Source organism: Flavobacterium enshiense DK69, from assembly GCF_000498495.1.
In the GTDB taxonomy this organism is placed as follows: Bacteria; Bacteroidota; Bacteroidia; order Flavobacteriales; family Flavobacteriaceae; genus Flavobacterium; species Flavobacterium enshiense.
On the sequence record NZ_AVCS01000004.1, the window covers coordinates 57,672 to 115,342 of the forward strand.

At 36.4% G+C, this 57,671-nt stretch carries 45 protein-coding genes and 4 tRNA genes (2 of these 49 cut by a window edge); 25 read left to right on the plus strand and 24 right to left on the minus strand.

Annotated features, from left to right (window positions below; translation table 11 throughout):
• Positions 1 to 669, plus strand: the 3' portion of a protein-coding gene (locus FEDK69T_RS15310; RefSeq protein WP_051385046.1) for a T9SS type A sorting domain-containing protein. 2,106 nt of this gene lie to the left of the window's left edge; only the last 669 of its 2,775 coding nucleotides appear in the window; its start codon lies off the left edge, out of view; its stop codon occupies positions 667 to 669.
• A gap of 87 nt (positions 670 to 756) precedes the next feature.
• Here FEDK69T_RS15310 and FEDK69T_RS01455 read toward each other — a convergent pair whose 3' ends face one another.
• On the minus strand, positions 757 to 2,139 hold the full coding sequence (locus tag FEDK69T_RS01455) for a DUF6056 family protein (RefSeq protein ID WP_023572360.1): 1,383 nt from the start codon (positions 2,137 to 2,139) through the stop codon (positions 757 to 759).
• 205 nt (positions 2,140 to 2,344) lie between these two features.
• Between FEDK69T_RS01455 and dnaK the strand changes: the two genes are divergently transcribed.
• From dnaK to FEDK69T_RS01470, 3 genes are all read left to right on the plus strand, one after another.
• On the plus strand, positions 2,345 to 4,231 hold the full coding sequence (gene dnaK, locus FEDK69T_RS01460; RefSeq protein WP_023572361.1) for a molecular chaperone DnaK: 1,887 nt from the start codon (positions 2,345 to 2,347) through the stop codon (positions 4,229 to 4,231).
• Between the two features lie 171 nt (positions 4,232 to 4,402).
• Positions 4,403 to 4,996 carry a hypothetical protein gene (locus tag FEDK69T_RS01465; protein ID WP_131494737.1) on the plus strand — a complete coding sequence of 198 codons (594 nt, stop codon included), beginning with the start codon at positions 4,403 to 4,405 and terminating at the stop codon, positions 4,994 to 4,996.
• 173 nt (positions 4,997 to 5,169) lie between these two features.
• A complete protein-coding gene (locus FEDK69T_RS01470) occupies positions 5,170 to 5,346 on the plus strand; it encodes a CAL67264 family membrane protein (RefSeq protein ID WP_240473162.1) in 177 nt (58 codons plus the stop codon).
• Positions 5,347 to 5,651: 305 nt separating this feature from the next.
• Here FEDK69T_RS01470 and FEDK69T_RS15765 read toward each other — a convergent pair whose 3' ends face one another.
• Positions 5,652 to 5,801: a hypothetical protein gene (locus FEDK69T_RS15765; protein ID WP_023572364.1), complete on the minus strand. Its 150-nt coding sequence runs from the start codon at positions 5,799 to 5,801 to the stop codon at positions 5,652 to 5,654.
• Positions 5,802 to 5,897: 96 nt separating this feature from the next.
• Here FEDK69T_RS15765 and FEDK69T_RS01480 point away from each other — a divergent pair, with 96 nt between their 5' ends.
• The 7 genes from FEDK69T_RS01480 to FEDK69T_RS01510 all read left to right on the plus strand — a co-directional run bounded on the left by FEDK69T_RS01480 (position 5,898) and on the right by FEDK69T_RS01510 (position 16,502).
• Positions 5,898 to 6,974 carry a type II asparaginase gene (locus FEDK69T_RS01480; RefSeq protein WP_023572365.1) on the plus strand — a complete coding sequence of 359 codons (1,077 nt, stop codon included), beginning with the start codon at positions 5,898 to 5,900 and terminating at the stop codon, positions 6,972 to 6,974.
• Between the two features lie 137 nt (positions 6,975 to 7,111).
• The gene (locus FEDK69T_RS01485; RefSeq protein WP_035629928.1) at positions 7,112 to 8,512 is read left to right on the plus strand and encodes an aspartate ammonia-lyase; all 1,401 of its coding nucleotides are present in this window, start codon (positions 7,112 to 7,114) and stop codon (positions 8,510 to 8,512) included.
• A 45-nt stretch (positions 8,513 to 8,557) separates the two neighbouring features.
• Positions 8,558 to 9,874 carry an OprO/OprP family phosphate-selective porin gene (locus tag FEDK69T_RS01490; RefSeq protein ID WP_023572367.1) on the plus strand — a complete coding sequence of 439 codons (1,317 nt, stop codon included), beginning with the start codon at positions 8,558 to 8,560 and terminating at the stop codon, positions 9,872 to 9,874.
• Between the two features lie 64 nt (positions 9,875 to 9,938).
• Positions 9,939 to 10,976, plus strand: coding sequence for a glutaminase A (gene glsA, locus FEDK69T_RS01495; RefSeq protein ID WP_035629859.1), 1,038 nt, complete (start codon positions 9,939 to 9,941; stop codon positions 10,974 to 10,976).
• Between the two features lie 77 nt (positions 10,977 to 11,053).
• Entirely contained in the window at positions 11,054 to 12,280 is a 1,227-nt protein-coding gene (locus tag FEDK69T_RS01500; RefSeq protein ID WP_035629858.1) for a DUF481 domain-containing protein, read from the plus strand.
• 183 nt (positions 12,281 to 12,463) lie between these two features.
• Complete coding sequence (gene ettA, locus FEDK69T_RS01505; RefSeq protein ID WP_023572370.1) at positions 12,464 to 14,155, plus strand: energy-dependent translational throttle protein EttA; 1,692 nt, start codon at positions 12,464 to 12,466, stop codon at positions 14,153 to 14,155.
• A gap of 118 nt (positions 14,156 to 14,273) precedes the next feature.
• Positions 14,274 to 16,502, plus strand: a complete 2,229-nt coding sequence (locus FEDK69T_RS01510) for a response regulator (protein ID WP_023572371.1) — start codon at positions 14,274 to 14,276, stop codon at positions 16,500 to 16,502.
• Between the two features lie 123 nt (positions 16,503 to 16,625).
• On the opposite strand, the gene FEDK69T_RS01515 is transcribed toward FEDK69T_RS01510, so the two are convergent.
• The 3 genes from FEDK69T_RS01515 to FEDK69T_RS01525 form a co-directional block, all read right to left on the minus strand.
• Positions 16,626 to 17,375 carry a phosphatase PAP2 family protein gene (locus FEDK69T_RS01515; RefSeq protein WP_023572372.1) on the minus strand — a complete coding sequence of 250 codons (750 nt, stop codon included), beginning with the start codon at positions 17,373 to 17,375 and terminating at the stop codon, positions 16,626 to 16,628.
• Positions 17,376 to 17,391: 16 nt separating this feature from the next.
• The gene (locus tag FEDK69T_RS01520) at positions 17,392 to 18,660 is read right to left on the minus strand and encodes a DEAD/DEAH box helicase (protein ID WP_023572373.1); all 1,269 of its coding nucleotides are present in this window, start codon (positions 18,658 to 18,660) and stop codon (positions 17,392 to 17,394) included.
• Between the two features lie 61 nt (positions 18,661 to 18,721).
• Positions 18,722 to 19,756 carry a formimidoylglutamase gene (locus FEDK69T_RS01525; RefSeq protein ID WP_023572374.1) on the minus strand — a complete coding sequence of 345 codons (1,035 nt, stop codon included), beginning with the start codon at positions 19,754 to 19,756 and terminating at the stop codon, positions 18,722 to 18,724.
• Positions 19,757 to 19,864: 108 nt separating this feature from the next.
• Here FEDK69T_RS01525 and FEDK69T_RS01530 point away from each other — a divergent pair, with 108 nt between their 5' ends.
• On the plus strand, positions 19,865 to 20,740 hold the full coding sequence (locus FEDK69T_RS01530) for a hypothetical protein (protein WP_023572375.1): 876 nt from the start codon (positions 19,865 to 19,867) through the stop codon (positions 20,738 to 20,740).
• A gap of 57 nt (positions 20,741 to 20,797) precedes the next feature.
• On the opposite strand, the gene hutI is transcribed toward FEDK69T_RS01530, so the two are convergent.
• Positions 20,798 to 22,033 carry an imidazolonepropionase gene (gene hutI / locus FEDK69T_RS01535; RefSeq protein WP_023572376.1) on the minus strand — a complete coding sequence of 412 codons (1,236 nt, stop codon included), beginning with the start codon at positions 22,031 to 22,033 and terminating at the stop codon, positions 20,798 to 20,800.
• 192 nt (positions 22,034 to 22,225) lie between these two features.
• Between hutI and FEDK69T_RS01540 the strand changes: the two genes are divergently transcribed.
• Both FEDK69T_RS01540 and corA read left to right on the plus strand, forming a co-directional pair.
• Positions 22,226 to 23,461 (plus strand): OmpA family protein, encoded by a 1,236-nt coding sequence (locus FEDK69T_RS01540; protein ID WP_035629856.1) that lies wholly within the window; start codon positions 22,226 to 22,228, stop codon positions 23,459 to 23,461.
• A 107-nt stretch (positions 23,462 to 23,568) separates the two neighbouring features.
• Positions 23,569 to 24,651, plus strand: a complete 1,083-nt coding sequence (corA, locus tag FEDK69T_RS01545; RefSeq protein WP_023572379.1) for a magnesium/cobalt transporter CorA — start codon at positions 23,569 to 23,571, stop codon at positions 24,649 to 24,651.
• Here the strand turns inward: corA and fumC are convergent.
• The 3 genes from fumC to arsC all read right to left on the minus strand — a co-directional run bounded on the left by fumC (position 24,648) and on the right by arsC (position 29,382).
• Positions 24,648 to 26,030 (minus strand): class II fumarate hydratase, encoded by a 1,383-nt coding sequence (gene fumC, locus FEDK69T_RS01550; protein WP_023572380.1) that lies wholly within the window; start codon positions 26,028 to 26,030, stop codon positions 24,648 to 24,650. The genes corA and fumC overlap by 4 nt on opposite strands.
• 357 nt (positions 26,031 to 26,387) lie before the next feature.
• On the minus strand, positions 26,388 to 28,943 hold the full coding sequence (locus FEDK69T_RS01560) for a TonB-dependent receptor domain-containing protein (protein WP_023572382.1): 2,556 nt from the start codon (positions 28,941 to 28,943) through the stop codon (positions 26,388 to 26,390).
• Between the two features lie 97 nt (positions 28,944 to 29,040).
• The gene (gene arsC, locus FEDK69T_RS01565) at positions 29,041 to 29,382 is read right to left on the minus strand and encodes an arsenate reductase (glutaredoxin) (protein WP_035629855.1); all 342 of its coding nucleotides are present in this window, start codon (positions 29,380 to 29,382) and stop codon (positions 29,041 to 29,043) included.
• Positions 29,383 to 29,489: 107 nt separating this feature from the next.
• Here arsC and FEDK69T_RS01570 point away from each other — a divergent pair, with 107 nt between their 5' ends.
• Together FEDK69T_RS01570 and FEDK69T_RS01575 are read left to right on the plus strand one after the other, a co-directional pair.
• Entirely contained in the window at positions 29,490 to 30,404 is a 915-nt protein-coding gene (locus FEDK69T_RS01570) for a CPBP family intramembrane glutamic endopeptidase (protein ID WP_023572384.1), read from the plus strand.
• Positions 30,404 to 31,438 (plus strand): AMP-binding protein, encoded by a 1,035-nt coding sequence (locus FEDK69T_RS01575; RefSeq protein ID WP_035629854.1) that lies wholly within the window; start codon positions 30,404 to 30,406, stop codon positions 31,436 to 31,438. The genes FEDK69T_RS01570 and FEDK69T_RS01575 overlap by 1 nt, the downstream gene beginning before the upstream one ends.
• Positions 31,439 to 31,542: 104 nt before the next feature.
• Here FEDK69T_RS01575 and FEDK69T_RS01580 read toward each other — a convergent pair whose 3' ends face one another.
• The 5 genes from FEDK69T_RS01580 to FEDK69T_RS01600 form a co-directional block, all read right to left on the minus strand.
• Entirely contained in the window at positions 31,543 to 31,968 is a 426-nt protein-coding gene (locus FEDK69T_RS01580; RefSeq protein WP_023572386.1) for a DoxX family protein, read from the minus strand.
• Between the two features lie 221 nt (positions 31,969 to 32,189).
• A complete protein-coding gene (locus tag FEDK69T_RS01585; RefSeq protein WP_023572387.1) occupies positions 32,190 to 33,806 on the minus strand; it encodes a M1 family metallopeptidase in 1,617 nt (538 codons plus the stop codon).
• A gap of 206 nt (positions 33,807 to 34,012) precedes the next feature.
• Positions 34,013 to 35,563: a S41 family peptidase gene (locus FEDK69T_RS01590; RefSeq protein WP_023572388.1), complete on the minus strand. Its 1,551-nt coding sequence runs from the start codon at positions 35,561 to 35,563 to the stop codon at positions 34,013 to 34,015.
• A gap of 242 nt (positions 35,564 to 35,805) precedes the next feature.
• Positions 35,806 to 36,246: a lipocalin family protein gene (locus tag FEDK69T_RS01595; RefSeq protein ID WP_023572389.1), complete on the minus strand. Its 441-nt coding sequence runs from the start codon at positions 36,244 to 36,246 to the stop codon at positions 35,806 to 35,808.
• Positions 36,247 to 36,278: 32 nt separating this feature from the next.
• A complete protein-coding gene (locus tag FEDK69T_RS01600; RefSeq protein ID WP_023572390.1) occupies positions 36,279 to 37,922 on the minus strand; it encodes an acyl-CoA carboxylase subunit beta in 1,644 nt (547 codons plus the stop codon).
• A gap of 179 nt (positions 37,923 to 38,101) precedes the next feature.
• Between FEDK69T_RS01600 and FEDK69T_RS01605 the strand changes: the two genes are divergently transcribed.
• On the plus strand, positions 38,102 to 38,746 hold the full coding sequence (locus tag FEDK69T_RS01605; protein ID WP_035629852.1) for a DUF47 domain-containing protein: 645 nt from the start codon (positions 38,102 to 38,104) through the stop codon (positions 38,744 to 38,746).
• A gap of 23 nt (positions 38,747 to 38,769) precedes the next feature.
• Positions 38,770 to 40,077, plus strand: coding sequence for an inorganic phosphate transporter (locus FEDK69T_RS01610; RefSeq protein WP_023572392.1), 1,308 nt, complete (start codon positions 38,770 to 38,772; stop codon positions 40,075 to 40,077).
• Between the two features lie 47 nt (positions 40,078 to 40,124).
• Here FEDK69T_RS01610 and FEDK69T_RS01615 read toward each other — a convergent pair whose 3' ends face one another.
• Positions 40,125 to 40,886 carry a C40 family peptidase gene (locus FEDK69T_RS01615; RefSeq protein ID WP_023572393.1) on the minus strand — a complete coding sequence of 254 codons (762 nt, stop codon included), beginning with the start codon at positions 40,884 to 40,886 and terminating at the stop codon, positions 40,125 to 40,127.
• A gap of 94 nt (positions 40,887 to 40,980) precedes the next feature.
• On the minus strand, positions 40,981 to 42,159 hold the full coding sequence (locus FEDK69T_RS01620) for an acetyl-CoA C-acyltransferase (RefSeq protein ID WP_023572394.1): 1,179 nt from the start codon (positions 42,157 to 42,159) through the stop codon (positions 40,981 to 40,983).
• A gap of 277 nt (positions 42,160 to 42,436) precedes the next feature.
• Here FEDK69T_RS01620 and FEDK69T_RS01630 point away from each other — a divergent pair.
• From FEDK69T_RS01630 to FEDK69T_RS01645, 4 genes are all read left to right on the plus strand, one after another.
• Positions 42,437 to 42,520, plus strand: a tRNA-Ser gene (locus FEDK69T_RS01630).
• A gap of 11 nt (positions 42,521 to 42,531) precedes the next feature.
• Positions 42,532 to 42,606 (plus strand) — tRNA-Pro (locus FEDK69T_RS01635).
• A gap of 44 nt (positions 42,607 to 42,650) precedes the next feature.
• Positions 42,651 to 42,724, plus strand: a tRNA-Arg gene (locus tag FEDK69T_RS01640).
• 624 nt (positions 42,725 to 43,348) lie between these two features.
• Positions 43,349 to 43,413, plus strand: a tRNA-Arg gene (locus tag FEDK69T_RS01645).
• A 59-nt stretch (positions 43,414 to 43,472) separates the two neighbouring features.
• Here the strand turns inward: FEDK69T_RS01645 and FEDK69T_RS01650 are convergent.
• The 8 genes from FEDK69T_RS01650 to tsaD all read right to left on the minus strand — a co-directional run bounded on the left by FEDK69T_RS01650 (position 43,473) and on the right by tsaD (position 51,163).
• Positions 43,473 to 44,042, minus strand: coding sequence for a hypothetical protein (locus tag FEDK69T_RS01650; protein WP_035629926.1), 570 nt, complete (start codon positions 44,040 to 44,042; stop codon positions 43,473 to 43,475).
• 8 nt (positions 44,043 to 44,050) lie between these two features.
• The gene (locus tag FEDK69T_RS01655) at positions 44,051 to 45,229 is read right to left on the minus strand and encodes a THUMP-like domain-containing protein (protein WP_023572396.1); all 1,179 of its coding nucleotides are present in this window, start codon (positions 45,227 to 45,229) and stop codon (positions 44,051 to 44,053) included.
• Position 45,230: 1 nt separating this feature from the next.
• The gene (locus FEDK69T_RS01660; RefSeq protein WP_023572397.1) at positions 45,231 to 46,322 is read right to left on the minus strand and encodes an AI-2E family transporter; all 1,092 of its coding nucleotides are present in this window, start codon (positions 46,320 to 46,322) and stop codon (positions 45,231 to 45,233) included.
• Positions 46,323 to 46,400: 78 nt separating this feature from the next.
• Positions 46,401 to 47,354 carry a zinc metalloprotease gene (locus tag FEDK69T_RS01665; protein ID WP_023572398.1) on the minus strand — a complete coding sequence of 318 codons (954 nt, stop codon included), beginning with the start codon at positions 47,352 to 47,354 and terminating at the stop codon, positions 46,401 to 46,403.
• 291 nt (positions 47,355 to 47,645) lie between these two features.
• Complete coding sequence (locus FEDK69T_RS01670) at positions 47,646 to 48,596, minus strand: zinc metalloprotease (protein ID WP_023572399.1); 951 nt, start codon at positions 48,594 to 48,596, stop codon at positions 47,646 to 47,648.
• 189 nt (positions 48,597 to 48,785) lie between these two features.
• A complete protein-coding gene (locus FEDK69T_RS01675) occupies positions 48,786 to 49,427 on the minus strand; it encodes a DUF4159 domain-containing protein (RefSeq protein WP_023572400.1) in 642 nt (213 codons plus the stop codon).
• Positions 49,428 to 49,434: 7 nt separating this feature from the next.
• Positions 49,435 to 50,139, minus strand: coding sequence for a 16S rRNA (uracil(1498)-N(3))-methyltransferase (locus FEDK69T_RS01680; RefSeq protein ID WP_023572401.1), 705 nt, complete (start codon positions 50,137 to 50,139; stop codon positions 49,435 to 49,437).
• Between the two features lies 1 nt (position 50,140).
• A complete protein-coding gene (gene tsaD / locus FEDK69T_RS01685) occupies positions 50,141 to 51,163 on the minus strand; it encodes a tRNA (adenosine(37)-N6)-threonylcarbamoyltransferase complex transferase subunit TsaD (RefSeq protein WP_023572402.1) in 1,023 nt (340 codons plus the stop codon).
• Between the two features lie 203 nt (positions 51,164 to 51,366).
• On the opposite strand from tsaD, the gene FEDK69T_RS01690 reads away from it, so the two are divergent.
• The 3 genes from FEDK69T_RS01690 to gap form a co-directional block, all read left to right on the plus strand.
• Entirely contained in the window at positions 51,367 to 55,797 is a 4,431-nt protein-coding gene (locus FEDK69T_RS01690) for a translocation/assembly module TamB domain-containing protein (RefSeq protein ID WP_023572403.1), read from the plus strand.
• A 127-nt stretch (positions 55,798 to 55,924) separates the two neighbouring features.
• A complete protein-coding gene (gene pfkA / locus FEDK69T_RS01695; protein WP_023572404.1) occupies positions 55,925 to 56,911 on the plus strand; it encodes a 6-phosphofructokinase in 987 nt (328 codons plus the stop codon).
• 89 nt (positions 56,912 to 57,000) lie between these two features.
• On the plus strand, positions 57,001 to 57,671 hold the 5' portion of the coding sequence (gene gap, locus FEDK69T_RS01700; RefSeq protein ID WP_023572405.1) for a type I glyceraldehyde-3-phosphate dehydrogenase. 331 nt of this gene lie beyond the right edge of the window; the window shows 671 of its 1,002 coding nt (coding positions 1-671); it begins with the start codon at positions 57,001 to 57,003; the stop codon falls past the right edge of the window.

Genomic DNA, 57,671 nt, shown 5'->3' on the forward strand with positions numbered 1-57,671 from the left:
TATAACTGGGATTTTGCTTTAGTGCGTTACAAAAGCGATGGTACTTTAGATAATACCTTCTCTTCCGATGGAAAAGTAACTACGGATGTAGGGAATGCTAATGATTATGGTAATTCCATAGCTATCCAAAGCAATGGAAAAATTATTGTGGCGGGATACATTGCCAATGGTGATCAATGGGATTTTGCTTTAGTATGCTATAAAAGTGATGGTAGTTTGGATGGCACCTTTGGCGCCGGTGGAAAAGTAATTACGGACTTAGGGAGTGTTAATGATATTGGAAGTAAAATGGCCCTTCAAAACGATGGAAAAATTCTGCTTTCGGGATATATTGACAATGGCTCTAATTACGATTTTGCTCTGGCGCGATATAATATGGGTACGCTCGGTATTGAAGAAAACAGTTTCGTAAACAATTCAGTAAAAGTATATCCCAATCCGTTTTCAAGTACTGCCACCATTACTTTTTCTTTGAATCAATCGGAAAAAGTTTCCGTAAAGATTTTTGATTTGAATGGAAGGTTAATAAGAATTATCTCCAATGGTGTTCTGGAAGGAGGAAAACATTCGTTGACATTTGATGCAGAACAATTAGATACAGGTATTTATTTCTTGCAACTGCAAGGGGAAGATTTTTTTAAAACTGAAAAAATAGTTTTTTCAAAATAATTCTGAAGCTTAAAAAAAATGAAAACACAATTAATGAATAAGGTGTCTATCTACTTGATTTTGGGTATTAAGTAATTAGGTGTTATTTTATTCAATAATTATATTTTGTATCCCGAAATACTCTTTCTGCGCTTCCACTGCCCAATCATCATTGCTTCTGAAATCCCTGAAATCGTAACAATGCGATTTTAGATTTTCGTCGATTTTTCGAATAAGGACAACTTTATTTTTGGAATTCTTTAAAAGTGATTCCCGCTTTGCTATTTCGGTTTTAAGAATAATCCCTTTGTTGAAATTGTAAGCGATAAAACAGAATGCTGTAAAATAAACAGCGTAAACTATAGAGTTAGAGAAATAGTTTTCTTTCGAATTGGCATGAATAACTGAAAAATCGGAAATGAATTTAACTACAAAAAGAAAGAAGAAGAACATGAAGTAAATTGCTGTTCTTGGTGAAACTACCTCAGGCATTGTAATAAAAGGCAAAATCGTACTTAAAGCGACAATCAGATATTTGTAAGTGTCGATAAAAGCAATAAGTTGTTCTTTGGTTTTGGGAATGAAAATGATATTTCGAATGGTTGCCGAAACTTTATTGCTGCTTTGACATATATAAACAAATCCAGACGAAATCGCTAAAAGTATCAGGAAGAAAGACAGTTTCAGATAGGTTGCCAATGCAAAGAGGGAATTTTTAATGATTATCCATAATGTAACACCTTCAATTGCTGCGTTATTGTTTATTTCCTTAATCCTGACGAAATTGCCGGGTGCAGCACTTAAAAAAACAGTTCCGCCAATAATTATAAGAAGTAATAAAGCGTTGAATCGTATGTTGCTTTTTTCCTTTCGGAGAAAATCATACAGGATTGTCAGCAGTAAGAGTGTAATAAGTCCAATAGTCAGGTTTTGGGTTGTAATACCGATAAATATTGTAAAAAATATAAATGAGATTCTGGCTGTCAGTACATTGCTTCTTTGAATTTTATAAAAACAATACAGCCAAACAGCACCTAACAATAAATTAAACGAATAGACGCCTCCAGTTGCCCAATAAATTGTCTGACTGATATGAGAGTATGATCCTAACCAAAAGGCAATCGCAATCAGAATAGGAAGATATAATTTATTAGGCCCTGCAAATTTGCTTTTCGTTTCTTCTTTTATGATAAATGATAAAATGATTCCGCTTAACAGAAAGCAGCCGTTCCAAAACAAAGTTATCATTTCCACAGGCAGCAACTCTAAGAAGGCACCTTGTAAAAAAGCGGCTGTTGTCATGTAACGTCCATCCCAAGCATAATAGCCGTGCACGCATCTTTGGAATATGCCAAGTTTATTTATTTCATTCAATATAGCGTAATCATCGGCCCAATAAAAAGTATTGAAGTTTAATGCTAAAATCAGGAAGAGAGTCAGAAAACCTGTTATAACCGGTAAAGAGTTGCCTAAATTTTTGAGAGATGTCATTAATGCGTCTGAAATTAAATGTCAAATATAGTTTTTTAAAGATTATTTATGCTCAGATAAATGCATATTAATGTCATCCTGTCAGTTTTTTTGTTTTGTTTTATTAAGAAATATGACATTTTATGTATTTTTTCCTCTTGGCACAATCATTGTCATTTTGCAACTCGAGTTTTGAACTTTTGAATTAAAATTAAACTATTATAAAATGAGTAAGATTATTGGAATCGACTTAGGAACAACAAACTCCTGCGTATCCGTAATGGAAGGTGGAGAGCCAGTTGTAATTGCTAATGCCGAAGGAAAAAGAACAACACCATCCGTAATTGCATTTGTGGAAGGTGGCGAAATTAAAGTGGGTGATCCTGCGAAAAGACAAGCAGTAACGAATCCAACAAAAACTATCGCTTCTATCAAACGTTTCATGGGTAACAAATACACTGAAAGCGCTAAAGAAGCATCAACTGTAGCATACAAAGTTGTTAAAGGAGATAATGACACACCACGTGTTGATATCGACGGAAGACTTTACACGCCACAGGAATTATCAGCAATGGTACTTCAGAAAATGAAAAAAACAGCTGAGGATTATTTAGGAACTACAGTTACAGAAGCGGTTATTACTGTACCAGCTTACTTTAACGATGCTCAGCGTCAGGCTACAAAAGAGGCTGGGGAAATTGCTGGTTTAAAAGTACGCAGAATCATCAACGAACCCACAGCTGCCGCGTTAGCTTACGGTTTGGATAAATTAGGCCACGATCATAAAATTGCAGTTTACGATTTAGGTGGGGGTACTTTCGATATTTCCATCCTTGAATTAGGAGACGGAGTTTTCGAAGTATTGTCTACAAACGGGGACACTCACTTAGGAGGTGACGATTTTGACCAGGTAATCATCGATTGGTTGGCTAACGAATTCAATAGCGCTGAAGGAGTTGATTTACGTAAAGATCCAATGGCTTTACAACGTTTGAAAGAAGCTGCTGAAAAAGCAAAAATCGAATTATCGTCTTCTACACAAACAGAAATCAACTTACCATACATCACAGCTACAGCTTCAGGACCAAAACACTTGGTACAAACGTTAACCCGTGCTAAATTTGAGCAATTGGCTGATACTTTAGTGAAACGTTCTATGGATCCGGTTGCTAAAGCGTTAAAAGATGCTGGTTTATCAACATCAGATATCGATGAGGTAATCTTAGTGGGTGGTTCAACTCGTATCCCTGTAATTCAGGAGCAAGTTGAGAAATTCTTCGGTAAAAAACCATCAAAAGGAGTTAATCCGGATGAGGTTGTAGCGATTGGAGCTGCAATTCAGGGTGGAGTTTTAACTGGAGACGTAAAAGACGTATTATTATTAGACGTTACGCCACTTTCATTAGGTATTGAAACTATGGGAAGCGTAATGACAAAATTAATTGACGCTAATACTACAATCCCTACTAAAAAATCACAGGTATTCTCTACAGCGGCAGACAATCAGCCATCAGTAGAAATCCACGTGTTACAAGGTGAGCGTCCAATGGCAAACGACAACAAAACTATCGGTCGTTTCCACTTAGACGGAATTCCGCCAGCTCCGAGAGGTGTGCCTCAAATCGAAGTAATTTTCGATATCGATGCTAACGGTATTATCCATGTAACTGCTGTTGATAAAGGAACAGGAAAATCACACGATATCCGTATCGAAGCTTCTTCAGGATTGACTCAGGAAGAAATCGAAAGAATGCGTAAAGAAGCTGAAATCAATGCTGAAGCTGACAAATTAGCTAAGGAAAAAGTAGATAAATTGAACGAGGCTGACGGAATGATCTTCCAGACTGAAAAACAGTTGAAAGAATTCGGAGAGAAATTATCTGAAGGAAATAAAACAAACATTGAAGCTGCTTTAGAATCATTGAAAAAAGCTTACGAAACTAAAGATGTTGAAACTATTCAACCTGCTTTAGACGCAATCAATGAGGCTTGGAAAAATGCTTCAGAAGAATTATACAAAGCTCAGGCTGAAGGACAAACTCACGAAGCACAACCGCAAGCGGATGCTTCAGGAGATACAACTCAGGATGTAGATTTTGAGGAAGTGAAATAATCTTCTGTAATTAGAATTGAAAAACCACGCTTACCGGCGTGGTTTTTTATTTTAAATCAATCTGTTAAAATCGTTGCATTAAGGTATCATTGTTTGTGGTTTTTAAAAAATTTGTTTTTGTTAAAAAAAATTGTACTTTTCCCAAAAACCAAGAAACCTATTAAACAATTTATGAAAAAGACACTTTTATTATTTGCATTAGCAATAATGACAACTGTCGGGTATAGTCAGAAAAAGAAAAAGAGCGCTTCAAAATCGAGCTCTTCTTCTGAAGTTTTGGCTAAATCCGATAATCTTACTGCAGAGATGGGAAAGAATGCATTTAATTTATATCTCAATGATGGCGGAAAAAAAGAAGCTCTTTTTACGCGCCCGGTAGATCCTAAAAGGAAATTGTCGGAATGCAAGATTACGAGTTATAAAGCAAAAGATACCAAACTGTATTATATTTCCTGGGTAGAAAAAGGGACCAATAAGACCGATTTAAAAACAGAAGAAGTAACAAGTACTGTGTCCGAAATCTGGGAAGTATCTACAAAAACGCAAGTTGCTGCAAACACGCACACTATAACGAATATCACTGAAAAAGTCTTTTTGGATCAGGCGAAAGAGGTTTCAGAAACCCAGCAAAGAAGACGAGTTGAAGGATCTGAGTTCAAATTATTGCCCAATGGAGATGCTATTCTAAAGGGTAAATCCGGGGAAACCAAATATACATATGATCCTGCGACTAAAAAATATGTCGCGGCGGGAAAGAAAAAATAAACCAATTAAACCAGTGATAATTTCACTGGTTTTTTTATTTACTATTCTTCGGTTTATTGCTTTACGTCGTTAATAGAGTAATAAAAACGATTTAACAGTAACAATTTTTCTGAAAAAAGATAAAAAAGCGATATTTGTATTACAAAAAACCAATTCTAAAAGTAGAAACTATGATGAACAAAAATACTGTTTTAGGCTGGGCAACATTTATTATGATTGTTATGGGTTGCATATTGATAGGATTAGCGATATACCGTTATGCTGATGTGGCCGGATGGGGTTTTGCTGCTGTAGGTATCGGTTTTTTTTCCATTGCATGGGTTTTTAACGCATTAAACGGAAGAGTGTAAGCTAAATAATAAATGAAACGGAAAGCTATTTTATGATTTACGTTAACATTTAAAGATATTTTAAAATTATTTAAATGCACTTAAATAATCCAAAAGAAAGAGCCACAGTAATATTACTGTGGCTCTTTCTTTTGGATGCATTCAATCTATTTATAAAGTACTACTTACAAAATAACATATTAACGTTCTTGTTTGTAATATTTTACTTCTTAACGATTATAGTTGCGGTTTATCGGACAAATATGTTAATTTTTTCAAAACTATTTACTTTTAATCTACTAAAATCTAAAAAACATAAGACTATTTTAGTTATTGTAGGGTTTTTCTTTTATGTTATGATATTGAATGTGTGGGATGAACCCGACAAAAAATGCAATGGCAACTGTGGAGTTTCCGGTAGGGTGACCGTGCAAACTTTCATACAGTAAATGATCCCAATCTGAATGATGAACCATTACAGACAATCAGTTTCCCTTTAAGTACAATTTAAATGAGATGTAATATAAAAAAATCAATAAAACATAATTAATCAACTTTTAATTCCTTATACAATGAAAGCACCTATATTTTCAGCAAAAACAGCAAAAATAATGAGCCTTCTTTTAGGTTTATTTATAGGATTTAGTGTTCAGGCACAAAGTTTACCACGTGTAAAAATTCTTGCAACAGGAGGAACCATTGCCGGTGCCGGTGCTGCTGCAGATCAGGCCGGATATAAGGCTGGTGCGCTTCCTATTGACCAGTTATTAAGTGCCGTACCGCAAATTCACAAATATGCAACCGTTACCGGCGAGCAGATTTCGAGTATCGGAAGTCAGGATATGTCCATCGAAATCTGGATGAAGCTTAACAAGCGCATCAATGAAATATTCAGTAAAAACGAAGCAGATGCTGTTGTGATTACCCACGGAACCGATACTCAGGAAGAAACATCCTTTTTCCTTAATCTGACGCTTAGAAGCGACAAACCCGTTGTATTTACAGGATCAATGCGTGCAGCAACGGCTATTAGTGCAGACGGACCTAAAAACCTGTTTGATGCTGTTGTGGTTGCCGCAAGTCCGAAAAGTAAAGGCAGAGGGCCTATTGTAGTATTCTCGGAAAGTATTTTTGACGGAAGGGATATCGTGAAAACAAGTTCCACGCACATGGAAGCCTATACTGCTCCCAATGCAGGGCCGATCGGACAAGTATATGATGCGAAACCGGTTTATTATCAGGAATCGGCACGTAAATCAGACAAAAACACGCCGTTTGATATTTCGGGAGTGACAAAATTGCCACGTGTTGAAATCGTTTATATGTATGCCGATGCTAATCCTTCTCTAATCAATGCCTTAGTAAATGAAAAAGTAGACGGAATTATTATCGCAGGAGTTGGAAACGGAAATTTCAATAAAGCATATTATGATGCTATCGATGCTGCCGTTAAAAAAGGAGTGGTGGTTTGTAGAGCAACAAGATGTGTTTCTGGCCGTGTGGTTCTTAAAGACGAGGTTGACGATGACAAACTGGGAACTATCGTAAGTGACGATTTGAATCCTCAAAAGGCACGTATCTTACTGATGGTGGGTTTAACCAAAACCAAAGATAAAAAGCAATTACAACAGTATTTCTTTGAGTATTAATCTCAGGTTGCTAAATGTCCCTTGTTAAAAACTGTCGGAAAGATTTTTAAAATTATTTCCGGGTAAAATAAAAAGTCATGAGAAAAGTAAAATATATTCCTCTTATGTTGCTGATGATTGCTTCATCACAATATTCAATTGCTCAAGTCCGAACAGAAAAAGATTTGTTAGGTGAAAAGCAAATACCCGCTGATGCTTACTATGGAGTTCAAACGCTGAGAGCTTTGGAAAACTTCCAGGTTAGCGGAGTTAAAACTAATTTTTATCCCGACTATGTGAAAGCCTATGCCATAGTAAAGCTGGCAGCTGCCAGAGCTAACGGTGAAGTGGGCCGAATGAAAAAAGACCGACTTGCGGCCATAGAAAAAGCCTGTCAGGCAGTTATGGATGGTAAATATCACGACCAGTTTTTAACCGATTTGTATCAGGGAGGTGCAGGAACTTCGGCTAATATGAATGCCAATGAAGTACTGGCAAATATTGCCCTTGAAATGATGGGGAAAAAGAAAGGGGAGTATCAGTACATCGAACCTCATGACGATTTAAACATGGGACAGTCCACCAATGATGTGTACCCAACTGCTATACATATCGCTTTGATTCTGCATAATGATAAAGTTATGAAGGAAGCTCAACTGTTAGCGCAGTCTTTCCATAAAAAAGGAGATCAGTTTAATCATCTGTTAAAGATGGGGCGTACGGAAGGGCAGGATGCCGTGCCAATGACATTAGGGCAGGAGTTTCACGCCTTCGGTTATCAGCTTGATGCCGCCATTGATGCAATGCGTAAGTCGGAAGCCTACCTGTATGAAGTGAATATGGGAGCAACGGCTATCGGTACAGGACTGACAGCTACTCCGGGTTATGCTGAAAAATGTTCGGCACAACTTGCTAAAATCACAGGAAAACCGATTCATACATCCAAAGACCTTATTGCTGCAACAAGCAGTATGCAGGCCTTTGTGATGTATTCTTCTTCAATAAAAAATTTAGCTGTTACCTTATCTAAAATCAGCAGTGATTTAATCTTCCTTGCAACTGGTCCGCGAACAGGTATTTTCGAGATCAATTTGCCGGCTCTTCAGCCCGGATCGTCTATCATGCCTGGAAAAGTAAATCCGGTAATGCCGGAATTGATGAACCAGATCTGTTTTAAAGCGATAGGTAATGATGTAACTGTTACATTCGCATCACAGGACGGACTTTTGCAGCTGAATGCTTACGAACCGGTTGTTGCCGTGGCAATTATGGAATCTCAGGCGTTATTTTATAAATCAATGCCGTTATTCCGTAAAAATTGTATTGACGGAATCACTGCCAACGAAAAAGTGATGCAAAAATACATCGAACGAAGCGTAGGAATTGTTACGGCTCTAAATCCGGTTCTTGGTTATGAAAAAACAACCGAATTGGCCAAAGAAGCCCTTGAGAAAGATAAGGGGATCCTTGAATTGATCCGAGAAAAGAAATTGCTTACCGAAGATCAGATTAAGAAATTGTTAGATCCGGCAGCAATGACCGGACAACAGAAAAAATAATTGTGGAATCTTTTTCGGAGAAATCCGGAAATAAAATAAGTCCCAATGAAATCAAATGTAGTTGAAGGCGAAAGCCAACCAAAACTATCGATTAGGATAAAAAAAACCTTGTTATCACTGCTTTTTGTGGTAACAGGGTTTGTTTCTTATGCGCAAGTTGAGCCAAAAGCGCCTGTTCCGGATGGTACTCAAGGAGAAGTTTTTCGTGAGAAGGAAGCAGATAGTTTGGAAGTCAAAAAGAAGTATGAACATTTTAACGAGTTTGAAAACTCGTTAACCACATTGAGATTTGGGGGAGGTTTTTTATATGAATTTGCAACATACAGTCAGGATGACGTAAGCAAAGATCAGGTAGAGCTTTCTCCTGTTTTTAAAGTAAGGGATGCCAGGGTTACAGCGTCAGGTAAATTAAAAACCAAAAGGGAAATAACTTGGAAAGTTGGTGTTATGCATGATGGGAATCAAAAAACCTGGTATATGAGGGAAACCGGAGTCATGGTAAAATTTCCCGAGATATCCGGACATATTTTTGTAGGCAGAACAAAAGAAGGATATTCGCTAAGCAAGGTGAAAGTTGGATATTCCACATGGTTTTTGGAAAGAGCTATGGCAATTGATATCATCCCAATCCTTGGTGATGGTATAAAGTACCTCGGATTTCTTCCCAAACAGCGTATTAACTGGAACATTGGTGCTTATACGGATTGGCTGTCCGAAGGGCAGAGCTTTTCAAAATACCAATGGCAATTTGCCTCAAGAGTAGCTTACCTGCCTATCTATACAGATGCAACAAAGCCTATGATGCATATAGGAGTCAACTACCGGTATGGAAAAGTTAAAAACGGTGAACTGCAGGTGAGATCCAAACCAGAAGCTGATCCGGCCCCATATTTTATTGATACCGGGAAGTTTTCGGTTTACAGTTCCAATCATGTCGGGGGTGAATTTTATTATCGCAATGGTCCATTTTTGTTTGGGTCAGAGGTTAATGCCCACATGATGAATTCATCTGAAACAGGAAATCCTATATTTTACGGAGGTGAAGCATTTATGGCATATACAATCAATGCTCAAACCAGGCCTTATTTTGCCAGTACAGGGATATTTGGCTTCGTTAAAGTAAAAAAATCAGTTTTCGATGGAGGATACGGGGCATTTGAATTTACACTTCGTTATTCAAGTCTTGACCTTGATGATGGTACTTTAACCGGAGGTAAGTTCTGGAGAGTCACACCAAATGTCAATTGGTATCTTTCAGATAACATACGCCTTTATTTTACTTATGGTTATGGTGTTTTGGATAGATATAATCAGGAAGGGGTTACCAATTTTTTTCAAAGCCGAATCTTATTTATGCTATAACAGATTTGAAGCATTGCACTATATACATCGATTCAACTTGATGACTTAAAATAAATACATTATCATGAAAAAAAGCTATTTTAGAAAAAGGATAATGTCTTTATCGTTGTTGTTGATTACTGCTTTGATTTACGGTCAATCAAAAGAAAAAACTGCCAATGTGATGTCTAAAGAAAATATAGAGGCTGTACTGAAAGAAGCATACTCAAAATTTAAAGACGTAAAAGAAGGTAAGAACGCTGACTATATTAAAGAATTAGCCAATGTTGATCCGAATATTTTTGGGATTGCCCTGGTAACTACTGATGGAAAAGTATATACTATTGGTGATTATAATTCTATGGTGTCCATTCAAAGCATAAGCAAGGCTTTTGTTATGGCTCAGATTATCGAGGAGGACGGTCATCAGGCCATTCAGGATAAAATTGGAGTGGATGCAACCGGTATGCGGTTTAATTCAATCGTTGCAGTAGAAGAGCACAAAGGACAGGAAATTAATCCATTGGTAAATCCGGGAGCCATTGCAGCGACAAGTATGGTTAAAGGCAATGATTCTGTTGCCAAATGGGAAAGCATATTGGCTAAACAAAGTGAATTTGCAGGCCGGACTTTATCACTTAACAAGCCTGTGTATATCAGCGAAGCCAGCGATAATCTGAGAAATCAGGCAATCGCCCATTTGCTTTTTTCTTATGGTAGGTTGTATTTCGACCCGATTCAGTCAACCGATATTTACACGAAGCAATGCGCCCTTAATGTAAGCGCAAAAGATCTGGCTGTAATGTCGGCCACTTTAGCGAATGGCGGAGTTAACCCTGTCACCAAAAAGAAAGTGGTATCGCCCGAAACGGTAATGTACACGCTTCCGGTTATGGCAACGGCCGGACTTTATGATGATTCGGGAATTTGGTTTTACAATTCCGGATTACCGGCAAAAAGCGGTGTTGGGGGAGGTATTATAGCGGTCTGTCCGGGTAAATTCGGTATCGGAGTGGTTTCTCCGCCTTTGGATGCCGCAGGTAATAGTTTGAAATCCCAATTGGTAATTAAATATGTGGTTGAAAAGCTAAAGGCTAATCCATATTTAATTCAGCCTAAATAATTTAATCGTATCTGGCCTGTTGCGTATTTGGAAACCAGCAGGTTTTATTTTGTGTTTAAGTTTTTAATTAAAAAGGGATGTTTAGTTATTCAAAAACATTGATGGTCTTATTGCTGGTCTTTCCATTGTTTTTGTATGCCCAAATCCCTGAAAAAAAGAAAACAGATTCCATTCCTTCCGTAGAACACGATACAGTACAGAAAGTTTTAGAAGTAGAAGTAGATACCACGCTTTCCGAAAGTGAAAAAAAAGTCAGAAAAGAGGCTTTTACACCCGATATTTTACACCTGATAAACGGCGACAGGTTAACCGGTAAAATTTTATCGTTCCAACAGGGGAGATTAAGTTTTGATGCACAGGGGCCCGGTGTTGTTTCCATAAAATGGTACAAAATATTTTCCATTGACGGCGGAAGTAAAATATATAAAGTGGAAAATATTTACGGCGAAATTTTCATCGGGAAAATAGCCAAATCTGATATGATGGGAGAAATAATTGTTTTAACAGGACCAGATGAAATAATCGAATCAAGTGTAACAGCCGAGTCCAGCGCAACAGCCGAGCTAAAAAAAAGTGTGCCGAAAGGAACAACAATTAAGTTTGAAGAAATTTTAAGAATTTTTCCTCTTGAAGAAAAATGGTATGAGGGATTTAAGGGCGATATAGGAGCAGGGGTGAGTTATACAAAGTCTTCTGAAGTACTACGTATTAGCGCGGAAAGTAACCTTTTTTACGTTATTTCACGATGGCGGTTCGTTAATAATTTCTCATATATGGCAACTTCAACGGAAAGTTCTGATTATTCGGTGAGGATACAGGAAAATCTTCAGGAGTTTTATTCGTTATACAGAAAATGGGTGCTTTATCAGGCCAATGCGTTTAACAGGAATGACGAACTGGGTATCGATGCAAAACTATCGTTTGGTTTCGGGATAGGAAATAATCTCATAATTACGGAACGTCAAAGGCTGTTGTTGTTCACAGGTTTTTTGCAAAATTTTGAAGACAATATAAATTCAGATAAGTTTGTTGCAAACAGTGAATGGCCTGTAACGCTGCAACATACGGTGTACAGTTTTATAAGCCCAAATCTTTCCTCGACATTAAAAGCGGGTTCTTATGTCGGACTCACTGAAAAAGACAGATACCGTTTTGACCTGAGCGCCGATCTTACTTGGGAAATATTCAACGATTTCAAAATACAATTCTCCTTTTATTATAATTACGACAATAAAAACATAGTCGGAAAAAACACAAAAGAGGATAGCGGTACAGAACTGTCTTTTTTATTGGAACTGAAATAGAAAACTGTAGAACTTCTTCCGAATTTTATTTCTTGATTTTTTTGATTTTACTACTCTGAAAATGCAATTACAGAATTGCAAAATCATCTTTTAAATTCTTTTATTTAACCCTATATTTGTCGGTATCTTTTTTTAGGATACATAATCAGTTCAAAAACAAACAATAAACATAAATAGTAAAGTATGTCAGACGATAAGAAAGTGATATTTTCGATGTCGAAAGTAAGTAAGACTTACTCAAGCACGAATAAGCAGGTTTTAAAAGATATTTACTTAAGTTTTTTCTACGGAGCTAAAATCGGTATCCTTGGTTTAAACGGTTCAGGTAAATCATCATTATTGAAAATTATTGCAGGTGTAGATAAAAACTATCAGGGAGATGTGGTATTTGCACCAAATTATACGGTTGGTTATTTAGAGCAGGAGCCCCATTTAGATGAAACCAAAACGGTTATTGATGTTGTTCGTGAAGGAGTTGCCGGAACAATGGCAATTTTGGACGAGTTCAATAAAATTAATGATATGTTCGGACTTCCGGAAGTGTATGAGGATGCCGATAAGATGCAGAAATTAATGGATCGTCAGGCCGAATTGCAGGATAAAATCGATGCGGCAGGCGCTTGGGAGATCGATACTAAACTGGAAATCGCAATGGATGCTTTACGTACTCCGGATGCCGATACGCCAATCAGCGTGTTGTCAGGAGGAGAGAAGCGTCGCGTAGCTTTATGCCGTTTACTATTACAACAACCGGACGTTCTATTATTGGATGAGCCTACCAACCACTTGGACGCTGAGTCAGTATTGTGGTTAGAGCAACACTTGTCACAATATGCAGGAACTGTAATTGCTGTAACGCACGACCGTTATTTCCTTGATAACGTTGCGGGTTGGATTTTGGAGTTAGACAGAGGTGAAGGTATTCCATGGAAAGGAAACTATTCTTCTTGGTTAGAGCAAAAATCAAAACGTATGGAGCTTGAAGAAAAAACAGCTTCAAAACGCCGTAAGACTTTAGAGCGTGAGTTGGACTGGGTTCGTCAGGGAGCGAAAGGACGTCAGACAAAACAAAAAGCACGTTTACAGAACTATGATAAGTTGTTAAACGAAGATCAAAAAGAACTTGACGAAAAATTAGAATTATACATCCCGAACGGACCGCGTTTAGGAACAAATGTTATCGACGCGAAAAACGTTGCAAAAGGATACGGAGACAAATTGTTATATGATAATTTGAACTTCACTTTGCCGCAAGCAGGTATTGTTGGTATTATAGGTCCGAATGGTGCAGGTAAAACAACGATCTTCAAAATGATCATGGATGAATTGCAACCGGACAGTGGGGAATTCCACACTGGTGAAACAGTGAAAATTGCTTATGTAGATCAGTCGCATGCAAATATTGACCCGAACAAATCCATTTGGGAAAACTTCTGTGATGGTCAGGAATTGATCATGATGGGAGGCCGTCAGGTAAATTCAAGAGCTTATCTGTCACGTTTTAATTTCGGAGGAAGCGAACAGAATAAAAAAGTGTCTACGCTTTCAGGAGGAGAACGTAACCGCTTACACTTAGCCATGACGCTAAAAGAAGAAGGAAACGTGTTGTTGTTGGATGAACCAACGAATGACTTGGATATCAACACGCTTCGTGCTTTAGAGGAAGGTTTGGAGAATTTTGCAGGTTGTGCTGTGGTTATTTCCCACGACCGTTGGTTCTTAGACCGAATCTGTACTCACATTTTGGCATTTGAAGGTGATTCTCAAGTGTACTTTTTTGAAGGTGGTTTCTCCGAATATGAAGAAAACCGTAAAAAACGTTTAGGAGATGTTGCTCCAACCCGAATTAAGTACAAAAAGCTTATCAGAGGATAAAGAAATTTAAAAGCGACCTTTTTAGGTCGCTTTTTTTACAACATTTTTTAAATATTTTTTGATTTTTTATATATGATATTTGGTTTTTGTTTATTAAATTAACACTTTGAAATTTTTGATGAGCAAAAACATATTAAAATTCTCACTTCTGTTTATTCTGCTGGCTTTTCAGGGGGCGCTTGCTCAATCTGAATCAGTTAGCCCTAAAAATATTTTAGATCTTTTATCAAAATCCAGAGAGCATTTTAATAATCTTGAAAATGGAAAATCATTATTGTATGCGAAAAAGGCATTAAATGAAGCCAGTAAAATTGAAGATAATCAGTTGGTGGCCAAATCCTATAATCTGATAGGATTGAACTTTGAAGAGTTTTCAGATTACGGTAAAGCCGCTGGTTATTATTATAAGGGATTAAAATTCGCCAATCTTACAACAAATGATTCCTTAAAAGGATGGTTGCACAATAATCTCGGGAATTTATACTGTTACAGAAAAATCAATTTTGATAAAGGAATAGCTTCTTATAAGAGAGCTCTTTTCTATAAACAAAAAATAAAGGATTCAACCGAAATTATGTTTACGAACCTGAATATTGCCTCGGCTTATTTTGCCAATGAGGATTATGTTTCAGGATTTCCCTATTTAAAACTTGCTGAACCGTTTGTTAAGAAGTTGAACATAATGGAATCGACCTTGGCGATGAATTCAATGTACGGATCCTATTTCACTTTTAAAAATGAATATGAAAAAGCGGAGTCTTCCTTCAAGGAAGCACTAAAGGTTTGCCAAACCAACGATGTTGAAATTCTTGAAACCAATGTGGCGGAGTTGTACGGAGACATATCCAAGTATTATCTGAAAATAAAGGATTACGAGAATGCGTACCTGTATTTAGAAAAGCACAATGCTTTAGAAGAAAAAATTTATAATGAAGCACGTGCCGATGAAGTAAAAGTAGCCGGCTCTCATATTGAATTAGACGAATATAAAAGAGAAATAGATAAAATAGAGAATGAAAAACTTGTGCAGACGACCAGGTTGCAGCATACGCGATTAATAGTCGTAATGTTTATATTCATCTTTTTCATTCTTTTGTTATTGGTATACACGCTTTATAAAAACAATCAACTAAGAAAGAAAACGAATAAGAAGTTAAAAGTGGCCAATGAAGAACTTATGATTGCCAAAGAACAGGCAGAAGAAGCTTCGTTGTTAAAGTCTCAATTTATTTCGACAATTACTCATGAACTCCGAACTCCTTTATACGGAGTGGTTGGAATTACCGACATGATTGCTGATGAGCACAGAGAACTTAAAAACAGCACCTATCTTAAATCCTTAAAGTTTTCTGCCAAGTACTTACTGTCGCTAGTAAATGATATTCTACAGGTTTATAAAATTGAAGAGAAAAAAATAGTTCTGGAGAATTCTATATTTAATCTTTCCGACGAATTGAATTCAATCGTAGACAGCCTACAATTCTTAGCTGTAAAAAACAATAATCAGTTGCTATTGGAAGTAGACGATTCAATCCCGGAATTTATTATTACAGATAAAGTGCGCTTATCACAGATTTTCATGAATTTAGTGAGTAACTCGCTGAAATTTACTAAAGATGGTGAGGTGAAAATCTGTGCGAAGTTTGAACGTTACGAGGCCTCATACTGTTTCATTACCTTCAAAGTGATAGATGACGGAATCGGAATTGCAAAAGAGCATCAGAAAAAAATATTTGAAAAATTTGTTCAGATCGAACGAAAAGAAGACGATTATCAGGGAACCGGTTTGGGATTGTCCATCGTTAAGCAATTGATTTCCTTGTTTGGAAGTGAAATTCATTGTGAGAGCGAAGAGAATCTAGGTACACAGATGATTTTTACAATTGGTTTTGATACGGATGAAAATCATCGCAATGACTTACTCAAAAATCTTGAAGTTGATTTCTCAGAAGAGCATACTTATAAAGTTTTGGTTGTTGAAGATAACAAGATCAACCAAATTGTGACGAAGAAAATATTGGATATTCGCCATTTTGAAAGCGTTATCGTTGATGACGGTTATGAAGCGATCAAGATATTGGAAAACAATACTTTTGATGTTATTCTGATGGATATCAATATGCCTAAAATTAATGGTTTTGACACATCAAAGCTTATCAGAAAAATGGGAATTAATACTCCTATAATAGCTGTAACCGCTTTCGATAAACAGGAAATTATGGAGCAGATAGTGGCTTCTAAAATGAATGAAGTAATCGTAAAACCTTTTGATCCGAATCATTTATATAGAATGATCAAGCATCTTTCTGAAAAAAAAGACGAGATTTTAAAGACGAAACTTAATTAGAATCGGAAAGTAGTTTGAAAAAAAAGACTTGTTAATTTTAAGGAGCCTTTTTTGGATTTTACAATGATAACTGTGTTTGCAATTGCAATGCAAGAATTAAATGATTTCGTGAACTGTGATTATTTAAAACTTTAAAAGTACTCCAAGTCCGGTTTGGTTGCCATTATAAAACGGCAGTATACCTACAGATTTACTATTTTTATTATTCTTAGTAAATAATTTGTTGGTATACGGGAAAATCCAATAGGCGACTTTGGTGCTCAAAATCCCGATTCCGGCTCCGGCAGCAACGTCTGTCAGCCAATGCCGATCGTTTAGCATACGAAAGATACCGGTTCCTGTAGCAACTAAATAACCTGAAATACCATACCAAATCGAAACATCCTTGTATTCCTGAAACAAAAACTCGGCTCCGGCAAAAGCGGTTGCTGTGTGACCGGATGGGAAGGAATTTTGTCCGCCATCAGGACGTTCGACGTGGGTAATATGTTTCAAACCGGTGACGGTTGTTGCCATCAAGAGGTAAGATGTCCCCAAAATGATACTTCTGTCTTTAAGGTTATTTTTTCCGTCTATGCCAAGATTGTTTATAACGTAAACTGACACAGCCGGAACGTGTTGTGTAAAATCGTCTAAAGAGACCTTTTCATCAATATGTTCATTAACCTCCGTTTTTACCTGTTCATTGAATCCAAGTAATTCAGGATTATCAAAACCAACAATGCCATATCCGATTAGAATACTCGGAATTATTAATTGTTTATAATTGAATTTCAGATTGCTTTTTGCTATCGAATCTTTCTGTACGGTATTTTGAGCTCCTACAGAACAAAAAAACAGCAGAAAAAACAATATGGAATTTTTCTGAAACATAGATGATTAATAGCTGTTAGTACCAGCGTTTTTTCTTTTTCTTGGATGCTTCCGATTTTCGCGAATTAGAACTTTCTTTTTTATTCGAGTCCTGTGGTTTCTTTTTATTTCTGAAATCAGGTTTTGCGTTTGGATTGATTTCCTGTTCCTTCCAAGGGAAAGGATGATCTGTAACCACTTTTACTTGTTGTCGTGTAAGTTTTTCAATATCCTGCCAATAGGTTTTTTCATCTTTTCCGCAGAAAGAGATGGCTAATCCTGTGTTTCCGGCTCTACCGGTACGGCCTATTCTGTGTACATAAGTTTCTGGAATATTTGGCAAATCGAAATTGATAACATAGGGAAGTAGTTCAATGTCAATTCCTCGCGCAGCAATATCGGTAGCAACCAAAACAGAAATTTCCTTGTTTTTAAAACCGTCTAAAACACGCTGTCTGGCCGATTGTGATTTGTCACCGTGAATAGCTTCTGCGTGAATGTTTTGCTTTTTTAATGCTTTCACTACATTGTCAGCACCGTGTTTGGTTCTTACGAAAACCAAAACATTTTCCAGTTTTTGTTCTTCGATTATGTGATAAAGAAGTTTTCGTTTGTCTTCTTTATCGACGAAATAGATCTTTTGGTTTACTTTTTCTGCCGTACTTGAAACAGGTGTTACCGAAACATATTCGGGTTTTGTTAAAAAAGTATCTGCCAATTCACGGATAGCAAAAGGCATAGTTGCGGAAAATAATAAGGTCTGACGATTATCTGGAGTTAATTTGATGATTTTTCTAACATCGTTGATGAAACCCATATCGAGCATCAAATCTGCTTCATCTAATACCAAATGATGCAAATGATCTAAATCGATAAAGCCCTGTTTATGGAGATCCAATAGTCTTCCTGGAGTAGCAACCAAAACATCAACACCATTTTTTAACTCATTTACCTGTGGCACCTGATTTACCCCGCCAAAAATCACTAACGTTTTTACGTTTGTGTACTTTCCGTAGGTATCAAAACTTTCTCCTACTTGTATAGCCAATTCTCTTGTTGGGGTAACCACAAGTGTACGGATGCGTTTCGCTTTTGTAGGGGAACCTACAATTCGGTGTAATAAATTTAGGATCGGAATAGCAAAAGCCGCTGTTTTTCCGGTTCCTGTTTGTGCGCAGCCTACCAAATCAGATCCGTCAAGGATAATCGGAATGGATTTTTCCTGAATAGGTGTCGGATTAGTGTATCCTTCTTCTGTAATGGCCTGTTGTATATTTTTGAATAAATCGAGTTCGTTAAAAAGCATAAAAAAAACGATAGTGTTTAGTGACTATCGTTTGCAAAAATACTCTAAAATTTCGAGATTGTTATTTATCCGATTTGGCTTTCATGAAATCAGTTATAAGATAAGCGATTAATTTACCCACAAGGTGGTTGTTTTTGTCAAAATCCAAGTCGGGAGCGCCTTCACAAATGTGCAGGTATGAAGCATTGGGATTTTGTCCGAAGTAATGCAGAAACTGTCGCAGTTGCTCAACCGAAAAACCACTCAATGTCATGGCGCTGCTCGGAATGTTTGGTACGGCATCCAAATCGATTTCAATACCGAAAGGTTCACTGCCAATATGTTTTTGGCCCAATTCCATTTCTGTTTCGAAGTTTTTTTCTTTTCGAACAGCTATTTCTTCATAAGTATTGAATTTGATTTTGTCTTCCGTTCTTTTGATACTTTCGAGAATACTCTTGGAAGTGTAGCTTTCATGTAAACCGAAAATGAAATACTTCTTCAGGAAACCTTCTTCGTAAGCATAGGAGAATCCGTTTCCGCTATGTCTTCCTTCCAATGCTCTGAAATCAGTATGAGCATCAAAATTAATAGCATTTACCGGCTTTCCTTTTGCCAAAGCTAAGCCTTTAATATTACCGTAGGCATTATTATGTCCGCCACCGATTACAATCGGGTTTTTTCCTGCTTTGACAATCTGACAGATGATATGCGATACTTCTTTATCGATTTTATCAATAAGTTTAAAAAAAACTTTTTTATCGTCTTTATTGGTAATGTCCAGATTAGCTGCAGCTTCCATTTCTTCCTTAACGTTGAGCGTACCAAGAAGAATAACCCGGCTTCCTTTGCAGAATTTATTGTTTTGAATGTTTACAAGGCTTTTTACTGCGCTTTCCCAAGCCGAAGCTGTTCCCTGGCGCCCTAAATTAGCCCGTACTCCGATATCTTCGGGAATTCCTAAAAGAACAAATTCTGCAGGACTTGTTTTTAGAAATTCAATGATGTCCATTTCTTTCGGAACAGTTTGAATCCGTTCTCCAAACTTGATTTCTGTATTTCTATGATTGGTGATTTTTGTCAGATCACTTACTGTAAAACGGATGAGTTTCTCCATAAAAAAGCTAAAATGATGCTTCCAAAAATACTATTTTATCCAAAACTATCGTTTAGGAATTAGGTTTAAAAAAAAAAAAAATTAAATTTGAAGAAAATCTAATTAACTATGGAAAATCAAAAAAGTAATTCAAGCTTAAAAGCTATTATCGTTGTTCTAGTACTATTGTTATTGGGGAGTTTGGGGTATATGTATAAAATGAGTACTGATAATCAGACCTCTGAAAATAAAATGATGTCAGAAAAAGAAAAGTTGAGCGAAGAATTGCAGGCTTCCATTGCAAAATATGATGAAGCAATCGCTGCAAATACAGAGCTTTCTGATGAGCTGGCAGCAGAAAGAGAAAAATTAGTACAATTAAAAGCTGAACTGGAAAAATCCCAGGGCGATGTAGCTTCGTTGAGAAAATTTAAGGATAGTTATGCACGCTTAAAACGTGAAATGGACAACTTAATGAAAGAAAACGATGAATTGAAAAAACAAAATACAGTGCTTGCCACTCAGCGTGACAGTACCCAGGTTGTATTGGAAGATACTCGAAAAGTACGGGATACTTTAGTTGCTAAAAACGACAACTTGGCTAAAACGGTGGAAAGAGGTTCAAAACTTTCTGTTTTAAATCTTCAGACTACAGCCGTGAAACAAAGAAGTTCTGGAAAACAGATCGATACAGATAAAGCCAGCAGAGCGGATGTTTTAAAAATCAGTTTCATGATTGCAGAGAATCAGATTGCTAAATCCGGTGATAAAACATACCATATTCAGGTTATTGACAGCAAGAATAATGTTTTAGGAGAGAAAAAGACAGAATCTTTCGGAGAAAAAACGTTAACTTACAGTTTTGAGAAAACAGTTAAATACGAAAACAAAACGGTTCAGGTATCACAAGATTTACCGGTTAAAGATATTGAAGGAGGTACTTTCTATGTAAATATCTTTGATAAAGGAGAATTGGTTTCTAAAACGAGCTTTACTTTAAGATAGTAAATTACTATAAAAAAATAAAAAAGTCCCTTTCTTTGAGTTAGGGACTTTTTTTTATTATATCAATTTTCCTTCTATGATAACCTGTTCAATCAGATTGGTTCCAAACGCATACGGCAGCTGATAATAGGAGGTAAGCGGTTTGGTGATTATAATACTAGCAGATTTTCCTTTGGTAATACTTCCATGTGTTTCGGAAATTCCCATGGCATAGGCGCCATTTATAGTTGCTGCATTAATTGCTTCTTCTGGAGTCATTTTCATTTTAATGCAAGCTGTTGCTACCACAAAATTCATATTTCCTGAAGGAGTTGTTCCCGGATTGAAATCGGACGCCAATGCTAATGGTAGTCCAGCCGAAATCATTCTTCTTGCCGGAGTATAAGGAATACTTATAAAGTAAGAACAGCTTGGTAAGGCAACCGGCATGGTTTTGCTGTCTTTTAAAGCTATGATATCGTCGTCGGTTACAATTTCCAAATGATCGACCGATAAAGCATCATGTTTTACGCAGGCTTTAATTCCGTCGATTGCTGTAAACTGATTTACATGGATTTTTGCTCTTAGTCCAAATTGTTTTCCGGCTTCCATAATCCGTTCGGTTTCTTCTATTGAGAAATAGCCTGTCTCCAGGAAAGCATCGATATAATCGGCTAAACTTTCTTTTGCAATTTTTGGAAGCATTTCGTTGATAATCAAATTAATGTAAGCTGAGTGATTTTCTTTGTATTCCATCGGAAAAGCATGTGCTCCAAGAAAAGTAGACTTGATTTTTATCGGATAGTTTTCTGAAAGCCTTTTGATAACCCTAAGCATTTTCAATTCTCCTTCAACTGTTAAACCGTAACCGGATTTAATCTCCACGGCGCCGGTTCCCTGTTGCATGACTTCTTCCAGGCGTAATTTCGACTGGTTGTAAATTTCGTCTTCTGAAGTAGCATTAAGTTTCTTAGCTGAGTTTAAAATCCCTCCACCGCGATTGGCAATTTCTTCATAACTCAATCCGTTAATGCGGTCGACAAATTCCTGTACGCGATTACCAGCGTAAACAATATGAGTATGACTGTCAACCCATGTCGGTAACACTGCTTTCCCGGTAGCGTCGATAGTTTTGTCAAAATTACCGTCTGGACAGTTGCGCATCGTTCCGAAATCGGCAATCAGGTTGTTTTCAATTAGTAAAAAAGCATTTTCAATTTTTGGCAAAACCGCCATTTCGGCACCAGAAACTTTGTTGATATTGCTTTCCCGAACCTGTAATAGTTCTTTTATATTTTTGATCAATATTTTCATGAATATTTTTTTTGTAAAAATAAGGATTAAAGTAAGTTATTTCATTTGTCTTTTAGATTGAAAAAATATTGGTATTTCAATTTCAACGATATTATTGGTTCTTTTGTGTATAAAAAATCGCAATTAACTGACAATCAATGATTAGTATATAATTTTGTGGTGCTATTTATAGAAAATATTAAATAAAAAAATATGACATCAAATTTATTAAATCAGTTAAAAGAGTATGTTACACCGGATGTAATATCTCAAGCGAGTGGAATTCTTGGAGAATCAGAAGGCGGAGTATCGAAATCGGTATCTGTGGCTCTTCCGACTTTATTAAGTGGATTTGTGAACAAATCGAATGATTCTGGTTTCATGAACGGTATCATGAATTTGGTTACAGAAACTAAAAGTTCAGGTAATGTTTTGCTAAACTTACCTCCAATACTTTCTGGCGGAAAAGCGAGTGAAATTGGCTCTAAATTGCTTAGTTTGCTTTTTGATGGAAAACAATCCTCAATAACCGATTTAATTGCAAACTCCGGAGGAATAAAGAGTTCTTCTGCTGGTTCTCTTTTGACTATGCTCGGACCACTGATTTTGGGATATTTTGGTAAGTCCGGGATGTCTTCATCAGATGTAACAAATTTATTGTCATCAGAAAGAAATAATATTTTATCGGTTGCCCCTGCCGGGTTGGGTTCGCTACTAGGTTTTGCAGGCAATTACAGGGAAGATGTCAGCGATACTGTCCGACCGGTTAAAGACGATGATAGAGGAGGTGGATTTCCAAAATGGTTATTGGCGCTGCTTCTTATAGGAGGCGGAATCGTATTGTTGTATTTGCTTACAAAAGGATGTAATAAAGAAAAAACGGAAGAAAAAATGGAAGAAGTAACTGATTCCGTAAAAGTTAATATGGACTCTTTAGGTGAAGATATAAAAGATGCAGCAACTGAAGTGAAAGATGCAGCAGTTTCTTTGGGAGAATTCCTGAAAATTAAACTTCAAAATGGTGTTGAACTCAATGCACCGGAATTAGGTATCGAAAACCAATTGGTTAAATGGATAGAAGATAAAACTAAAGTGGTAGACAAAACTACTTGGTTCAACTTCGACAGATTGTTGTTTGATACTGGAAAATCTACTTTACGTCCTGAATCTCAGGAGCAACTTAAAAATATAGCTGAAATTCTAAAAGCCTATCCGACGGTGGAAATAAAACTGGGAGGATATACCGATAATGTTGGCGATCCGGCTCTTAATTTGAAATTATCTGATGAGAGAGCCAAATCAGTAATGGCTGAACTTGTCAAATTAGGTGTTCCGGCATCCAGAATGACTGCTGAGGGTTATGGAGAACAGCATCCTGTAGCTTCCAACGATACTGAAGAAGGAAGAGCACAAAACCGACGTATCTCCATTCGGGTAACAAAAAAATAAATTAACTAAATATATATAATAGATTAAAAGGTTGTCAGGAAATACTTGACAGCCTTTTTATTTGAAAAAATAATGTAATTTAGAAGTAAATTAAAAGATTTCATTACGTGCGAAAAATTAAATACAAAAAAGGGCGCAAAACACAACCCAATTTTTACGAATATACAGGTGTTCACAGAACACATCCTGTGGAAATGCAGTTGTTTGTTTATGATGAAAATCGCTATGAAGAATACCAGAAAGTACAGTTAAAGAAGGTAGACGATGAGCTTAAAGATAAACGTCAGGTAAATGATGTTAAGTGGTTAAATATACACGGTTTGCATGATTTAGAACTGATAAAAAATGTTGGTAATCTCCTGCAGGTGGAACCCTATATAATCGGTGATATTCTGAACACCACGCGTCGTACAAAAATGGAAGAACTTAATGATACCTTGTTCTTCAGTATTAAATCGATTTTGCCGGAAGAAGACTTATACAGTGTCCGTGTAGAACAAATCAGTTTTATCCTTAAGGAAAATCTTTTGGTTTCTTTTCAGGAAAAAAAGAGTGACTTTTTTACACATATCCGCGAGCGTATCAGAACCAATTCCGGAATAGTATGCAAAAAGAAAAACGATTACCTTTTGTATCTATTATTGGATGCAGTCATGGAAAACTTCTATATCACCATTGAAAATTATGAAGACCGTATTGAAGCGCTGATGGTTGAATCTAAAACAAATCATCGTCAGGATGTTTTGATACGAATAGAAAATAACCGTGAGAATCTTAATTTCCTGAAAAGGTCTATTGTTCCGCTAAGGGATGCCTTGTTTAGCCTGAAAAGTTTTAAGGACGATACGGATTATGACGGAATTGAAGTAGCTAATTATACCTTTTTCGCGCGTTTGCATCAAAAATGTCTCGAGCTTCTCGAACAGATTGATTACGATTTGAATTCGTTGGACAGTGCTTCTCATTTTCATTTTTCGGCGCAGAGCCAGCGAATGAATGAGATCATGAAAACACTGACCGTGGTTTCGGTGGTGTTCATACCATTAACCTTCATTGTTGGGGTATACGGAATGAATTTCGATTACATGCCTGAGTTGCGCTGGCAAAACGGCTATTTTTTAGTGTTATTTTTCATGTTGTTGATTGTTGTAGGGATGGTGTTTTATTTCAAGAAGAAAAGATGGTTTTAAACCATATCCTCCGGTTTTACCCATTCGTCAAAATCTTCAGCAGAAACATAGCCTAAGCGAGCAGCTTCTTCTTTTAGGGTTGTACCGTTTTTATGAGCTGTTTGGGCAATTTCCGCAGCTTTGTAATAGCCTATTTTTGTATTTAAAGCGGTAACCAACATTAGTGAGTTGTCAACCAGTTCTTTGATTCTTGCATAATTCGGTTCGATACCAACGGCACAATGCTCGTTAAATGAAACGCATGCGTCTCCAAGTAATCTGGCCGATTCCAAAAAATTGGCAGCTATTAATGGCTTGAAAACATTAAGTTCATAATGGCCTTGGGTCGCACCAATTGTAATGGCAACGTCATTTCCCATAACCTGAGCACAAACCATCGTTAAAGCTTCGCATTGCGTCGGATTTACTTTTCCTGGCATGATGGAAGATCCCGGTTCATTTTCAGGAATATGAATTTCTCCGATTCCGGAACGTGGACCCGAAGCCATCATTCGAATGTCATTGGCGATTTTGTTTAATGAAACCGCAAGCTGTTTTAGGGCTCCGTGTGTTTCTACCATGGCATCATGTGCGGCGAGTGCTTCAAACTTGTTTTCGGCAGTTTTTAGAGGTAATCCCGAGAATTTTGAAATGTATTCGGCGACTTTTACATCGTAATTTTCAGGAGCGTTTAAGCCGGTTCCGACAGCAGTTCCGCCCAAAGCCAATTCGGATAGATGGGAAAGTGTGTTTTTTAGCGCTTTTAATCCGTGATTTAATTGAGATACATAACCTGAAAGTTCCTGTCCAAGGGTTAGGGGGGTAGCGTCCATTAAATGTGTTCGGCCAATTTTGACAACATTTATAAATTCTTCCGATTTGGATTTTAGCGTATCACGTAACTGTTCTATTCCTGGTATAGTGGTTTCAACGATAACTTTATAGGCAGCAATATGCATCGCCGTTGGGAAAGTATCGTTAGAGGATTGTGATTTGTTTACATCGTCATTGGCTTTGATAAAAGATTCTTTGCCGATTTTTTTACCAGACAAAACCTGAGCCCTGTTGGCAATGACTTCATTTACGTTCATGTTGCTTTGTGTACCTGAACCGGTTTGCCAAATCACTAGAGGAAAATTATCGTTGAGTTTGCCGGACAGAATTTCATCGCATACTTGAGCAATAGCATCGCGCTTTTCGATAGGCAAGACGCCTAAATCACAATTAGTGTAAGCTGCCGCTTTTTTGAGGTAGGCGAAAGCCTCAATAATTTCTTTTGGCATGGAAGCTGGTTTACCAATTTTAAAATTATTTCTTGATCGTTCGGTTTGTGCACCCCAGTATTTCTCTGAAGGAACGCGTACCTCACCCATAGTGTCTTTTTCTATTCGGAAGTCCATGATATGTAAATTTTTACCTAAATTTAGTGAATATCAATCGTTTAATAAGTATTGTTAAAATAAATTTAAGAGAAGTATTGTCCAGCCTTAATTTTACACGTATATTTGACGCGAATTCATAAAATTCCGGAAAACATGTTTGAATTTAAACAGTATTTAGGCTTTTTACTTTTCTTAGGAATCTTTTTGACAGGATTTTGGCTTATGCTATTCTTAGTAAACTTCGTGTTTTACTGGGTAGGAGGAGCAATTTTCGAGCAAATTAAAGAGAAGAGAAATAAAAAGCGTGATGAATAAATTAGAAAACTAATTATTCTTACAATAAAAAAGTCCCGATTTATCGGGACTTTTTTTATTTTAACCTCCAATGAAGTCTTCGCCTTCACCAGCGTTTTTAGGCTGTCTGTCTTTATCTGTTTTCTTTTTATTGAAACGATAAGTGAACGACAAGTTGATTTGTCTTTCACGACCCTGCATTTCTGTATGTGTTATTGCAGATGGTAAATTACTGTCGAAAATTCTTTTTCTTGAATTAAAAAGGTCATTTACGTTTAGAGTAACAGTTCCTTTGTCTTTTAATACATCTTTACTGAATGCTAAGTTTGCAGATGCAACACCTAAACTTTTTCCCTGTGCATTTTCCTGTGGCGCATTGTAAGTCACATTGGTTTGCCATTCAATAGCATATGGTAATGTAACTCTTGAAGTGACACGAGTAAACCAGGTAAATGCAATGTTGTTGAAATCCTGTACTACAGTTTCTCCCAAATAATTTACATAAGTGTAATCTCCTTGTGTTTCATTTCTGAAGAAGTTGAAATTTCCGTTTAATTTCCACCATTTGTACGGAGTGTAGTTTAGTGTAAATTCAAAACCACCTCTGTATTCTGTTGCCAGGTTAATAGGAGTAGTTTCGATTACAGGGATTCTGATGTCCGGACCACCTATAACAATAATTTCTCCGGTATTAGGGTCAACTATATCCGTTCCGTCAACAACGGTAACAGCATATTTTCCTGATTCTCTTTGAACGAACTGAAATGAGTTTTCAGTATGATTTAAATAAACAGAAGTAGTAAGTGTCAATTTATCCCATTGTTTCATGTATCCAATATCAAAAGCATTCGTCATGGAAGGATCCAGATCCGGATTTCCTTTAAAATAGGCTATGTCGCTGGAATAACTTGAGAACGGATTTATAAGACGGCCTCTCGGACGGTTGATTCTTTTGCTGTAGTTTACGCTGACACTGCTTTTTCCTCCTAATTCATATGTTAAAAACAAGCTTGGGAAAAGATTGTTGTATTTTTTGTTATTGAATTCGTTTGTTGTCAGTAAATTGATATCAATATTTGAATCTTCAAAACGAAGACCTGCCAAATAACTGAATTTTCCTATTTTCCTTCCGTACTGAGAATAAACAGCGTTTATCTTTTCCTTATAATTCAGTTTGTTTGTTAAATCTTCATTGACGATTCCTGAACCTGGTCCCACAGCAGGGTCAATATCTTCTTCTACTTTATAATCGGTTAACATATCGGAAAAATCCCCTTTGTATCCGGCTTCAAATTGCCCTTTGCCAATAGGTAAAACATAATCCGTTTGCGCAAGGGTTCGATTTTGCTTCTGAAAGTTTATAGTTCCGGTTATTTCGGGAGCAGCTGAGCTTCCTACAATAGTTTCTTTAATAATGGAAATATCGTTGTCATGATTTCCGGAAACCGAAAAGTCAGCCGTTAATTTATGCCCTTCTTTTTTAAAGTTTTTGGTAATGTTGGAAGAGAAGTTAAGGTTGTCATTTTCATTAGTTTGATCATTATAACGATTTCTGATGTACATTAACTCACGATTTGCATCATAATTATAATAATTTACATCTTCTGGATTTCCTCCTTCATTTTTTGAAAACCCTACAGAGTTTGTCCAGCTTAAGGATTTTGTTAAATACCATTCCAAACCAAAATTGTTGTTCTTTCCTCTCCGCTCTCTGTCATTCTCTCTTGTTTCCTCGATGTATGTTGGTGATCCGGGTGAAGGGGTGGTGTATTCAGAGTTTCTTAGGTAGTTACCCGGGCTTGTACTGTTATTGTAACCAAGATTGGTAAAGAAATTGAAATTCTCACCTCTGAAATTAAAATTACCTGTCAGGTTATAGTTTTCAGGATAGCCCACCGTACCGGTAACACTACCATTAATTCCTTGGTTTTTTCCTTTTTTAAGAACAATGTTTACTATACCGGCACCACCTTCAGCTTCATAGCGGGATGAAGGGTTAGTGATTACTTCAACTTTTTCGATGGCATCTGCCGGAAGTTGCTTTAAGGCTTGCGCTACGTTTACACCAATCATTCCTGACGGTTTTCCGTCGATTAGTATTTTTACGTTTTCATTACCTCGTAAGCTTACATTTCCGTCAACATCTACCGAAACGGAAGGAACATTATCCAAAACATCACTGGCTGTACCGCCTTTTACGGTCATGTCTTTGCCAACATTGTATACCTTTTTGTCTAATTTGATTTCAACTGCAGCTTTTTCGGCAACGATAACAACTTCATCCAATTGCTTGGAATCTTCCACAACGGCAATTACACCAAGATTTGTATTGGAATCGATGGCTTTGTCTTTAAACTCTACTGTCTTAAAACCTAAAAATTCAATTTTGATATAGTAAACACCTGCAGGAACTTCAAATGAAAATTCTCCTTTTGCATCGGTCATACCACCTGATACCGCCGAAGGATTTTTTGTGTTTTGAGCATAGACGCTCGCATATTCCAAAGGCTGATTTGTAGATTTTTCAATTACTTTTCCCGTTACTTTCACTTTTTGAGCTTGTGGTTTTTGCTGTGAAAATGAAAATAACGAGGTAATCAGTACTAAAAAAGTTACTAAAGATTTGATATTTTTCATGTATAATTTGGTTTGATTTGCTTCCTAAGACTGCAAAAATATCCTTTGGTTTATGCATGAATTCCCAAATCTTTGTTAAAACGAAGATTGAATAATTCTAAATAATCTCCAGAATCCTTTCAGTAGGTCTTCCAATTACCGCCTTATTACCATTGATAATTATAGGTCTTTCGATTAAAACCGGATTGTCAGCCATAACTTTAATCAGTTCTTCATCAGAAAGGTTTTGGTCTTTATATGATTCTTTCCAAAGCGCTTCTTTTGTTCTGACTAATTCAATCGGTTTACAATTTAATTTTTGAAGTATTCCAGTCAGTTCTTCTAATGAAATTTTTTCATCAAGATATTTAACGGTGTTAAACTCGATGCCATTATCTTCCAATAAGCAAACTCCTTCTCTGGATTTACTACATCTTGGGTTATGATAGATTGTAATCATGGTTTTTATATTTTCGGCAAAAGTACTCGATAAAATTTAAAAAATGAAGTATATTGCGGTGTAACAAAAATTCTCCAAAGCCTACCTATTTTTTTAAAAGCGTACCTATGTTTATTGAACAAATAAAGAACAAAGATTTTAATTTTATACTTTATCTGCCTGTTTTACTTGGATTTACAGGATTAATGTTAGCTAATTATCTGATGACTCAGGATGTGAGTACTGATGCGCTTATGGATCAGATGATTGAAAACTGGGGCAGCAATCTCACGTTTGTTTTTGTAATTATACCATTATCGTTAATGTGCTTCGGATTATTGTTTTGGGTTAAATTTATCCACAGGCAAAGTATCAGGAGTCTGACAACAGCAAGAAAGAAAGTAGATTGGAGCAGGATTTTTTTCTCTTTCGGGTTATGGGCTGCAGTTTCCGCATTACTGACGTTACTTTCCTATTTATCGTCGCCTGAGAATTTTGTGTTTAATTTTGAACCAATACCTTTTTTTACTTTTTTGATTCTGGCTGTAATTTTGATTCCGTTGCAGACCAGTTTTGAAGAGTACCTGTTTCGCGGCTATCTAATGCAGGGTTTGGGTGTAATAACTAACAGCAGATTGATTCCTTTTTTAGTTTCGTCGATTTTGTTCGGATTAATGCATATTGCCAATCCGGAAGTCGGAAAATTGGGTCTTGTTATCATGATTTACTACATAGGAACCGGTTTTTTCCTGGGAATTGTAACTTTAATGGATGACGGATTGGAGCTTGCTTTGGGCTTTCATGCAGCCAATAACTTAGTTGGGGCTCTTTTGGTTACGGCGGACTGGACGGCTTTTCAGACGAATTCGATTTTAAAAGACATTTCAGAACCTACAGCCGGATTTGATATTATGATTCCGGTTTTTATAATTTTTCCAATGTTATTGTATATTTTTTCAAAAAGATACGGATGGAGGGACTGGAAGGGGAAATTAACCGGGAAGTTGGTTCAGCAATCCGACTTTGAAACAAAAGAAATATAATGGATCGTTTTCTGAAAATACATTCTGATTTTAAGTTTAACGGAAAACAATATGATTCAATCGGATTTTATTCGTTTGCCAAAGAAATAACAAATTCGGAAGAAGAGTTTGAAAGACATTTGTCCAAATTTGTTTTGGAATGGTTTGATGAAAACAACTATGTTGAAGTTACAACTTCCGGAACAACAGGAACTTCTAAAATAATCCGACTGAAGAAAGAAGCAATGGTGAATTCGGCATTAGCTACAGCTGCTTTCTTTGATCTGAAGAGCAATTGTAAAGCTTTGCATTGTTTACCGATGCAATATATAGCCGGAAAAATGATGTTGGTTCGTGCGATGGTTCTGGGCTGGGATTTAGATTTTGTAAAACCGGACTCCCGTCCGCTTGACGGAAATGAAAAAAACTATGATTTTGCGGCTATGGTTCCGCTTCAGGTGGAGAATTCGATTGAGCAGTTGCATTTGGTAAAGAAAGTAATTATCGGAGGAGCAAAATTGAATCCGGATTTATCCAATAAGTTGAAACAGCTTCCGGCGGATTTTTACGAAACTTACGGAATGACAGAAACCATTACGCATATAGCGGCAAAACGAATTCAGGATACTGCTTTTTCTGTATTGCCGGGTATTGTTATTTCTACAGATGAAAGAAATTGTCTGGTTATTGATGCTCCGAGGTTATCTGACATCAAAATCGTCACCAATGATGTAGTGGAGTTGCAGGATGGCAGTAAGTTTGTTTGGCTGGGTCGCTTTGATAATGTGATTAACAGCGGGGGAGTAAAGCTGTTTCCTGAAAGAATAGAGGAGAAGCTGGGACGAAAAATTCCTTATCGTTTTTTTGTCATCGGTAAACCCGATACTTCATTGGGAGAAAAACTGGTTTTGGTTATAGAGAGCAGTCCATATGAACTTGAAACATCTCTTTTTGATGATTTGGGTAAATTTGAAAAACCGAAAGAAATTTTGTTTGTACCTAAATTTTCCGAAACAGAAACCGGAAAAATAAAACGAGCAGAAACTATAAAATAAATGAACCACAAAGCTGCCTTTTAATGTTCACATCGCCCACACGACGAAGGTTAAGCATGCTTTGTGGTTATTTTGAAAAAAAGTAGTTTTGCTTTCGCTTTTATTTATTGCTGCATTTTAAAATAATAATCTGCCGAGTGTTTGCCGCTTCCGTAGAAAAGGAAGAATATACAAACTAACAGTGAAACTGATGCAAGAATGAAATTCTGAGTATAAAATGGTCCCATAAAGTTAACGGCAATCGCTCCGATTAAGATTGGTATTTGTGCCAAAATTGCCCATCTTGTAAGTAAACCGAAGATAATCATTATACCTCCCATCATATGTGCTGAAGCAATGTAATGAATCATTAACATCTCACTGCCAAAATTCTGCATCGAATTCAAAATAATTTCATGTAGGTAATGTTTGTTTGTGATAAAAACACCCCCCATGACAATTAAAAAAATTCCAAGAGCCACCCGCAACACATCCAGCGGATAACTGGTATGTGAGTTTGCCCATTTATTTAAATTTTTTACAGTATCCATGGCTTCTCTTATTTGATTAGTTCTAAATTATTAATAACGAATTACTTATCGTAATTTTTCCGTCGAAAAGAACCTTAAAGTCGATGAAGTGTTTTTTTGTGTGGAATTGGCTATAAATAAAAATGATGCTATTAAAACCGGATAATTGGAGTAATAAAAATAAAAAAAAATCCCGAAATTATCGGGATTTAGATTTCATATAAATGGTTGTCTGAACAAGTTTATTGCTTGGAAATAGTGTAGAACATTTTCAGTTTGTTGAACTCTACCTTATCCATAGTTGCTTTAGGAATACTCTGCCAGTTGTTTGTAGTGTTTATTCTTGTTGTTTTTCCGTTTAGTGTATATTCTAATGGCATTACAAAATTTGCTACATCGGTTTTCCAGCGTATTTCCACATTCTTTCCGTTTTGACGTACTTCTAATGCAGGAATGTTTTTATAACGTAAGTATTGATTAAAAACGGGAGTAAGGTTCATACCGGTTTCCTTATTGAAAAAAGTTACAACGGTTTCGGTATCGATGATTTTATGGCGATAGGTTTCAGAGTATTTCAAAATCATTTTCCACCATTTGGCATCGTCATTTACAATGTGACGAATCGTATTCAACATTAAAGAACCTTTGTAATACATGTCACCGGAGCCTTCATTGTTTACGCCATAATGCCCAATAATCGGTTTGTCATTTCGAACGTTAGCACCTTGCCCGTTAACGTATTGTAATGCTTTTTCGTAACCCAGTGTGCATTCTACAAAAACTGCTTCGGAGTAAGTTGTAAATCCTTCGTGGATCCACATGTCTGCAATATCCTTTGAAGTCACACTGTTTCCAAACCATTCGTGGCCCGTTTCGTGTATGGTGATGAAATCAAAAGTTAATCCTATGCTTGTGTGGCTGTTATCGCGACCTAAATAACCTTTTAGATATTTATTTCCGTAAGCAACAGCGCTTTGGTGTTCCATGCCTAAATAAGAAGTTTCAACCAATTTATAGCCGTCTTCTTTAAAAGGATAGGTGCCGAATTTCGATTGGAAGCAATCCATCATGCGTTTCACATCTGCTTCAAAATGTTTACGGGCTTTCTCTTCGTTCTCACGTAATACATAATAATCCAAATCCAATCCTTTATAATTGTCGTGAATATGAACATAATCGGCAACATTAACAGTGATGTCATAAGTGTTTATCGGACTTTTAACTTCCCAGTCCCAACGTGTATATCCGTTTTTTAAATCTTCCGAACCTAAGAAACGTCCATTAGAAACATTCATTAATCCGTTAGGAACAGCCACTTTAACAGAAGCTCCAAAATCTGGCTCATCACTTTGCGTATCTTTAACCGGATACCATAAACTTGCACCGGTTCCTTGAACAGCAACACCGATCCAATCTTTACCCTGAGCATCTTTTTTGAACACAAAACCGCCATCCCACGGTGCATTTTTTGCAATCAATGGTTTTCCTGAGTAATAAAAACGGATTTTGCCTTCTTTTTTGATAGGCATAGTTCCGTTCAGGTCGATGAATACGGCGTGATTGTCTCTTTTGTATTTTAATTTCTTCTTATTGAAAACAATACTGTCCACATCCATGTTGTCGAACAGGTCGATTTGGATTTTGTTTGTCGGTTCAGCGATTTTAAATGTAATGTCATTATAACCGACAATGGATTGAGTTTCAGGATTAATTTTGATATTTAAATCGTAACGCTGTACGTCAAAACTTGTACGTTCATGACGCAAACCGCCCTGAAGTGAATCTTTTCTTGTGAAATTCTGAGCTGATACCTGTTGTAATCCTAAAAGGAGTAGGGAAGAGAATAGTATGTTTTTCATATTTTAAAAATAAGTATAATATAGGTCTCTTAAAAAAAACATCCAAATTAATCTAATGATTATTAGTATTGTCATAATTGCACCGGGATGTGTCCAATCCCATTTGAATTTATTTTGTTTGTTTTTCATAAAATTTAAAAAATCTACTGAAGTATAAGTAGTAGATTTTGTTATTTTGTTACGTTTTTTGGCGTAAGATTTCCTGATTAATTATTGACTTTTAATTGCTGCAGAATCCATTCCATTTCCGGATCCCTGCCTTCAATCCGATCTTCCAAAGTAGGTATAATAACCTTATCCGGAAATATGCCGCGTCCGTCAACAATTGTTTCATAATTTGAGGAATTGACCATTAATCCGAAACGAATATTTAATTTGGAATGTGGAAGTTTGGAAACATACATCTTGCCGGCCACCGTCCCGTTGAACGCCCCTCCTGTCTCTTCTCCCACGAAAAAAGCTCTTCCGGAACCTTTAAGGTTTGAAGAAATAAGGCTGGATGCCGAAATACTTCCGCCATTAATCAAAACATACATTGTACCTCCAAAAGCTATAGGACTAGTAGATTCTGGTTTTGTTTCCACACTGAAATAGTAGTTTCCGTCTGATTTTTTATGAGTTTTAAAAAACATATATGGATAATAGACTGGAGCGATTAAGACTTTGACTATCTTAATTCCGAAAGGACTGTCTCTAAAATACTCACCGCTTAGCATGCTTGTTTTTGAAACTACCTGGGAATCATCCATGAAAATGAACGTACCATCCGCTAAATAGGTGTACAGATAGGCTATTTCGTCAAGCCTTCCACCGGGATTATCTCTTAAGTCAAGAATCAGTGTTTTTGTGCCGTACCGGTGCATTTTGACGAAGCTCTCATTGTAAAATTCATAGTAATCTCCTAATGAAAACTCGTTGATTTTAAGAATCGCTACGCTGCTGTCTTTCTCGATGAACCGGAGATTTCTGTTGTATGTTTCTGTAAGTGGATCATATCCACGAGTATTTTTCTTGCTCTTTTCGGCTTTGTTTCTTGTTTTTTCTTTTTTCTTTCTTTGTTTGTCGGCTGTTTTAAGCGAATCGGTTTCGCTCCATTTAATTACCGTGTTTTTTAAAGTGTCATTGTGTTTAAAAACATATTGTATGCTGTCCTGAATACCGTTTTCCAAAGTATAATAGATTGAAAAATTTCTTGATAGCTCATTTCTCTTAAAAGTTTGGTTAAAGCCATCTGCAGTGAATCGGGTAGTGTAGGTTTTGATCAGGTCAGATGTGTTTTTGTTGTTGATGATCAGAACTTCGGTACCTGGTTTGATGCTTTTGTTCTGTGAATTATTCTTAATAACATACATTTTGTCATTTTGAATATCGAATTCAAATTGAGATAATGGCCCGATCCCTTTTTTTGCATAAGCATCTCTTTCTTTTTTTGACAAGTGTCTCGGTAAAGGATATATGGTGGTGTGTCCTTGTTTTATGGCAGCAATAACCGGACTTATTTTTGCGTAAAACTCGACACTTGTCATAGGTTTAGTAATAGTCGATTTTAGGCTGTCAAATTTATAGTCGAGGGATTCTTTGCTGATGTACCAATATAGTTTAGGGTGCAGTTTTCGGAGTTTTTTATACGAATAATCAACATCAGCTTTTAAATTTTTCTCGGATATCATTTTTTCCGAAAAAAGATTTTTATTTCTGACCGAATTGCAACCTGTCAGTACACTAAGTGCTAAAAAAACAAGGAATGTATTTTTCATTTCAGAAGGATATTGAAAATCGGTACTCCTAAAATTACGAATTATTTTAAAAACTTATGTAATAGCTTGTAAGATAAATTGTTATCGCTAAAATGCTGGCAATAGTCTTGGAAAGCATTGAAAAAATAAAATTTAAAAAACGCACATATAATTGTACTTGTAAAAAAAACACCCTATGAATCAGGTCATAAGGTGTTAGGTATACAGTTTAAGTGTGTAAATCCGTAGTGTTTGATTTGGATTTATTCATTTACTCTTGTAAAAATATCAATTACTTTATCCGAATCATCAACCGTTCCAAATTGACTATCATAAAACATTTCATATTTTAAAGTTGTGCTATTAAGAGTAATAATTTTTAGTTTGTAATAAACTTCGCTAGAAGTGATTGTTATTATATTTCCTTTTTTTTCGAAAGATGCTTGATTAATATGGGTACTACAAGGAGTCTCTCCATAAGAAAGATTTCGTATTAATTCTCCATTGTTGAGATACTCAAAGATCGTTTGCGATTCGCAATAGTTCGCAGTATAAGACTCCCCGCTAGATGGCATTACAGATCCTGTTTGTCTCCATTTTCCAATTAAAAGCTGTCTAGAATCGTCACTGGCATTGTCATCTTTTGAGCAAGATACAGATATCAAAAATCCAAGTATAAATAATAGTGTTTTATTGAATTTCATTGTATGTTTTGCAATTAAATTAATTTTGAAGATTACACCTGAATCACACCCAAATTAAAAGGTTTTTCAATAGGGGCGTGGTTAGCAGCCTCGATTCCCATTGAAATCCATTTTCTTGTATCCAATGGGTCAATGATGGCGTCGGTCCACAAACGGGAAGCTGCATAATAAGGAGAAACCTGCTCGTCGTAGCGCGATTTGATTTTATTAAATAATTCGGCTTCTACTTCTGGAGTAATTTCTTCTCCTCTTGCTTTCATTGCAGATTCTTCAATCTGTAATAATACTTTTGCAGCCTGAGCACCACCCATTACGGCTAATTCGGCACTTGGCCAGGCAAAGATTAATCGAGGGTCGTATGCTTTTCCGCACATAGCGTAATTTCCTGCTCCGTAAGAGTTTCCAACTACAACAGTAAATTTCGGTACAACTGAATTGGCTACAGCATTTACCATTTTAGCTCCGTCTTTAATGATTCCTCCGTGTTCTGATTTTGAACCCACCATGAATCCTGTAACATCGTGTACGAATACCAACGGAATTTTCTTTTGATTACAGTTAGCAATAAAACGCGTGGCTTTATCGGCTGAATCGGAGTAAATTACACCTCCAAACTGCATTTCGCTTGGTTTTGTTTTTGCTCCGGTTGTTTTCACAATTTTACGCTGGTTAGCTACAATTCCGACTGCCCAGCCGTCAATACGTGCATAAGCAGTGATGATGGATTGACCGTAACCGGCTTTGTATTCATCAACTTCAGAATTATCAACCAAACGCTTGATGATTTCCATCATGTCATATTGTTCCGCTCTCGATTTTGGAACTAGTCCGAAGATTTCGTTTTCGTCCAATGCCGGTTTTTCAGCTTTTACTCTGTTGAATCCGGCTTTGTCATAATCACCAATTTTTCCAACAATGTTTCTTATGGTATCCAAAGCGTCTTTATCATCTTTCGCTTTATAATCGGTTACACCTGAGATTTCGCAGTGTGTTGTTGCTCCTCCTAGAGTTTCATTGTCTATTGTTTCACCAATTGCAGCTTTCACCAAATAACTTCCGGCAAGGAAAATACTTCCGGTTTTATCTACAATCAGTGCTTCGTCGCTCATAATAGGTAAATAAGCACCTCCGGCAACGCAACTTCCCATAACGGCTGCAATCTGAGTGATTCCCATGCTGCTCATGATGGCATTGTTGCGGAAAATACGCCCGAAATGTTCTTTATCAGGGAAAATTTCATCCTGCAATGGAAGGTAAACTCCGGCACTGTCAACCAAATATATAATAGGAAGTTTGTTTTCCATCGCTATTTCCTGAGCTCGTAAGTTTTTTTTAGCGGTGATAGGAAACCAGGCTCCGGCTTTTACAGTAGCATCATTGGCTACAACCACACATTGCTTTCCGTTGATATAGCCAATCTTAACAACAACACCTCCGGACGGGCATCCTCCGTGTTCTTTGTACATGCCTTCGCCTACAAATGCTCCGATTTCTATGTTTTTGGCGCCTTTGTCTAATAAATATTCGATACGTTCGCGGGCAGTCATTTTTCCTTCGCCGTGAAGTTTTGCTATACGTTTTTCCCCGCCGCCAAGTTTTACTTTGGCTAAACGCTGTTTTAAGTCGGAAAGTAAAAGTTTGTTGTGATCTTCGTTTTTGTTGAAGTTAATATCCATTGTGCTTTATTTTATTAGCTGAAAAGATGTAATTTTGGTTGGCTAAAATACGAAACTTTTTATTCTGTAAAACAATCATTTCCCATACTTTTCTGACGCCTATGTTAATTACGAATTAACGTTGACTTAACGTTAACTTAACATTGAATAGATACTTTTGCAGCCAAAATTAACATAAGATGTCAATAAACAGTATTTTCCAATTTTTGGTACCAAAAGACAAAAAGTTTTTCCCCTTATTTGAGCAAGCTGCAAATAATTTAACCTTGTTAGCAGAGACTTTACACGAAGCTGTAAATGCTCCTAAAAATGAAAGAGAGAGTTATTATAAAAAAATTGAGGAGTTAGAGGCTAATATAGAAGAGATTACTCATAAGACTCATTTGGAATTAAGCAGAAACTTTATCACGCCGTTTGACAGAGAAGATATCCATGCCTTAATTAAAGCAATTGACGATGTAGCGGATTATATGCATGAGGGTGGAAGCAGAATGCGTTTATATCAGGTGGAGAAAATCACCAAGTCTATTCGTAAGTTGACAGAAATCAATCTTGAGGCTTGTAAGTTAATTAGTAAGGCAGTTCATGAATTGAGAGATTTGAAAAATCTTAAGTCAATAACCGATGCTTGTAAACGTATCAACAAATTAGAAAGTAAAGCAGACAGTGTTTTCGATAAAGCCGTAGCGGATATTTTTGAAAACGAAACAGATGCTAAAAACGTTATTAAATACAAAGAAGTTCTTTCTTCATTAGAAACGGCTACTGATAAGTGTAAAGGCGTTGCGAATGTTTTAGAATCAATTGTTGTTAAGCATTCTTAATTCTTTTCAATCAGAAAGTATTTATGGATTTTACACTATTATTAATAATCATTGTATTAGCGCTAATTTTTGACTATATCAATGGTTTTCACGATGCGGCGAACTCAATCGCGACTATAGTCGCTACTAAAGTTCTTACGCCATTTCAGGCTGTATTTTGGGCTGCATTTTTTAACTTCCTGGCTTATTGGGTTTTTGGTTTTGGAGTTGCTGATACAGTAGCTAAAACTGCGCACACCGGAAGTATTAATCTGACCGTGATTTTGGCTGGAATTATTGCGGCAATTATCTGGAACTTATTGACTTGGTGGAAAGGAATCCCCTCTTCATCCTCTCATACACTTATCGGAGGTTTTGCGGGTGCTGCCATCGCTCATGGATTATCATCAGTCACTGATCCTGAACATGCAGGTTTTAAAATTGTTAACTGGTTTAAAGCTGCCAAAGAAGGGGAGTTGCTGCCTACAGGGGTTTTCATAGTAATACTTTTTATTGTTTTTGCTCCGTTGTTAGGTATGATAATTTCTTATTTTATATCACTATGGATGATGTATGCTTCTAAGAAAAGTATTTATCCGAAGATTGTAACCGTTTTAATAATGTTGCTTGGGGTTTTGTTCCTGTCTTCTGTTTTACATCCTTATGAAAAAATAAAAGATCCAAGATTTGATAGCCATTTTTGGAGCGTCGTAGCAGAGCCTCATAATATAAAGTTTCTGTTGGTAGGTTTTATCTTTTTTAGTTTGTCTGTCTTTAATTTGATATTCAGTTATTTTTCTGTAGCGAAATCTGAAGCTATCCTTAAAAAGATGCAGTTATTATCGTCAGCAGCCTTCAGTTTAGGGCACGGAGGTAACGACTCTCAGAAAGTAATGGGTATCATTGCGGCTGCAGTTGCGGTTTATATCAAAGCAAACCCGGATATTGATTTGTCTGCAGGTTGGTTTGATTTAAATGTTGATATTGATAAAGGAACAATGCCGGGTTGGATTCCAATAACCTGTTATACCGTAATTGGTTTAGGAACTTTAAGTGGTGGATGGAAAATTGTGAAAACAATGGGATCTAAAATCACGAAAGTAACTGCTTTTGAAGGTGTAGTTGCTGAATCTGCAGGTGCGTTGACATTATTCATGACGGAGCACTTTAAAATTCCGGTTTCTACAACTCACACTATTACCGGCTCGATTATCGGGGTGGGTTTAACGAAAAGGGTTTCGGCTGTTCGTTGGGGTGTAACCGTTAGTTTGTTATGGGCTTGGATATTAACCATTCCTGTTTCAGCGGTAATTGCAGCTATCACTTATTATTTGTTAAGCGCAATACTATAATTATCATATAAAGGATATAAAAAAACCACGCAAATAGCGTGGTTTTTTTATACGATCTTTTTAATGACCCGGAGTTTGTGAGTGTGTCTTCCGCTATCAATATTGTAAATTCCCAGATGATCCAATCGGTCAATGCGTACTTTTCCGTGCGCGTGAATAATGTAATTGTCGTCCATTATTATTCCCACATGCGTAATTCGTCCTTCTTCATTATCGAAAAAAGCTAAATCGCCCGGCTCACTTTCTTCAATGAAACTCAATGCTTCTCCTTGTGTAGCCTGTTGCGAGGCATCACGAAGTAAAGAATAACCATTCAGCTTATAAACCATTTGGGTGAAGCCCGAACAGTCAATGCCAAAAGGAGTTTTTCCTCCCCATAAATAAGGAGCATTCAAATACATGAATGCAGTTTTGATTAATTCTGATTTTGGCTTAATGCCACAAGCTTTAATACCTTCAAAAGAAAATTGCGAGGTATTGATTTCAGGGTTGTCCAAAAAAGACAGGGAACTTCCTATTGAAATTGGTAATAGCGAATTGTTGTGAGTCGTAATGAATTCTATCAGGTCAGCACTCATTATCGATGCCGAATTAGAAAGAAATGCGTAATTCGCCTCAGAAATTAACTGAAATTGTTTGTTGTCAATCCAGCCTTCGTAACTGTCAAAAGCCAATTGAATTCGGGACCATTTGTCCGTTTGTTCTAAAATTTTGAAATGTTCGCCAAAGAGTACCTGAGAAACTAATTCGCTTCTGTCGCTTGGTTCTGCGCGTAATGGAACTATGGCTAAATTACAAATAGCAAACATTTAAGGAAATTATGAGTTAATAAATTATGAGTTATAAGTCGAACTCAAATAAGTTCTAAAACTTATAACCCATAATTCTTAAATTTATAAGTGATTAAGCTCTTTCGATAACAATTGCTGAAGCACCACCACCGCCATTACAGATAGCAGCAGCTCCGATTTTAGCATTGTTTTGTTCTAAAACATTGATTAAAGTAACCACGATTCTTGCTCCGGAACATCCCAGAGGGTGACCTAAAGAAACAGCACCACCGTTTACGTTTACTTTATCGTTGTCTAAGCCTAAGATTTTTGCATTAGCCAATCCAACTACTGAGAAAGCCTCATTGAATTCGAAGAAATCCACATCAGAAACTGAAAGACCAGCTTTGTCTAATGCTTTTGGTAATGCTTTAGCAGGTGCAGTTGTAAACCATTTAGGTTCTTGTGCAGCATCTGCGTATGATTTGATGTAAGCCAATGGTTTTAGTCCCATTGCGTTTGCTTTTTCTTCACTCATTAAAACTACAGCAGCAGCACCATCATTGATAGTTGAAGCATTGGCAGCTGTAACTGTTCCGTCTTTTGTAAATACAGCGTTTAGCGTTGGAATTTTGTCCAATTTTACGTTTGAATATTCTTCGTCCTTAGCGAAAACGATTGGATCGCCTTTTCTTTGAGGAATAGACACAGGAACAACCTCATTGTTGAATTTACCTGTTTCCCAAGCCTTTGCAGAACGCTCATAAGATTGGATTGCGAACGCATCCTGCTCTTCGCGTGTAATTTTATATTCTGTTGCACATAAGTCGGCAGAAACACCCATAGCTGTGTGCTCATATGCGTCTGTTAAACCATCTTTCTGCATTCCGTCAACAAGAGTTGTTGGTCCGAATTTCGCTCCGTTTCTCATGTGTACGTAGTGAGGAATCAAGCTCATGTTTTCCATACCACCTGCAACGATTACTTCAGCATCTCCGGCCATGATAGCCTGAGCGCCCTGCATAATCGCTTTCATTCCTGAAGCACATACTTTATTTACTGTAGTACAAGCTACTGTGTTAGGTAATCCTGCATAGATAGCTGCCTGACGGGCTGGAGCTTGACCAACACCTGCCTGAACTACGTTACCCATTATCACTTCTTCTACTAAATTCGGATCTAAATTGATTTTATTTAAAGCACCTTTAATTGCTGTTGCACCTAATTGTGGAGCTGTAACGGTTGATAAACTACCCATGAAACTTCCTATTGGAGTTCTTACAGCTGATACAATAACTACTTTTTTATTCATGACATTATGTTGTTTATTCATTCAAGATGCGAATTTAACCAAAATTGTCCACATAACTAAATTTGAATCTAAAAATATGAGGTTTTTCAACTAAAGGGATAATTTGAGGTTCAAGCTTTAAAAATGTCAAATTTTTTATATTTCTATTTATCTGACAATGAAACAGTTTTAAAATTTCTTTCAAAAAAATGAAAAATAACTTAAGAAATAGTTGCAGAAACAATATCGTTAACATACATTTGCAACCGCAAAATAAGGATAAGTTCTTTGCAAAACAGGAGAGGTGCCGGAGTGGTAACGGAGCAGATTGCTAATCTGTCGACGGGTAACCGTCGCCAGGGTTCGAGTCCCTGTCTCTCCGCTTTTTTTGCACGGGGTGTAGCGTAGCCCGGTCATCGCGCCTGGTTTGGGACCAGGAGGTCGCAGGTTCGAATCCTGCCACCCCGACGAAATGTTTCAGTATTCCCAATACAACTGAAAAAAAGACTTAAGGTCCCGTAGCTCAGCTGGATAGAGCAACTGCCTTCTAAGCAGTAGGTCTCAGGTTCGAATCCTGACGGGATCACAACACAAGCCCTTTGATATCAAAGGGTTTTGTTGTTTTTAGATGTTATTAGTGACCGTGAATCACGCTCCTAAATAAGTGTAAAAAGATTACTTCTTCAATTTATTTTACACATACTTTGCACACTGTTTGGACGATACTTCAGGAGATAATCAAGTAAATTATTTTATTATCTTTAATCAATTTCATTAATTTTTGATTTTTCAATTTATCAAAGATAGGATAGTCTACTCCCAACAAACACCCCCTAATGTGTTTTTCATCAGCGATACGCTCCTCAGTTTATGTGCTTGTGCTATTTAAAGTCCATTATGTCAGAGTGTTATGGTTTGTTTAAGAGTAATTTGCCTAGCTTTGCAAAAAAAATAATAAATAAAACATGAAAACAATTTTAAGATTATTTATTTGGGGGCTGTATCTTTATTTTGTAATTAATATGTTGCTTAGTATTAATTCTTTTTGGGATTTTGTTTGGTTCATATTTATAGGAAGTATATTATTAGGTATTGCAAATGTAGTGCTCGCTTTTGCTCTTTCTTTCATAAATGATAAATAAGATATTTGTCAAGTATTGCACATAATTTGTACAAAGGAGTAAAAAATACATAATTCATAGGATTCACGGTAGCTCAGCTGGATAGAGGAACTGTCTTCTTAGCAGTAGATCTCAGGTTCGAATCCTGACACGATCAAAAACAAAAAAAACACTGAATTTCAGTGGTTTTTTGTTTATACTATGTTTAAATTGTTATTCAATACAATTTAAATAGTTGATAAAGTACTGTTCGGGCGAATAGGTTCCTTTGATTTTATCCGATTTTAGTTCTTTTTTGAATATATAATCAGCTGTTTCACTAGAAAACTTCACTTTCATTATTGTTACCGGATATTTTTTTAAATCTTCAAAACTGTTTTTTTCAAACATGAAATAGCTGTTTAAAAGTCGAATGTTGTTTTTTTCTTTTTCATTATAGTTTAACTGACCGCAAGTGTCACCCGCACTTAACAGTGTTATGATTTTGCCGTTGGATAACTGAAGTGAGATTTTAGAAGTTCCGTCAAAACATTTCGGACTGATAAAATCTTTGCTTTTTTGCAATAATTGAAAATTGAGATACGGTATTCCGTCTGAATTAACCAAAGAGAAAAGTACAAAATCGTTTGAATTTACAAAGTCTTTTTCATGGATAAGGTAATCAGGTGTTTTCTTTATGAAAGTAGAATCTGTTTTTTCGTCTACATCGTATTCACAGTTTTTTTGTTGGGCATTAGCAATGATTCCGATAAATAAGAATAGGGCTGATACTAAATTTTTCATTTTTGTTTTTAAATTTTTTCGCAAAGTAAAACTATTTTATCATTATTTATGTCAGTCGTGAAAAAGCAATAGTCATTCCCTCCGTCGCTTATTTTCCATTTTTTTCTGATTTCATCAACAGACATTGGAAAATTCCGAATTGTGATATTGAATTTTTTGCCTTCCAAATGCTTCTTCAATGTCGCTTTGTCGAATGATAACTGTTCTTTTAGTGCAAATTTCCTGCCAGGAAAATCAATTTCTTTGTCTGAAGTATATAAATGTGAGTGCTGATGCAGTTTTTCAATATCATATGTAACTCCAATAGCTTCAAATGCACCAGTTTTCATCATTGCTGCATTAGGCTCATAGAGGTACTTTTTTGGAAGGGAATAGTTCGCTTTTATGTCGGTGTCACCATAATCGACAGAGAAAGTTTCTGTTTTGTCCTTTGTTAGGGACACCGCATTCAGGATTATATTTCCATTATAGTCTTTCTCAATTTCCCAAAGCAGTTCTTTTACTTCGTTGTCTACTGCGATACAATGGATTTTTTTGACAAATCGAAGTTCTGACAAACCTGCTGTTATGTCTAGTATAGGAGCCGTTTTTATCAGTATATGGTCAGAATACTCAAAATAGTCATCTAAATGGTAAGGAACATTGGGTAAACAGTCTTTTAGCATAAAGACTTTTCCTTTTACATCGCTTCGTCGGGAAGGGTCAATGTAAATCCAGCTCCATTTAAAATTGAGTTTCTTCAGGATTTCCAAACTGTCACCCTGAAAACATTCTATATTTCGCTGATTTAGAATCTGATAGTTGTGTTGGACAATCTTTGATAGCTCCTCATTGATTTCGCAATGTGCCACTTTATTGAATTTTTGGGCAAAGTAATAATCATCAATGCCAAAACCTCCAGTAAGATCTATTAATGTAACTCCATCAATAAGCGATGCTTTGTACTTTGCGGCTCTTTCCGATGAAGTTTGTTCTATTGAGATTTTTGACGGATAAATGATATATTTATGGCTAAACCAGGTTGGCAGTTTTTCTTTTGCTTTATTTTTTGAAGCTATCTGATTTAAAATATCATTCCATTTGATTTCCGGAAACGGATTTTTCATCAGTGCAATTTTAGCAAAATTTGCCTGTAACGAATCGGTTATAAAGTCCTGGACGGCTGAACTTAAAAGAGGAGAATCCAAATTAAATATTTTTAGTTAGTATCCGGATAATTTTATTTTCAGGAATAAATTCTTTACCGATCACTTTTAAAGCAGTGTAAGAGGGTACAGCGAGGATCATTCCGGAAATTCCAAACAGGAAGCCACCTATCAGTATGATCAGAAAAATTTCTAAAGGATGGGAATAAACGCTGCTTGAAAAAATATACGGTTGACTGATGTTGTTGTCAATAAACTGAACTATCATGAATCCAATCATTATATATATAGAATTCGGAAGCATTACGGTTGCGAAATCTGCTCCAGCAAAACTAAGCATGGTAAGTATAATTGCCAAAACATTTGCGATAAGTGGGCCAATATACGGTATGATGTTTAAAATCGCACATATAAAAGCAATGGTTAGGGCATTATCTATTCCGATGATTAAAAGTACTATTAAATAGAGTATGAAAACTATCGATAGTTGCACCAAGATCCCAATAAAATAACGCGACAGCAAATGGGTAATTTTATCGATAGAGGCCAATATTTTATCTTCATGTTGATCCGGAATTACTTTAATAAAAATCATTTTGAATAAACGCCTGTCTTTCAGCATAAAAAAAGTGATAAAGAAAACAGATGCTAAACCAATGCTGAAACTGCTCAGAAGATTAATGAATGAATTTAAAAAAGACGTTATAATACTGAAGTTTAGTCTTGATGAGATATTGAGCTTTTTATAAATATCTTGAGCATTAATATGGTGTGAATCTAAAAAAGCAGCTACTTGATTGATTAAATTAAAAAAAACTTTTTCAAATTCTTTCGTATCCAAAAGGGAGAGATTCTGTCCCTGAGAAACAAATAATGGGATGAAAAGCAGAATAAACCCCGAAATGAGCATGACATAAAAAAGCATGGTTAGTACCACGGCCAATATGTTTTTTTTTAGTTTCAGTTTTTGTTTGATAAAATCCACAATCGGATTGCCTATCATCGCTAAAAGCAAAGAAATTAAAATATAGACAAGTACGGTTTTAATCAAATAGAGGACATAAATCAAAATAGCGATTCCGGTTAGTTTGAAAATTGCCCCAAGAATACCGTTTGAAATATCTTTTGAAGTCATCTGAATTAATTTGATGAATTAAAAGTAAAAAAAAACTCGCTTATTAAGCGAGTTTTAATGATTTATTTTGGTTAGTTTTTATGGTTGTGCGAATGAATTTCTTGCTCCACCTGCTGCAAATATAGCTAACATTCTTTGTTTTTGTCCTTCCGAGAACATATACATTCCTCTGTCGTCTGTGTAATCCATGTAGTTCATGGTCATTTCAATAGGTGTTCCTGTACATGTACTGTAGTGAGGGTAAGCAGGAACTCCGTAGTTAGCTGCATTGTGTAATGGCGTATCAGCAACGTTGTCGTTTCCACAAGTAGCATCACCCCAAATGTGACGTAAGTTCATCCAGTGACCAACTTCGTGAGTTGCTGTTCTTCCTAAGTTGTATGGGTAAGTTGCAGTTCCCGTAGTTCCGAAATATCTAGAGTCAATTACTACACCATCAGTTGAAGACGCTCCACCAGGGAATTGTGCATATCCTAAGATACCTCCACCGATTGTACAAACCCATAAATTAAGTTTTGTTGTTGGTGATACAGGATCCAATCCACCTTGTTTTGTTTTTTTCATTGTATCTCTTGTACCCCAAGAGGTTTTTGTTGTAGATTTTCTGATAACCTGATCTAAGACAAATGAAATCCCAACATTTGCTTTTACTCCTGAGAAAGCAGCCGGAACTTGGTTGAAATCAGTGTTTGTTGCATTGTAATCTTTGTTTAATGCATCAATTTGGGATTGGATTTGAGCTTGAGAAATGTTTTCAGCAGCTGTTTTGTACAATACGTTTACAACTACAGGGATTTCAATTACTCCATTCACTAAACGGCCTTCTCTGATCGCTCTTTCTGTAAATGATTCAATTTCATTCATTTTAATAGCCAATTGAGGATCTTGTTTCATTTGTTCCACAAGAACTTCGTTTGAAGCACAGTTTCTTTTGGCAGTTGACATTTCGTTTGTGCTTGCAGTAGAATTTTCTTCTTTGTTACAAGAGATTAGTGAAATCAGCAACGCTGCTGATAAGATAATTTTTTTCATAAATGTAGGTTTTGATGTTAAATATTTCTTTTTATGATTAAAACATTGCAATTTTATAACAAAATTTATTGTGAAGCAAATTATTTTGTAATAAATTTAATTGTTTTGTCAAATTTTTGTTAAATAATTATTAAAATTAAATTTAACATATGGAAAATAAAATTATTGATTAAATGTGATTTGGTTTGTTGAAAAATTCGCATTAAATCCGGGAGATTTTTTTCTATAGTACTTGTTTAAATAAAAAAACTCGCTTAAATAGCGAGTTTTTAAGTTTTGGAAGTGTATATCTTATGGTTGCGCGAATGAATTTCTTGGCCCTCCGGCTGCAAAAACGGCAAGCATTCTTGATTTTTGCGCATTTGAGAACATATACATTGCTCGGTCGTCAGTGTAATCCATATAATTCATTGTCATTTCCACAGGAGTTCCTGTACAAGTGCTGTAATGCGGATAGGTTGGATTTCCGTAATTAGCTGTATTGTGTAATGGAGTGTCAGCAACAAAGTCGTTTCCACAAGTAGCATCTCCCCAAATATGGCGAAGATTCATCCAGTGTCCAACTTCATGAGTAGCGGTTCTTCCTAAATTAAAAGGATAAGCTGCAGTCCCAGTATTACCGAAAGCGTTGTCATCAATAACAACACCGTCAGTAGAAGAAGGTCCTCCAGGGAATTGTGCATATCCTAAGATTCCGCCTCCCATATTGCAGCACCATAAGTTCAGTACAGTGGATGGTGTGGTAGGAGGGATTCCTTTTGGAGCTTTCTTCATGGCATCGTTAGTACTCCATGAAGTTGTATTTGTAGATTTTCTGACAACACCTTGTAATACGAAAGAGATTCCAATATTGGCTTTTACTCCGGAAAACAATGTGGGCACTTGATTAAAATCTGGGTTGGTTGCGTTAAAGTCTTGGTTAAGAACATCAATTTGCGATTGAATTTGTGCCTGAGAAATGTTTTGGGCTGCAGTTTTGTATAGAACATTGACTACAACAGGTATTTCAATTTTACCATTAACTAAACGGCCTTCTCTGATGGCTCTTTCAGTGAATGATTCAATTTCATTCATTGTAATGGCTAATTTTGGATTAGCTTTTAACTGTGCCTGTAAAACTTCGTTGGAAGCGCAATTTCTTTTTGCAGTAGTTGAAATTTGTTCAGTTTTCGTTGCTGAATCCTCGTTCATACAGGAAACCAGCATTGCCAATACCCCTGTTGCTAAAAAGATTTTTTTCATAATTAGTAAGATTAAGTTGATAATTGAAGAAATGTTTTAAAAATTTGAAGCAATTCTAATAATAAAACAACTAATTAAGAAAAATAGTTTGTAATCGGTAAAAAAAATCGACGAAGTGTAAAATATTGCTATTTTAATAAGGTTTTAATGACAGTTTTGTTGAAAATCCACTGTATGTTTTGTGTTTTACTAATTATTGAAAACATAGTAAATTAAATTGGCTCCCATTTTTAGGGCTTTTGTTCGCACATCAATCGGGTCATTGTGTACTTCCTGGTTTTCCCATCCGTCTCCTAAATCGGTTTCTACGGTATAAATCAGAACGATTCTTCCTTCGATAAAAATCGCAAATGCCTGAGGTTTTTTGTTGTCGTGTTCATGGATTTTTGGTACTCCTCCTGGAAAAACAAATGGTTTTTGAAAAACGGGGTGAGAAGAGGGTAGTTCAACTAATGGGTTGTCAGGGAATATTTTTTTTATTTCTTTTCGGATGTATTGGTCCATTCCGTAATTGTCGTCAATGTGCAAAAAACCTCCGGAAGTAAGGTAGTTTCTTAGGTTTATGACATCACTATCGCTAAAAACAACATTTCCATGACCTGTCATGTGTACAAACGGATATGAAAATAAATCAGGGCTTCCCACTTCGACAGTAGGGATTTTTGTATTGATTTTAGTGTTGATGTTCTGATTGCAGAATTTAGCAAGATTGGGAAGTGAAGTCGGATTTGCATACCAATCGCCGCCTCCTGAATATTTCAAAAGGGCTATTTCCTGAGAAAAACCAATTAAAGAAGAAAGTCCAAGCAGTAAAACGGCAATTTGTTTCATAATATACTTATTCGTTTGCAAAAACTACGCTGTGGCAAGCTACAACGGCAGCAGTTTCGGTTCTTAATCTAGTATTACCCAAAGATACCGGAATGTATTTGTTTTCTAATGCTAATGCAATTTCTTTTTCAGAAAAATCACCTTCCGGACCTATTAATATGGTGTATTTCTCTTTTGCATGAACGGCTTCTTTCAATAATTTTTTATCGGTTTCCTCGCAATGGGCTATGTATAACTTGCCATCGTGTTTTTTGTTGATGAATTCTTTGAAAGTCATCGGTTCGTTCAGTTTTGGTAAATAGAACTGTAGCGATTGTTTCATGGCCGACTGAATAATCTTGTCAAAACGTTCGGTTTTAATCGTCTTTCTTTCGGAATGATCACAAATAAGTGGAGTGATTTCGTGTATTCCGATTTCAGTCGCCTTTTCTAAAAACCATTCGAATCGCTCGTTCATCTTTGTTGGCGCGACAGCTAAATGAAGATAAAAATCAGTTGGTTTTTGATTGTCGATACTGTTGATTTTTACTGTGCATTTTTTATCCGATGCTAATATGATTTCGGTAGTAAATAAAAAACCTAAACCATTGGTTACATGCAAAATGTCACCTTCTTTTTTACGTAAAACTTTAACGATGTGTTTGCTCTCTTCTTTATCAAAAGAAAACTCATTTAAAGTAGAACTTATATCCGGAGTGTAAAATAACTGCATATTAGAATTCGATACGTGCTTTAGATACTACAGAAGCATCTTCAAACTGATGTTCCAAAAATTTATAGTAACCGACAATTCCAATCATGGCTGCATTGTCAGTAGTATATTCGAATTTAGGGATAAATGTTTTCCATCCGTATTTTGTTTCTGCTTCTTTTAATGTAGTTCGGATTCCTGAATTTGCAGAAACCCCACCGCCAATGGCAATCTGGTTAATTCCGGTTTCGGCTACGGCCAATTTCAGTTTATCCATCAAAATTTGAATAATGGTATATTGAATGGAAGCGCAGATATCATTTTTGTTCTCTTCGATGAAATTGGGATTCTCTGCAACATGCTTTTGGATGAAATACAAAATCTGAGTTTTTAACCCACTGAAACTGAAATTCAAACCGTCGACTTTCGGTTTTGTGAACTGAAAGGCTTTCGGGTTTCCGGTTTGGGCAAATTTATCGATCAATGGCCCGCCAGGATAGGGAAGGCCTAATATTTTAGCACTCTTATCAAAAGCTTCACCTACAGCGTCATCAGTTGTTTCGCCGATAACTTCCATTTCAAAAAAACTTTTGACTTTGATAATCTGAGTATGTCCTCCGGAAATCGTCATGGCTAAAAAAGGAAATTCCGGTTTGTCATAACCTGCTTCATCGATAAAATGAGCCAAAACATGCGCATGCATATGATGAACGGCTACCAGTGGAATTTTTAAAGCCTGTGCCATTGATTTGGCAAACGAACTACCAACCAAAAGCGAGCCCATTAATCCGGGACCTTGGGTAAAAGCAATTCCTGAAAGCTGTGATTTGTCGATATTTGCCTTTTTTAAAGCTACATCAATAACCGGAACAATATTTTGTTGGTGGGCTCTTGAAGCTAATTCAGGGACAACACCTCCGTATTCTTCGTGAATGGCCTGGCGTGCAACTATGTTTGATAAAACTTTATCGTTTTCGAGTACGGCTGCTGCGGTATCATCACAGGAACTTTCAATAGCAAGTATGTAAATCGGCTGGTTTGTCATAAAAAAGGCACGAAATTTGTATTACAATTTGTATCGACTGTATTATCTTTGAATTTACGTTTCATTTGGAGCCAAAAACGCTTGTAATTGTTTGCTAAAAACGTATTTTTACCAGTCGGTTCGACAAATTTAAAACAAATTCGGGTATCAAAAAATTTAAAAAAATAGCATTTCGAATAATTTTAGTAATTATCCTACTATTATTGCTGCTTGGTATAGCGCTTTCTTTACCGGTGGTACAGACGGAAATTGCTTCTAGGGTAACCGAGAAAATCAACCACGATTTTGGAACTGATATAAAAATTGATAAAGTAGCTATTTCTGTTTTCGGGACAGTAAAACTGAAAGGGATTCTGATATCCGATCATCATAAGGATACTTTGTTTTATGTCAATCGTTTGCAATCCAATATTTTAAGTTTTAAAGAATTGAAAAACACCCGTTTGTTTTTTGGACAGGCCAGAATCGACGGACTGAATTTCAAACTGAAAAAATACAAAGGGGAAACCAAAGCAAATATCGATTTGTTTGTTGAAGCTTTTGACGATGGAAAGAAAGGCTCTGGAAAATTCAGATTAAAAACAGACGAATTATACATTACCAACAGCCATTTTCGTTATATTGATGAAAACCTGCAAAGGCCTAAAATACTTGATTTTACCAACCTGAATGGTGAACTGGAGGACTTTTTCATTAAAGGACCGAATATTACTGCCAACATAAAAAAAATGGCATTAAAAGACCATCGCGGTTTGATTGTTGAAAATCTTGCTGCCGATTTTACCTACACCAAGAAAAATATCATCCTCAAAAAAATGGATTTAAAAACAGATGAATCCACTGTAATTGGGGATGTAATTTTAAAATATCATCCTGGAGATTTTTCTGATTTCAATAACAAGGTTGTGTTTGATGTAAAAATGGAAAAAGCTTCGGTATCTTCCAACGAACTGAATTTCTTCTACAACGAATTCGGGAAAAATCTACGCTTTTATCTCAATACACACCTTACAGGAACACTGAATGATTTTGTATTGAACGATTTACGATTACTGGATCGTAATAAAACTGAAATTATCGGAAAAGTGAACTTTAAAAATCTTTTCAACAAGAAAAAGGAGTTTTACATGAACGGTAATTTTGACAGGGTTAGTGCTAATTACGACAATCTTAAAGGAATCTTACCTAGGGTTTTAGGAAAAAAACTTCCCGAAGTTCTTAAAAAACTCGGCAATATAGATTTAATCGGTGATGTGAAATTAACGAAAACAACTATCGATGCCGATATTCTTTTGTTATCGGCTCTTGGAAAGTTGGAATCGAAATTGGCAATGACCAACATCAATAACATCAATAATGCGACTTATAAAGGTTATGTTTCTTTAAGTAATTTTGATTTAGGTCCATTGACAGGTCGATCAGACATTGAGCGCGCAACTGTAGATTTGAATGTCGACGGAAAAGGCTTCAACAAAAAGTACCTTAATACTTCTGTAAAAGGCCGGATTCATCAGTTCCGATATAACGGTTATACTTATCAGGACATTACGTTGGACGGAACAATGAAAATGCCTTACTTTAAAGGGTATTTCAACAGTAATGATCCGAATCTGAGAATGGATTTTAACGGACTCATCGATTTAAGTTCCAAGGTTAAAAACTATGATTTTCAGGCTAATATCGATTATGCCGATTTACATTTGCTGAATTTCAGAAAAAAAGATTCCATCGCAATCTTCAAAGGACAGCTTAGTTTCAAGGCCAAAGGGAATACAGTTGATGATATTGAAGGGATACTTGAAGTGGCTAATGCGTCTTATCAAAACAGAAAAGATACTTACTTTTTTGATGATTTCCACGTAGAATCAACTTTTGATGCAGATCGTGTCAGAACAATTACGGTTAATTCGCCTGATATCGTCCAGGGAAGAGTAATAGGTAAATACAAAGTGAATCAGGTCGCAAAAATTGTTGAAAATGCTCTTGGTAGTCTGTATGCAAATTATTCGCCCAATAAATTAAATCCGGGGCAGTTCCTTGATTTCGATTTTGTCATTAACAGCAAGATTATCGAAGTGTTTGATCCGAATATTTCTTTAGCTGAAAACACCGTTTTAAAAGGAAACATCAATGCGGATGAAGGTAATTTTAAAATGAATTTCTCATCGCCGAATGTAGTTGCCTATAACAACAAGTTTGATAATATCCGAATAAATGTTGACAACAAAAACCAGCTTTATAATGCGTTTATTGAGTTGGACAGCATTAAAATGAAGAATTATAAAGTTTCTGATTTCAGTCTGATAAACGTTACGATGAATGACACCATGTTTGTTCGTTCCGAGTTTAAGGGAGGAAATAAGAATCAGGATTTTTATAACCTGAATTTATATCACACAATCGATAAGGATAATAAATCGGTAGTCGGTTTTAAAAAATCAGAGGTAAACTTTAAAAATTATCTATGGTTTTTAAATGAAAACGATACAGAAGACAATAAAGTGGTTTTCAATAAAAAACTAACTGATTTTTCCATTGAAAAGATTGCATTGACACACAATGGCCAGAAAATGGAATTATCCGGAATGTTGCAGGGTAAAGATCATAAAGATATTCAGCTTTCCTTTGACAAAGTTGATTTGGCAAAAGTAACGCCATCACTCACCAATTTATCTTTTGGAGGGAATTTAAACGGTAACGTCAGTCTAAAACAGGATAAAAATATATACCAACCTGCTTCGGCTTTAACTGTTGATTCACTTAAAATCAATAATTATGCTTTGGGAGACCTCGATTTACAAGTTACCGGTGATAATTCGTTCAGGAAATTCAATGTGAATTCAACCATCAAAAATGATGATGTCGAGAATTTTTATCTCAGAGGTAATGTTGAAGTTGTAAACCGACAAAGTTTACTGTCTCTCGATACCGGTTTTTCCAGATTTAATATTGGGGCTTTCGGACCGTTGTTAGGTAGTATTTTTTCAGATGTTCGCGGATTTGCTTCCGGTCAGGCAGCCATTGTGGGAACAGTCAGCGATCCAGAAATTGACGGGCGTCTTTATCTGAACGAAGCGGGAATGCGTGTGCCATATTTGGGCGTGGATTTCAACATGGAACCCAATGCTGTTGTTGATGTTACAGAGCATGAGTTTCTTTTCCGTCATATCGAACTTACCGATACAAAATACAAAACATCCGGAATATTAGACGGTAGCGTGCGTCATAATAAATTGGCGGATTGGAGCTTGGATTTAGATATTGAATCGGATAATATGCTGATATTGGATACCAAAGACAGTGAAGATGCAGCTTATTACGGAACAGCATTTATTGATGGAAAAGCAAGTATCAAAGGGCCGACAAATGCACTGGTCGTTAAGGTAGATGCAAAATCGAATAAGGGAACTTCAATAAAAATCCCTGTAAATGATTCTCAGGGTCAGTCAAGTAACTCGTTTATTCATTTCATTACTGAAAAGGAGAAATTAAATAAAGAAAAAGGAACTCCGATTGCCGAAAATAAGTATAAAGGCATGGAGTTGGATTTTAATCTGAACATAAACCAGAATGCGGAAATCGAAATAATTTTGGACAGAGCGACCGGACATGCCATGAAAGGAAGAGGTGAAGGAACCATTACCATGGAAATGAACACGCTTGGAAAATTCAACATGTTTGGGGATTATCAGGTTTATCAGGGGGAATATAACTATAAATACGGCGGAATAGTTGATAAAAAATTTCAGGTTAAAAAGTTCAGTACGATTCGCTGGTATGGAGAACCGCTTAATGCTGTTCTTGATCTTGAGGCCGTATATAAAACCGAAGCTAATCCGGCTGTAATTCTGGATAATGCTTCCTTTAATAAAAAAGTTCCAACGGAAGTGGTTATTTCAGTTAATGGAAATTTAAGCGCTCCCGAACCGGATTTCAGAATTGAATTTCCAACTGTAAGTTCAGTTTTGAAATCTGAAATAGATTATAAATTAAGCGATAAAGATGTGCGTCAAACCCAGGCTATCGCATTGTTGTCCGGAGGAGGATTCCTTTCTCCTGAAAATGCTTCAAGTTCAGTTACCGGAACACTGATTGAGAAAGCTAGTTCAGTAGTAAATGATTTGATAACCGGAAGTGACGACAAGTTCAAGGTGGGTGTAAATTATAGCCAAAGAGATAAAGATCCGATGCTGCAAACCCAAAGTACGGTGGGTGTTACCATGTCGACACAAATCAATGACCGAATTACAATTAACGGAAAACTGGGTGTTCCTGTTGGAGGAACTGAGCAATCGTCTATTGTTGGTAACGTGGAATTGCAAATGCTCCTTAATGACGAAGGAAGTTTGAAAGCCAGAGTGTTTAACCGTGAAAACGATATTAATTATGTCGGAGAAGGGGTTGGGTATACACAAGGGGTAGGAATATCATATCAGGTCGATTTTAACAATATGCGAGAATTGTGGCAAAAAGTATTCTCCAAAAAGGAAAAAGACGATAAACCTAAGAATGCTTCAGACCAGATTCCGGACTCCGATTTATCTCCTGAATTTATTAAATACATAGAAAATCAGAAAAAAAAGAAAACTTCGGAACCTAAACAGGAACCCCAAAAAATTCCTGAAATAGAATAACTTACCAATAATACTAATTCTGATCTTACGGCGAAATATGTAAGGAAAACCTTTTTTTAGCAGAAATTGGTTATTCTTTAAGCTATCGTATGTTTTATTTACTAAATTTATTAAAAACAAATTTGTAATGTCAGCAAGTATCAAAAGGATAGGAGTACTTACATCGGGAGGTGACGCTCCGGGGATGAATGCCGCCATTCGTTCCGTAGTCCGAACCTGTGCTTATCACAAAATTGAATGTATGGGAATTTACCGAGGATTCCAAGGCATGATCGAAGGAGATATACTCGAAATGGGGCCAAGAGCCGTTAAAAACATAGTTAACAAAGGAGGTACTGTTTTAAAATCGGCACGATCTAAGGATTTTATGAATCCTGAAGGCCGTCAGAGAGCTTATCAAAATCTTAAGAAATATGAAATCGATGCTTTGGTAATTATCGGTGGAGACGGAAGTTTTACTGGTGGATTGGTTTTTAACAATGAATTCGGTTTCCCGATTATGGGGATTCCGGGTACTATTGACAATGATATTTTCGGAACAAAATACACTCTTGGCTATGACACAGCACTGAATACTGTTGTTGAAGCAATCGACAAAATAAGGGACACGGCCAACTCTCACAACCGATTATTTTTTGTAGAAGTCATGGGGCGTGATGCAGGACATATTGCATTAAACGCCGGAATTGGGGCAGGTGCTGAGGAAATCCTCATTCCTGAAGAAGATTTAGGTTTAGAGCGTTTATTGGAATCCTTGAAAAAAAGTAAGGCTTCCGGAAAAACATCCAGTATTGTTGTTGTTTCCGAAGGAGATAAAATCGGGAAAAACGTATTTGAATTAAAAGATTACGTGGAAGAAAATCTGCCCGAATATGAAGTACGTGTTTCTGTTTTGGGACACATACAGCGTGGTGGATCACCTTCGTGTTTCGATAGGGTTTTAGCATCTCGATTAGGAGTGAAGGCCGTAGAATCATTGTTAGAAGGGAAAACCAATTTTATGGTCGGAATTCAAGGCGATAAGATAGAACTGACACCTTTGGAACAAGCAGTTAAAGGGAAATCCAAAATCGACGAAGAATTACTAAGGGTTTCCGATATTATGTCTACATAAATAGAAAAAGATTATAAAAAATCAATTGTTAAATGAGGCAATCATAGTCAGTGTTGAGTTTATGGTTACTTGTCTTAAGCAAAAAAAGTATGACGAAAGTAAAATTAGGAATTAACGGATTTGGAAGGATAGGACGAGTAATATTCAGGGAATCTATCAATAGGGATAATGTTGAAGTAGTGGCCATAAATGATTTGTTAACTGTCGACCATTTGGCCTATTTGTTAAAATACGATTCTGTTCATGGCCGTTTTAAAGGAAAGGTAGAAGTTAAAGACGGACTTTTATTTGTAAACGACAGACAGATTCGCGTAACAACAGAAAAAAATCCTTCGCTTTTAAAGTGGGATGAAGTAGGTGTAGACATTGTAGCCGAATGTACCGGTTTTTTTACAACTGTTGAAACGGCTTACGACCATATCAAAGGCGGAGCGAAAAAGGTTGTGATTTCAGCGCCTTCAAACGATGCTCCCACATTTGTTATGGGAGTAAATCATGATAAAGCAAAGGCATCTGATGTAATTGTTTCCAATGCGTCATGTACTACCAATTGTCTTGCTCCTTTGGCCAAAGTACTTCATGATAATTTTGAAATCGTGGAAGGTTTAATGACCACTGTTCACGCTACAACCGGAACACAGCTAACTGTAGACGGGCCTTCCAGAAGGGATTTCAGAGGAGGAAGATCAGCATTGGTTAATATAATCCCGGCATCAACAGGAGCAGCAAAAGCTGTTACAAAAGTTATTCCCGCCTTAGA

Bases quoted from the DNA above. Each gene is read 5' to 3' on its own strand.
- FEDK69T_RS01455 (WP_023572360.1), bottom strand. From the start codon at position 2,139: ATGACATCTCTCAAAAATTTAGGCAACTCTTTACCGGTTATAACAGGT.
- dnaK (WP_023572361.1), top strand. From the start codon at position 2,345: ATGAGTAAGATTATTGGAATCGACTTAGGAACAACAAACTCCTGCGTA.
- FEDK69T_RS01465 (WP_131494737.1), top strand. From the start codon at position 4,403: ATGAAAAAGACACTTTTATTATTTGCATTAGCAATAATGACAACTGTC.
- FEDK69T_RS01470 (WP_240473162.1), top strand. From the start codon at position 5,170: ATGAACAAAAATACTGTTTTAGGCTGGGCAACATTTATTATGATTGTT.
- FEDK69T_RS15765 (WP_023572364.1), bottom strand. From the start codon at position 5,801: ATGGTTCATCATTCAGATTGGGATCATTTACTGTATGAAAGTTTGCAC.
- FEDK69T_RS01480 (WP_023572365.1), top strand. From the start codon at position 5,898: ATGAAAGCACCTATATTTTCAGCAAAAACAGCAAAAATAATGAGCCTT.
- FEDK69T_RS01490 (WP_023572367.1), top strand. From the start codon at position 8,558: ATGAAATCAAATGTAGTTGAAGGCGAAAGCCAACCAAAACTATCGATT.
- glsA (WP_035629859.1), top strand. From the start codon at position 9,939: ATGAAAAAAAGCTATTTTAGAAAAAGGATAATGTCTTTATCGTTGTTG.
- FEDK69T_RS01500 (WP_035629858.1), top strand. From the start codon at position 11,054: ATGTTTAGTTATTCAAAAACATTGATGGTCTTATTGCTGGTCTTTCCA.
- ettA (WP_023572370.1), top strand. From the start codon at position 12,464: ATGTCAGACGATAAGAAAGTGATATTTTCGATGTCGAAAGTAAGTAAG.
- FEDK69T_RS01510 (WP_023572371.1), top strand. From the start codon at position 14,274: ATGAGCAAAAACATATTAAAATTCTCACTTCTGTTTATTCTGCTGGCT.
- FEDK69T_RS01515 (WP_023572372.1), bottom strand. From the start codon at position 17,375: ATGTTTCAGAAAAATTCCATATTGTTTTTTCTGCTGTTTTTTTGTTCT.
- FEDK69T_RS01520 (WP_023572373.1), bottom strand. From the start codon at position 18,660: ATGCTTTTTAACGAACTCGATTTATTCAAAAATATACAACAGGCCATT.
- FEDK69T_RS01525 (WP_023572374.1), bottom strand. From the start codon at position 19,756: ATGGAGAAACTCATCCGTTTTACAGTAAGTGATCTGACAAAAATCACC.
- FEDK69T_RS01530 (WP_023572375.1), top strand. From the start codon at position 19,865: ATGGAAAATCAAAAAAGTAATTCAAGCTTAAAAGCTATTATCGTTGTT.
- hutI (WP_023572376.1), bottom strand. From the start codon at position 22,033: ATGAAAATATTGATCAAAAATATAAAAGAACTATTACAGGTTCGGGAA.
- FEDK69T_RS01540 (WP_035629856.1), top strand. From the start codon at position 22,226: ATGACATCAAATTTATTAAATCAGTTAAAAGAGTATGTTACACCGGAT.
- fumC (WP_023572380.1), bottom strand. From the start codon at position 26,030: ATGGACTTCCGAATAGAAAAAGACACTATGGGTGAGGTACGCGTTCCT.
- FEDK69T_RS01560 (WP_023572382.1), bottom strand. From the start codon at position 28,943: ATGAAAAATATCAAATCTTTAGTAACTTTTTTAGTACTGATTACCTCG.
- arsC (WP_035629855.1), bottom strand. From the start codon at position 29,382: ATGATTACAATCTATCATAACCCAAGATGTAGTAAATCCAGAGAAGGA.
- FEDK69T_RS01570 (WP_023572384.1), top strand. From the start codon at position 29,490: ATGTTTATTGAACAAATAAAGAACAAAGATTTTAATTTTATACTTTAT.
- FEDK69T_RS01575 (WP_035629854.1), top strand. From the start codon at position 30,404: ATGGATCGTTTTCTGAAAATACATTCTGATTTTAAGTTTAACGGAAAA.
- FEDK69T_RS01580 (WP_023572386.1), bottom strand. From the start codon at position 31,968: ATGGATACTGTAAAAAATTTAAATAAATGGGCAAACTCACATACCAGT.
- FEDK69T_RS01585 (WP_023572387.1), bottom strand. From the start codon at position 33,806: ATGAAAAACATACTATTCTCTTCCCTACTCCTTTTAGGATTACAACAG.
- FEDK69T_RS01590 (WP_023572388.1), bottom strand. From the start codon at position 35,563: ATGAAAAATACATTCCTTGTTTTTTTAGCACTTAGTGTACTGACAGGT.
- FEDK69T_RS01595 (WP_023572389.1), bottom strand. From the start codon at position 36,246: ATGAAATTCAATAAAACACTATTATTTATACTTGGATTTTTGATATCT.
- FEDK69T_RS01600 (WP_023572390.1), bottom strand. From the start codon at position 37,922: ATGGATATTAACTTCAACAAAAACGAAGATCACAACAAACTTTTACTT.
- FEDK69T_RS01605 (WP_035629852.1), top strand. From the start codon at position 38,102: ATGTCAATAAACAGTATTTTCCAATTTTTGGTACCAAAAGACAAAAAG.
- FEDK69T_RS01610 (WP_023572392.1), top strand. From the start codon at position 38,770: ATGGATTTTACACTATTATTAATAATCATTGTATTAGCGCTAATTTTT.
- FEDK69T_RS01615 (WP_023572393.1), bottom strand. From the start codon at position 40,886: ATGTTTGCTATTTGTAATTTAGCCATAGTTCCATTACGCGCAGAACCA.
- FEDK69T_RS01620 (WP_023572394.1), bottom strand. From the start codon at position 42,159: ATGAATAAAAAAGTAGTTATTGTATCAGCTGTAAGAACTCCAATAGGA.
- FEDK69T_RS01650 (WP_035629926.1), bottom strand. From the start codon at position 44,042: ATGAAAAATTTAGTATCAGCCCTATTCTTATTTATCGGAATCATTGCT.
- FEDK69T_RS01660 (WP_023572397.1), bottom strand. From the start codon at position 46,322: ATGACTTCAAAAGATATTTCAAACGGTATTCTTGGGGCAATTTTCAAA.
- FEDK69T_RS01665 (WP_023572398.1), bottom strand. From the start codon at position 47,354: ATGAAAAAAATTATCTTATCAGCAGCGTTGCTGATTTCACTAATCTCT.
- FEDK69T_RS01670 (WP_023572399.1), bottom strand. From the start codon at position 48,596: ATGAAAAAAATCTTTTTAGCAACAGGGGTATTGGCAATGCTGGTTTCC.
- FEDK69T_RS01675 (WP_023572400.1), bottom strand. From the start codon at position 49,427: ATGAAACAAATTGCCGTTTTACTGCTTGGACTTTCTTCTTTAATTGGT.
- FEDK69T_RS01680 (WP_023572401.1), bottom strand. From the start codon at position 50,139: ATGCAGTTATTTTACACTCCGGATATAAGTTCTACTTTAAATGAGTTT.
- tsaD (WP_023572402.1), bottom strand. From the start codon at position 51,163: ATGACAAACCAGCCGATTTACATACTTGCTATTGAAAGTTCCTGTGAT.
- pfkA (WP_023572404.1), top strand. From the start codon at position 55,925: ATGTCAGCAAGTATCAAAAGGATAGGAGTACTTACATCGGGAGGTGAC.